This is a genomic window from Streptomyces sp. NPDC059092 (assembly GCF_042756365.1).
Classification (GTDB): Bacteria; Actinomycetota; Actinomycetes; order Streptomycetales; family Streptomycetaceae; genus Streptomyces.
The window spans coordinates 1-51,453 of sequence record NZ_JBHZEJ010000062.1; the positions used below are offsets into that span (position 1 = coordinate 1).

Consider the following 51,453-nt stretch of genomic DNA (forward strand, 5'->3'; position numbering starts at 1 on the left):
CAACGGCCCGATCACTGCCCAGGCCTGATCAGTCACTTCATGACGACGCACCACGAACGGACCAACGACCAACCGACATTGCGGACACGCCCTAGCGCCCTTCTGCGCCGGCTCTCTCGTCGCGGTGCGCCCGGGTGAGTTCTTCCCGGACGTACGCCGCGACGAGGGGGAGGGGAAGCCCGGATCCCTGGAGCACGGCGTCGTGGAAGCCGGCGAGGCTGAAGTCCTCTCCGAGCGTCACCCGGAGTTCCTCGCGAAGCTCGTACAGGAAGTCGTCGCCGAGCTTGTAGGCCAGCGCCTGCGCGGGGATGTCGCAGGAGTAGCGGAGGGTCTCGGAGTTGATCTCCGCCGTGTCCATGAAGGCGTTCTCCCTCATGTACGCGCGGGCCCGCTCCAGGGTCCAGCCGTGGGCGTTCATGCCGGTGTCCACGACGAGGCGGGATGTGAGGAAGGCTTCCATGACAAGCCGCCCGAAGCGCTCTTCCGGCTCCCGGTACATGCCGATCTCGCCGGCGAAACGAGCCGCGTACTCGGCCCACCCCTCGTCGAACGCGTTGACCGGCGCATGACGCCGGATCGGGTGGAAGTGCGTGGCCTCGCGTTGTGTGGCCATCTGGAAGTGGTGGCCCGGTACCAGCTCGTGATAGTTGAGGGCGGCCACCATGGGCAGGGCGGCCCGGGAGAGGTTCGCCGCGTTGAAGAGGTAGAGCCCGCGGTCGCGATCCGGCTGCGGCGGAGAGTAGTAGCCGAATGTCATCGTGCCTGCCGAGGCCGCGGGCAGTGGCAAGACGCCATAGCTTGCGCGTGGCCGCGAGCCGAAGTAGGTGTCCACCTCGGGGGCGAAGCGATCGATGTAGCGGTTGAAGAAGACCGTGATCTCTTCCGGCGTCGTCGCTCGCCAGGCGGGGTCGTCCGCGAGGTGCGCGAGGTATTCGAGAGGGTTTCCCTCGAAGCCCACCTGAGCGACGAGCGCGCGCATGTCCGCCCGGATACGGGCCATCCTCGCGTGCCCGCGATCGTGCACCTCGTCGGGCGACAGATCCAGCGTGGTGTGGATCCTGACCAGCTCCGCGTAGACCTCTTCTCCGCCCGGATACTGGGCCATCCCGACGATGTCCGGAGCGCGGTCCGTGTACGCGGGGCTTTCGAGAAGCTCCACCAGCCTGTCGAAGGCGGGATCGACCTCCGCTGTGATGCGAGCCTCTACGAGGTCGAGGTGGGAGAGCCGAGGAGACCTCTCGGCCACCGCTCGCAGGACGCCCCGGGCCACGTCCTTCAGGCCGCGGACAAGTGGTGCGGCCCGTACGAGCTGTGCGGCAGGCATGAGGATGCCGCGGTCCGCCTGACCCGCGGTGCGTTCGCCGAGCTGACGCACCAACCGTCCGTATTCGTCGATGAGTACGAGGTAGCGGTCGATCGTGACCTCGTCCCCGATCGTCACCTTCCCGAGCGCCTCGTGCACGATGTTGAGCAGGAAGCCGCCGGAGTAGGCGGCCGGTGCGAACATGCTGAAGAACCCGACCCCCATCGGGTCGAAGACGAGCCAGTACCAGTCCTCTTCGCGAGCCCATCGCGCGGCCATGGTGCGCGATGCCGCGAGCGTGATCGCGAGGTCCCGAGGCAGGAGGTCCGTGTCCACCCGCGCGATACGGGCGAGGATCTCTTTGCCGTCACGCGTTCTGTGCGAGACCGTGTCGGGCCCGATGTCCGGGAGCCGGTCCACGGTTCGCCCCAGCTCACGCGAGGCGTAGGGCGTCTGCGAGACAACGCGCCAGGTCTCGTCGAGGATCGCTCGGGCGGCCGACACGGCGGCTTCTGCAGAGGTGTCCACAGTGGCACCCGCAGCGGCGTCCACCGCGGGGTTCGACGTTTCCTTGTGGTCCGGCATCAGAATCCTCCGGCCGATCCCTCGCGGCGCGGCCCCGAACCTGCGTGAAGCACGTTCGACTCGCGCCAGGCGGTCTGGTAGCTGCCCATGTGATAGTCGTATTCAGGGAGGGGGTTGACGAGGACCCCCAGCTTCGCGAGACCGCTGACGTACTCCCGGCTGACCCGGCTCTCGACGGAGAGCACGTAGTCGTCCGTGAGCGGGAGCATACGCGGCAGCTCCTCGGCGGCGTGAGGACTGTGCCCGTAGAGCACGACGTTCGCCAGGGTCTGGGGCACCGTGCAGTGGATGTTTCCGGGACTCCCCAGCGAGGCCACGAGCCGGCCCGCCCGTCGGATCATGGTGTTGCTCAGCACGGCCCGCATCCCGCCGCCGCCGGTGAGCCAGCCCGAGATCGGCGATGCGAGGGATGTGATCTGGTGGCTGCCGACCATCGGAACGCCGCCCACCACTTCGCCCGGGATGCCACCGCCCTGGAGTGTGTTCATGAGCTGTACCCAGTTGCCCTGCGGGTCGATCGCCGTCAGCTCACAGCTGCCGGCCGGCTGCTTCGACGCACCGCCGGCCGCGAACAGGGCATGGCCGCCGAAGGCCAGTTCGACGTGTGACGTCAAGTCGATCCTGGGAAGGCTCTTGTGCAGCTTCTTCGCCAGGAACCCGTGGAAGTCCGGGTCCAGGAGGACCGGGCTGGGGTCCTCGAAGACCGCGGGATCGTTGATGAAACCGGTCTCGTGCTGCGCGAGACGGAGAGCGTGAGCCATGAAATAGCCCGCTTCCGGCGACTCTGTGAAATGCCCCATGGCGGGTACGTCCAAGGCGTCGAGGACACCGATGACGATGGCGCAGAAGACGGCCTGCCGGTCCGGGGCGGAGAGCTGGGAGATCTCGTAGTCGCCGATGTGCCAGCGCGCCGGTGCGGCCCAGCGGGGGGTCGTCACCAGGTCGTCGGGTGTGATCCCCCACCCGAGCTGTGCCGCGCGCGCGACGAACCGCTCGGCCCATCCGCCCGTGATGAAGTGGTCGGGGCCCTCGGCGGCGAGAGCGGACATCGTGTCCGCGAGCGCCTGGCTCGCCCACACCTCGCCGACCTGGGGGAGATGGCCGCGCGGTGTGAAATGCTCTCGCCCCGACGCGGTGTAGAGGAAGAAGTCTACGGTCTGGGCGAGGACGAGATGCTCGAACGAGGTGACCTCGTGCCCGTCCCGCGCCGCCTTCACGGCTGGAGCGACGAGGTCGCTCCAGCTCTTGGTGCCGAACTTCTCGTGGATCGCCTTCATCGCGGGCATGAATCCCGGGACGACCGACATCGGGCCCCTCGTGCCGGCCGGCGCGTACAGACCCTTGCCGCCAGGGACCGGGTGGTGGGGGGCGAGACCCGGAACGATCCGGCCCATCGAGTTGAGTTCCGTGATCTCGCCGGTGGCCGCCGAGTGGAACAGACCCGTGACAGAGCCCGCGTGGTTGGTCATGTCCTGCTGAACGACGGCCTGCACGATGCTTCCCGCGACGACGGCGTCAGCAGCGCTCCCGCCCGCGTGCATGACTTCGAGCATGGTTTCGGTGACCGTGGGGTGCTGGCTGGAGGCGACCGCGCGGTCGGCGCTCACGTACCCCTTCGCACCGACCCGGCCGCTCCCCTCCGCGAAAGTGAACGGGCTCGCTTTCCGGCCCATGGCGTGTGCCCCCTGTATCGACGGTGTCCTACGGGGGAACGTACGCAGAGCGAGCATTCTGGGCTTCAGCGGATGGTCGGACACGGCGACGCTCGTTTTCGACATCTGTAGGGGATGCGTTTACCTGTCCGGTGTCTCCAGGTCAATGAGTCGCGCGATCTTGAGCCCGAGGTGCGCGATGAGCCGGTCGTCGCCGTTGGAAAGGTCGAGACCGGTCAGCTCCTGAATACGGCGCAGACGGTAGTAGAGGCTCGTGCGGTGGGCGAAGAGGCGTTCGGAAGCGGTCTTCACATCACCCGCGCTGTCCAGGAACGTCTCCAGGGTCTGGATGAGCGAATCGGCACGGGAGCCCTGCTCCATGAGCACACGCAGGCCGGGATGGAGCATCGAACGCAATGTGCTCTCGGGCACCTGGCCGAGCAGTTCATAGACGCCGAGACGCTCGACCGGAGTGACCGGGTCGAGTGTCCGCACCCGCCGGCAGATACGGATGGTGCGCAGCGCCTCGTCGTACGAGGACGTGACCTCCGCGAGGTCGCTGCGCGACCGCCCTATCCCCACCCAGCACTCGTCGGCATCCGACGCGGCGGCTACCGCATCGCGCAAGGAGCCCCCCAGCGCGATGAGTTCGTCGCGTGCCGAAGGGCCCAGCGGTTCGGCGGTGATCAGGATCGCTTGGTTGCGCCGTTCGAAGGTGAGCACGCTCTGTGGCGCCCGTCTGCTCCGGACTGCCGCGAGTCCCGAGGCCAGGGCGAGCTGGTGCCCGTCCGTCGCATGCCCGCCGGGGAGATCGATCTCGGCGACGAGCACGGCGTAGGAGCCCGCGCCGAACAGTCTCTCTTCGATGATCTCGGCGGCAGCCGCTGAGCGTTGGGCGTCGGCGTCGTCGAACAGCTGCTTGATCAGCGCGTGTTCGCGGTCGCGGTCGAGTCCGGCCTGGAGATAGTCGCGGTGCATGATGAGCGCGGCATCGGAGGCGGCCCCGCGCGCGGCATTATGATGCTCTCCCTCCACGGGGCCCTCGGACGTCAGAAGCCAGACGAAGCCCAGGAGCGCGCCCTGGTGGATGATGGGGTGACCGATCCTGCCGTCGTCCAGGCCGAGGTCCTCGCGAGGCGTGACGAAGAAGAGGCCGGTGGCGCCGTCGCGGCACGCGTAGACATGTTCGGCGACCACTTTCGGCACCGCCCGGCGGAGGACCGACTCGGCGCGGACCCGGTCCACCTTGCCCTGGTGGGAGCTGTGGGCGAGCAGTCGAAGACGAGCATCGTCGATGGCCGCCGATCGTCCCAGTCGCTCGGCCAGGCTCTCCGCGATGCGCTGAAGGGAATTGGTCACTCTCCGATGCTAGTGCCGGTCACGTCACCGGTAATCGCGCGCGATGTTTCCGCCGCGTGAGGCGTCGTCGCCCCGGTCTCGCTGAAGGGTTCGCCGCGAAGCTTCGACATCTGTCTCAACGGGGGCCGGGCCTTTGCGTCACATGCACGGCGCGACGCAGGTCACAGCGTGGTTCATTGACAGGGCGATGCCGACGAGGCGTCGGCCGAACCGCGGATGCCGACCAGCGCGCGGTCCACGGTAACAGGAACTCAACACAGGAGAAACGAGCGACGCCATCTCTCCGGGGGAACGGCCCATGAACGAAAGGACACAGCCATCAACGCCACGATCGCACCGCGAGGACAGAACCCCCTTCGCCCGCGCAGGACTTCACGCGCGCGTTTCACGCTGATTCCGATCCTCACCGCCACCGCCGTCGCGCTCGCCGCCTGTAGTCCCTCCGGTGTGGGTGACAGACCCAGGGGCACGGGCGTCGCGAATTTCGGGATCACCCTCGGCGCCTCGCCCAACTCCCTCGATGTGACAGGGCACTTCGACACCAACGCCATGGCCATCATGTCGTTGTTCACGGAACCCGTCGAGCGGCTCAGTGGCGACGGATCGCTGACGCCGAACCTCGCCGTAAAGGTCACGGAGCCCGATGACGTCACCATCGTCTACACACTCCGGGAGGGAGTGCGCTTCAGCGACGGCACACCGCTGACCGCGGAGGACGTCGTGTGGACGATCAACCACGTCAGCGATGCCGACGCGGGCGCGGCGACGTCCTCGCTGATTTCGAGCGTCGCCGGCGCCAAGGCGACGGGTGAGCTGGAGGTGACGGTCACCCTCGACCGCCCGGATCCGACCGCCCGGCAGTCGCTGGCTCTCGTCGCGCTCGTCCAGGAGTCACGATTCGCCGAAAAGAACAGCGCGGAACTCGGACAGCCCACCGCCGTACCCGTCGGCACGGGGCCGTACCGCGTGACATCGAGCTCCGCCGAGTCCGTCCGGCTCGAACGCAACGAGAACTACTGGGGCGAAGCCCCCGTGCCCGACACCGTCACGATCAGCTTCCTCGGATCCGACGACACCGCGCAGCGCGCGATGCGATCGGGCTCGCTCAACGGAGCACTCGTCGCCAACCCCGTCACCCTGCCGCAGTTCGAGAGCATCTCCGGAGTGACGGTGTTCTCCCGGCCCGCGCTGCAGGCGGAGTACTTCTCGCTCGACACGACGGTGGCTCCCTTCGACGATATCCACGTCCGCCGGGCGATCGCGCACGCGATCGACCGCGAGGGCGTGATGCACGCGGCGTACGGGGCGAACGCGAGCCTGCTCCGGGGACTCGTGCCGCCGGGGACGCTGACGCCCATCGCGTCCCAGGTCGAGGTGGACGCGCTCCTCGACGAACTGAAGGCGATTCCCTTCGACCTGGACGCCGCGGCCGACGAGATCGCGCGGTCGCGTCATGCCGGCGGGTTCGAGATGGAAGTCGCGGTGATGCCCGGCACCTGGATGGAGCTCGCCGCCCTCAACCTGCGGGAGAACCTCGCATCGTTCGGTGTCACGGTGAAGGTCCGGTCGGTGTCGTCCCAGGAATGGGTGCAGACGATCTTCGGCCACAAGACGACGGCCATGTTCCCGATGTCCTTCGGGGCGGCCGTGCCCGATCCGGGGCTTCTCCGGCGGGTCGTGAGCGAGGAGGCCCGCACGCAGGCGGGCGGGTACAACTTCGCGAACTGGGCCCCGGAAGATCTGCGGACGCCGGCGGCGACCCTCGTGGACAGCCGTGATGACGCCGAGCGGTTCGCGGCGGCCAGGACCGTCCTGCTGCGCATCGCGGAAGAGGTTCCGTACATCCCGATGTACCAGCCGCAGTTCCTGATCGTTCTCGGCGAGGGCTTCTCGTTCAGCGAGGCCCCTACGGCGATCGACATGGCAAGCGGCATCTGGATGCGGCGGCTGATCGCCGAATAGGCCAGGGAGGCCGGACCACGTGCTCACCTTCTTGCTGAAGAGGATCGCGTCGATCCTCGGGGTACTGCTCCTCGTGAGCTTTCTCATCTTCGGGCTGCTCGCACTGAGTCCCGGGTCGATCGTGTCGACCCTCATCGGGACACGACCGGCGACGCCCGAACTCGTCGCCGCTCTTGAGGAGCGGTACCGCGTCAATGATCCGTTCCTGGTGCAGTACTGGCACTGGCTGACGAACATGCTCCAGGGCGACCTGGGCACCTCGGTGCGCACGGGTGAATCCGTGCTGACCCTCATCTCGTCCCGGTTGCCGCTGACGCTGCAACTCGCCGCGTACGCAATCGTCCTCGTCGTCGCTGCCGGCATCCCGCTGGGCATGCTCGCGGGCATGCGGCGTGGTCGCGCGGCGGACCGGATCACGAGCACGGCGGCGATCGTGGCCATGAGCGCACCCGCCTTCGCCATCGCGATCCTGCTGATCTGGGTGTTCGGTGTCCGGCTGAACTGGCTGCCGGTGTACGGGCCGGGCGAAGGGTTCGCCGAGCGCGTGCGACACCTCACCCTGCCCGCCGTGTCGATGGCGGTGGCGATGTCGGCGCTCCTTCTGAGACAGACGAGAGCCGCCACGATGCACGTGATGGACCAGGACTACGTCACGTTCGCGAGGGCCCGGGGAGTGGCGCGGGGGAAGGTCCTCACGCGCTACGCCCTGCGCAACACGGCGCTGCCGATCATCACGGCCAGCGGAGTCGTCCTCATCGTCGCCCTGTCGGGAACCGTCCTCGTGGAGCGGGTCTTCGCGCTCCAGGGGGTGGGCACGCTCATGGTCGACTCCGTCAACCACAACGACATTCCGGTGGTCCAGGGACTCACTCTGCTCGTGGCCCTCCTCATCGTCGCCGTCAACCAACTCGTCGATCTGCTGACCCTGGTCATCGATCCGCGAACGAGAGGCCGGTCATGACCCTCACCCCTCCCGCGACCGCGGCCGGACGGAAAGTGTGGCGGCCGGCTCGCGGGATGCCGCGCGGCGCGCTGGTCAACGGGACCGCGATCACCGTTCTCGTGCTCGTCGCGGCATGTGCGCTCGCCGGCGAGCTGATCGCCCCTCACGACCCGATGACCCAGAACCCCCTCACGGGTGTCGCGCCGCCGGGCGACGGCCACCTCCTGGGAACGGACGTACTCGGGCGCGATGTCCTCTCCCTCCTCGTCGCGGGTACGAGGTGGGCGATCCTCGGACCTCTCGTCGTCGCGATCGGGTGCGGGCTCATCGGCGGTGTCCTGGGAATGATCGGGGCCTACTACGGGGGAGCGCTCGATTCCGCGATCAACCGTTTCGCCGATCTCATCTATGCGCTGCCCTCCATCATCGTCGCGATCGTTGTGGTCGGTGTGATCGACGGCGGCTACTGGACGGTGGCGGTCGTGCTCACCTTCCTCTCCATCGCGTACCAGATACGCATCATCCGCAGCGTGACACTGGCGCAGGTGACACTGCCGTACATCGAGGCGGCGAGAACGTCGGGACTGTCGAATCCACGCACGATGCTGGCCCATGTGCTGCCGAACATCGTGCCGACCGTCGTGGCGACATTCCTCCTGGACATCGTCACAGCGATGGTCGGATACGCCGCGCTGGCCTTCCTCGGGATCGGTGTCCCTCCGGGGACGCCGAACTGGGGATCCATGATCGCGACCGGCCAGACCTACCTCTTCATCAACCCATGGCTCGCCGTCGCGCCGGCGATCGCCCTCATATCGACGGCCACCTGCGCGACCCTCCTCGGTGATCGGCTTCACGAGGCCGCGGGACGGAAGGGAACGGTTCGATGACCGAGCTACGTACAGGGGAAGGCATGGGGAACGACGCACGGCTGTTGTCGGTGTCCGGGCTGACCATCCGGGCCGCGGACGGACGCACGCTCGTGAGCGATGTCTCGTTCGGGCTTCGCGCGGGCGAGACGATCGGCATCGTGGGGGAGTCGGGCAGTGGGAAGTCCCTCACGGCCCGGGCGATCACGGGGCTGCTTCCGCGTGACATCCAGGCGGAGGGGGAGGTGACTCTCGACGGGGGCTCCGTGCTGAGCGCGCCGGAGTCGGTCCTGCGCAGGATGCGTGGCCGGAAGATGAGCCTCCTCATGCAGGATCCGTTCACGATGCTCAACCCCGTGCAGACAGCCGCGACCCACGTCGTGGAGTCGTTGCGCGATCCTGCGGCGCATCGCGGCGCGATGAAGGCCGAGATCGAGCGTCGCCTCGCCGAGGTCGGTCTCGCCGCCGACGTGGCGGCCCGCTATCCCTTCCAGCTCTCCGGAGGAATGCGACAGCGACTCGCGATGGCGTGCGCTCTGGCCGGTGACCCCGAGCTGCTCATCGCCGACGAGCCGACGACGGCGCTCGATGTTATGACACAGAGTGAGGTGCTCGCCCTTCTCGGGAAGATCACGCGGCAGCGCGGGATGGCGCTCGTGCTCATCACCCACGACCTCGGTGTCGCGTTCTCGGTCTGCGACCGCGTCCACGTGATGTACGCCGGGTCACTCGTCGAGGAAGGGCCCGCGCGCGACCTCGCCGAGACCGCCGGACATCCCTACACCGTGCGCCTGAAACTCGCCGAGCCGCCGTTCGACCACTTCGCCGCGCGGTTGAGCACGATCCCGGGGCGCGTTCCGCCGGCCGACTCCGTAGCGACGCGGTGCGCCTTCGCCGCGCGGTGCTCGTGGGCGGCCGATGTCTGTCGCGACGGGCGTCCGCCGCTCCGCCGGATCGGCCCCGCTCGGAGCAGTGCGTGCGTGCGGATCGACGACATCCGTGACACCCTCCAGCGCGAGATCGGGAAAGGACCGCGGGCGAGCCCGCGGCCGGCGGCCGGCACGGCCCCTTCACTCCTCGTCGTCGACGATGTGCGCAAGTCGTACACGAACTCGCCCGTCATCGGGAAGCGGCGGACGGTCACCGCACTGCGGGGCGTGTCATTCGAGCTGGGCGCCGGCGAGTCGCTCGGGCTCGTGGGCGAAACAGGATCCGGAAAGAGCACGATCGCCCGGATCCTGCTCGGCCTGGCCACCGCCGACGCGGGACGGATCACGCTGGGCGATCTCGATCTGGCGTCCTATCGCGCGCTGCGCCCCCGCGAGCGCCGCGAGGCACGCAGAAAAGTGCAGATGGTCTTCCAGGACCCCTACGCGTCGCTCAACCCGGCGCGCACCGTCGGGGGCGTCCTGAGCGAGGTCCTGCGCGTCGCCGGGCGTGACGAGCACGCGGACGGCGTGGCGGAGCTTCTGACGCGGGTCGGGCTTCCCGTCGAGTACGCGACTCGGCTCCCGTCGGACCTGTCGGGCGGCGAGCGGCAGCGCGTGGCGATCGCGCGCGCTCTGGCACGCCGGCCGGAACTGCTGATCTGCGATGAGCCCGTGGCGGCACTGGACGTCTCCGCGCAGGCCCAGGTGCTGTCCCTGCTCCGGGAACTTCGTGCCCGGCACCGGATGGCGATACTTTTCATCACCCACGATCTCGCCGTGGTCAGACAGATGGCCGAAAGGCTCATCGTCCTGCGTCATGGAGAGATCGTTGAGGCGGGCTCCGTCGAAGAAGTCCTCGAAAAACCGCGGCATCCCTATACCCGCACGCTCGTCGACGCGGTCCGGAAGACTCGCGGCGCCGTCGGCCCGGTCGCGGAGCCCCTCACCGACCCGGATGCCACGCCGCCCGGCTGAGCGCCCGTTACCGGGCGCCCGGCCGGGTCACGCCGGCATGTGCCGGTCGAACCACAGGGTGACGCGAGTGAGGAAGTCGGCCATGGCCGAGTAGCTCCGGATGCCGTGCCCCTCTTCGGGATAGATCACGAGGGAGGACTCGACGCCGTGAGCCGTGAGTGCCTGATGGAACTCACGCGCCTGAGCGGCAGGCGTACACCGGTCCAGCGCGCCGGCGACGTTCAGGCACGGTGTCCGTACTCTGCTCGCCCGGAGTACGGGGCTGCGCGTGTGAGCCATCGTCCCCGGCGTCTCGGGATCCGCCTTCAGGAACGCCTTGCCCCAGCCGGCGACATTGCTCGTGAACGACTGGCTGTACCAATTGGTCACGGGCGAGATGGGAACTGCCGCGGCGAAGCGCTGATCCTGAGTGACCAGCCACGAGGACATGAATCCGCCGTAGCTTCCGCCGATCAGTCCGACACGAGCGGGATCGACGAGGCCGCGGCCGACGAGGTCATCGATGCCCGAGAGGATGTCGGTGGTGTCCCGGCCGCCCATGTCTCCGACGACCCGTCCGGCGAAGTCCTGGCCGCGTCCCCCGCTTCCGCGCGGGTTCGGGCTCAGCACCGCGTAGCCCCGCGAGACCAGCAGCGGAACCCACGGATACCGCATCGACCACGCGTCCTGGAAGGCCCACACCGGGCCGCCGTGGATGTTGACGACGAGCGGGAACGGACCGTCGCCCTCCGGTACCGCGAGCACCCCTTCGATCCGCAGTCCGTCGGGCGCTGCCCAGGAGACGGCGGCCGACGAGCCGCAGACCGACAGCAGGTAATCCGTTCCGGCGTGCTGGACGGAGGCGAGGACCTCCGCCGAGGCCGCCGAGACCCTGACGAGCTGATGCGGAAGCCGGTAGGCGTCCTCGACGACGAGCGCCTCGCCCGACGACGTGAACGCGGCGTCCGGGTAACGGTAGCCCGAGGAGCGGGCGGTGGACCGAAGCTCCACCACGGCACCGGTCTTCGCGTCATAGCGCGCCAGTACGGAGTCGAGCCCCCGCTGTCCCGCGTATCCGAGACGGTGGGGAGCGAACCACTCGGCGGCTGTCACATCCGTCCCCGCCGTGTCGACGGTTGATCTCGCGTCGGACGCGAGATCGATGACGATCAGATCGCCGGCCATCACCTGGCGATCGCTGCACACGCCCTCCACCACGCTCGCGTACCGGCCGTCCGCGGAGGCGGCGGGAAGGGCCAGCTGGACCTGGCTCACCAGCACCTCGCAATATGACCTGTCCGAGGGATCGATCATCGCGAGTGTGGAGTCGTACCACGAGTCTTCGCTCGGAGAGCCGCTCGTGATGGCGAGAAGGCGATCGGGACCGCACCAGCTCGCCTCCCAGCAATTCACCCCCTCGGGCGAGGCCGGAGCCAGAGCGCCGGTGGTGACGTCGTAGATCCACAGTGTGCGCCAGGCGAACTCGGGAACACCGCTTTCCACGGTCGGGTGCCACGCAGGGAGTTCGGGATTGGCCCTCGCGGTCGTGCCGGACCCCTGGCCGCCCGGGAGATCCGCTCCGTTGCCCGCCACACCGATGAGCACACGGTCTCCCGCGGGCGACCAACGCAGGTACTCGACCGTCCCCTTGACGCGTGGGGCGGCCACGGCTTCGGGCTCGGCGAGCGAGCGCAGACAGAGCTGGAACCCTTCTTCGCCGTGCGGGGCACGCAGATACGCGAACCGTGTGCCGTCCGGCGCGAACCGCCCGCCCAGTGACGCGCCGTCCGACGAGGCCGCGGGAACGAGCGCCCCCTCTTCGACGGTGAACAGCCGCGGGACGGGCACGCCTTCGAGCCGTTCCAGCACCGACCCCGTGACAAGCACCCGTGAGCCGTCCGCGGACACCTCGGGCTCCGAGAGGGCATGCGGCCGTCCGAATGCCGGCGCGTGCCAACGCAGCAGATGGTCCTCGACCGCGGCGAACTCCTCAGTCCCATGAACGTGGTGCACGGTTCTCTCCTTCCGGCCGGTCTCCGCCGAAACTATCGCGCGGCGGCCCTCACGGCGCGTCGGTGGCCCGTACGCTTCAGTCCCCGGAGACGGCCGTGGGGATCGCCTCGTGCTCCTGTGTGCCCAGGCGGAACGTGGGTACGAACGCGGGATCGACGATCGCGGGCCGCGTCAGGCTGAACGACGTGATGTCGTGAGCGGTGTGGCCGTGTGTGGTGAGATCGGCGAGGATCTGTCCGACGAGGCTCGCGAACTTCCCGGCGTGCCCCGCGCCGTTGAAGACGGCGACATGCGGATGCCCCGGAACCGTGTCCAGGACGAAGTCGCGGTCGGCGGGCATGTCGTACACGCAGGTCTTGCTCGAAAGCGGCGGGCCGGCCGCACCGGGCAGATACTCCGCGAGGAATGCCCGCAGGAGACACGGTTCCTCGCTGTCGCCCTGGAAGACACGCTCGTCGCTGGTGATGAAGTGGCCACGCATATCGCGCGCGATCTTGACCGCGGCCTCGCCGTAGACCGGGAACCCGTAATGGACCTCCGAGCCGTGGTGGATCCAGATCGGGAACCGGTCGGGCGTGAAGTCGACGAGTTGGGGGGCCGAGAAGTAACCCACCTGCTCCTGCGAGAGCGTGAGACGGAAGTTCAGCCCGAGGTCGGGCATCAGGTCATCGAGCCACGAGGCGGCGGCGACCACGAGGTTGTCGGCGTGGAGCTCGCCGTCGGCCGTTGTGACGGTGACGGCGTTGTCGTGGATGCTGATCGACAACGCCTTCGTACGCGGGCGGAACTCCACGCCGTTCGCGAGCGCGAGCGAGGTATGTGCCGAGACCGACTTGCGGATGTCGAGGATGCCACCGTCGGCCTGGTACACGCCCAGGGTGTCGTCGGAGACGCGCCACTGCGGATACCGCTCACGGATCTCGTCGGCCGTCAGATTCTCGTACGCGATCGAGGCGGCGTCCATCGCCGCCCGGTACTCGTCGATCTCCGCCGCCGCCGAACTCCCGGCCGCCGCGAGGTCGAGGCCGCCCGTTCGCAGGTAGAGGGGGAGACCGGAGCGTTCCTCGATCAGATCCCACGCGTCGAACATGGCGCTCGTGAGCCTCGTGTAGTCGTCACGGTGGTACGCCCGCCGGATCAAGCGCGAGTGGTCGCCGGAGGACCCGAGTGTGTTGATGAGATCGAACTGCTCAAGGACGACGACACGTTCGGCGCCGGCCTCCGAGAGCCAGTAGGCGGCGGCTGAGCCGATCGCTCCTGCGCCGATGACGATATGCGAGTGTCCCTTGCTCATGACTGCCTCCCGTATCACGTGCCCTGTGGCTACATTCGCCGGTCGGATGTCCGCGATGCGACAACGGTGTGTGCGAGATCGGGGCGTTGTTTTCGACAGGTGTCGTATCCGCTGCCGCAAGGCCGTCCACTGTGGACTGATGTCGAGATCCGGCACCGCTCGTTTCGGCAGATGGCGGAATCACCCCACCCGGTCATCGGAGTAGGTTCGTTGAGGAAACACACGACGACGCGGAGGGGCACACCGCCGTCCGCCATCGCTCCGCAGGCCATGACGCCCGGACGCACTGACCCGACAGGACCGAGAACATGTCGAACGAGACCACGGCAGCCGCTTTATGAGCTCGGACCACTGGTCGGACTACTGGATCGTCGGAGCGCGGATCATCGATGGCACGGGTCGAGATCCTGTCGACGGGTCGGCGATCCACGTCGTCGACGGGCGCATCGCGCACCTCGGCCCGGCTCCCGCCGACGCCCGGACCCTCGACGCCGGGGGACTGCCGATCACCCCCGGGCTGATCGACGCGCACGTCCATATCGGGCAGTCGAGCGATATCGGACCGAGCCTGAGGCGCGAGCTCTCGCCCGCCGAGATCGCCGCGGACATGTTCACGACGTGCGGTAACACGCTCGACGGGGGATTCACCACGGTGAGAGACGTCGGCGGCATCGACGCGGGGGTCGCCCGAGTCGTCGCGTCCGGAAAGGTCAGAGGGCCGCGAATCCTCCAGAGCGGCCCGATCCAGTGTCAGACGGGTGGTCACGGTCACCTCGCCGCGGACTGGGAGCCGACGGCTGACTGGCATGACCACGCGATCCCGGGGCTGCGCGCGCTCTCGCTGCTCTCCGACGGCCCCTCGGAGGTTCGCAAGAACGTCCGCGAAACGTTCCGGCGCGGCGCGGACTTCATCAAGATGTGCGTCACCGGGGGAGTCGTGTCCACTCACGACAAACTGACCGACACGCAGTTCAGCGTCGAGGAGATCGCGGTCGCCGTCGAGGAAGCGGCGGCCCGCGGAACGTATGTGACGGTGCACGCGCACAACAACGCGGGAATCCGCAACGCCGTCCGCGCCGGGGCGAAGTGCGTCGAACACGGATCCGAGATCGACGAGGAGACGGCGACGCTCATGGCCGGCCACGGTGTGGCGCTCGTACCCACTCTCTCGGTCGTGAAGGCGCTGCTCGAAGACGCGACGGAGGCAGGGCTCCCGGCCGGTACGAAGGAGCGGGTCGGACCGGTTCTCGACGGGCAGATCTCCGCGCTGCGGATCGCGCGGGCGTCGGGCGTCAAGGTCGGCGTGGGCTCTGACCTCATCGGGCCCCACCAGCGGCTCCGCGGTCGGGAGATCACTCTTCGCAGCGAGATCGAGACACCGATGGAGGCTTTGGTCGCCGCGACACGTGTCAACGCGGAGATCCTCCGCCTCGACCACGAGACCGGCACCATCGAGGTCGGCAAGCTCGCGGATCTGACGGTGTGGTCGTCCGATCCCCTGGCGGATCCGGAGGTGTTCGGCGATCCCTCACAGGCCGCGTTCGTCATCAAGGGCGGCGAGGTCGTGAAGGACACGCGTCGCTGATCGAGCGCGCGAGAGCAGATCCGACGCGTTGTCCGGGGACAGAGAATGAGGAAACGACCGATGTTGTACCGCCTTGATCGGAAGCACGGCCGGAAGGCCGCTGCCGGCGAGCCCGGATCCGGCGAGCTCGGATCAGCTCAGCCCGGATCCGCCCAGCCCCTCCGCCGCGAGCTCTTGATCGCGTTCACACTGCCGACGTTGATTCTCGGCGTCATGCACGGCCCGGAGGGCCTCATCCAGGGCGTCTACGCCAAGCACGCAGGCATCTCGCTCGGTGCGCTGGCGGTGGCGATGCTGCTGACGAAGATGTTCGACGCGCTCACCTACCCGCTCATCGGATACTTCTCCGACCGCACGTACGCGCGCACCGGCACCCGACAGTCGTGGAGCATCGCGGGCACCGTTGTGTCGGTCGTGGGGATCTGGTTCCTGTTCCGTCCGCCGCAGGAGGCGACGGTCGTCTACTTCGGGATCTGGATGGCCATGACCTACCTCGGCTGGAAGATGATCGAGATCCCTCTTCAGGCATGGAGCTACGGGCTGTCCGCCGACCACAAGCAACGCGGCCGGGTGCAGGGGTGGCGCGGCATGGCGCAGGTCCTCGGCCAACTCGTTTTCTTCATGATGCCCTTCCTCGCCCTGCGGTGGGGTGTCACGGACAGCACAGAGCTCGACTTCCGCAGTCTCGGCATGGTCGCGACGATCTGCGCGGTGGCGCTTCCCGTCGCGATCGTGATCCTCATCGTCAAGGTGCCCGCGCGCGCCGCGGTGCCCCCGGACATACCGGAAGCCGCCGCGCCGCGATTCCGTATGAGGGAGACATTCGCCGCGGTGCGGGGCAATCCCCCGTTGCTGCGACTGCTCGCGGCGTTCCTGCCGGTGAACCTGCTGGCGGGCATGAGCACCGGTCTCGCCTACCTCTACATAGACACCTACCTCGGCCTGAGCGCCGAGCTACCGGGCATCATGGCCACCGCGCTGCTGGCGAGCGTGGTGGGGATCCCGCTCTGGACGGTGCTGTCCGTACGGTTCGAGCGCCATCGGGTCTGGGCGTGCGCGCTGATCCTCGGTGCCCTGGCCTGCGGCGCGTTCACGCTCGTGGGGCCGGGGCCGAGTGCGCTCCTCGCGTGCTTCGTCCTGTTCCCGGTGATCACCTTGGCGCTCACCGGTTCCGTCATCGTCTACACGATGTCGGCGGACATCGTCGACTACGGCAGGCTCCACACCGGCCAGGACCACGGCGGACTGTACGGGTCGATGTTCGCGTTCCTTCAGAAGTCGCTCATGGGTGTCGCCGGGGCCCTTGGGCTCGCACTGGTCGGCGCCTTCGGGTTCGACGCCACAGCCGCGGTGCAGACCGTGCCCGCGGTCATCGGCATCAAGGTCGCGTTCGCCATCGCACCCGCTCTCGGGTTCCTGGGTGCCGCCGCCATCATCTGGAACTATCCGCTCGACAAGCGGAAAGTCGAGGAGATGCAGACGGCGCTGGCGGCGCGAGCCGAGATGGCCGAAGCGCCCCACGCCCCGAAAGCGGATGATGGATCATGACCAACGGTGAATCGGGCGAAGACAGCGCCGCGCGGAGCGTCCCCCTGATCGATCCCGCCCCTCGGTCGATGACCTTGGCGGACGGCAGATGCGTGACGTGGCAGGAATTCGGTGTGCCCGACGGAAGGCCGGCGCTCTATTTCCACGGTGGCGGCGCGACGAGTCTGGAAGCCGGGATCTTCCACCGTGAGGCGGTGCGCCATCATGTGCGTCTGATCGCCGTGAACCGGCCGGGCGCCGCCGGCTCCAGCCTCCGCGCCGGACGGCGGGTGGCGGACTACTCGCTCGACCTCGTCGAAGTGCTCGACGATCTTCAGGTCGACCGGTTCGCCTGCTTCGGCGAATCCAACGGCGGGATGATGACGATGGCCGCGGCGGCGACCATGGGCGCGCGGGTCCTGGGTGCCGCGCCCATCAACCCCACGGTGCCCTGGTTCGATCCGGTGGCCCGGAGCGTGTCGTCCTCGTCGGCGGCGATCGGCTACCGGTTGATCAAGCACCTCCCGAGGGCGGTCGCCGCGCTGGACGCGAACGCCGCCGCCCGCCGAGGCACGCGGAAGCCGCCGCCCGCCGCGCCCCGACAGCCGCACGATCCGGCGAACCTTGAGGGACCACCTCCCGGAATCGAGAGAGATGTCGGCGAGTTCCAGCTGCGCGTGATGACGGAGCGGGCCGGAAAGCAGGCGCTTCTCGCGGAGATGGCGTGGGCGAGTGCGGACTGGGGATTCGACCCGTACTCGATCCCGGCCCCCCTGGACTTCTTCTGCGGAGTGCACGACGCTCAGGCTCCGTTCGCGCTCATCCTCACGGACCGCAATCCGGATGCGCGCTTCCACCACTTCTCCTTCGGGCACAGCGGGTACGCGCATCCGGATGCCCGGCGCCGGATCGTCGAGACAGTGGCCGGCTACTTCGGGCAGTGAGCCGCCGGTCAGGAGCGGCTGGAGGGGCCGGCGTCGCGGGTACGGGGGAGCGTTCGACAGCCGTAGCGTTCGGCGGGAGGATATTCCACGGTGGACGGACGTCCGCAATCCCGGCATTCGATAGCGTCGGGGGCATGTTGAGGATGTTCGAGCGCTACCAGCACGCGACCGCTCTCGCCCCCGGAAAGCTCATGTCTCTCATGCGTAACCGACGTGTGGACCCGGTGTGGACAGGCGACGGCGATGAGTTCTGGTATCGACGGGAGACACGCGACGACGAGGAGTTCGTACGGGTCGACCCTGCGTCGGGTACGACAAGGACGGCCGGAAGCCTTGCCGAGCTGGGCATACACAGCGCGTCCACGGTGGTTCCCCCGGGAGTGCTGCTCGGTCCGGACGGCCGCGGGCTGCGGCGTCGCGATCACAACCTGTGGCTGGTCGACGGCGAGCGCGAGACACAGATCACCTTCGACGGCGAACCGGATTTCGCCTGGGGCGCGCTGTCCTCCGACAACAACATGGTCGTACCCTTCCGGCGGATGGGGCTCGACCTGCCGCCGGTTGGCACCGCCCATTCGCCGTCCGGTCGCCGTGTCATCACCATGCGACCCGACGAACGACGCATGGCGGCCAAGTACATGGTCGAGAACCTTCCGCCGTCGGGGGCGGCCCGGCCGCAGGTTCACGAATGGAAGGTTCAGCTGGAGGACGAGGGCGCTCCGCCTCCCCCCGAATGCCGTGTGATCGATCTGGACACGGGTGAGTGGGCGTCCGTGGACGCCGCGGACGGTCTGGTCGCGCAGCTGATGGTCAACGGCAGCAGTGAGATCACCTGGTCCGCCGATGAGGCGCGTCTCTACCTCTTGCACCACCAGCAGGGCGGATCCCGTGCGGCCATCGTCGAGATCGACACCGTCACCGGCGAACGCCGCGATGCCGTGGTGCTCGACGAGGGGCCGTTGTACGAGCCGAACCAGTTCCTCTACAGCCTGCCGCTCGTCCGGGTGCTTCCCGACAGCGGAGAGGCGCTGCTGTTCTCGCAGAGCGACGGGTGGGGCCACCTCTATCTCCATGACCTCACGACGGGTGAGCGCAAGAACCGCGTCACCGATGGTGACATCGTCGTGCGCGACATCCTGCACCTCGATACCGAGCGACGCGAGATCACCTATCTGGCGGGGACGTCGTCGGACGGCGGCAATCCCTACTGGCGCCGGCTCTATCGCGCCGGCCTCGACGGCGGCACGCAGCGCCTGTTGACCCCCGAGCCGGCCGACCACGATCTCGTGGCGCCGGAACCGCAGTTCTTCCACCTGGTCTTCGGCCAGGGAAAGCCGCCCGTTCAGAGCATCAGCCCGAGCGGCCGTTTCTTCATCGATCATCAGTCGACCGTCAGTGATCCGCCGGTCATCCTGTTGCGCGACGCGGAGAACGACGGTCGTATCGTGTGCGAACTCGAGCGCACCGACGTCGGCCCCCTGCTCGACGCCGGGTACGTGGTGCCGCAAGCGTTCCGCGTCAAGGCGGACGACGGCGTCACCGATCTCTGGGGTGTGCTGTCCCTGCCGGAGCATCCGATCGACGCACACAGCATCCCGGTCATCGAGGACGTGTACGCCGGCTATCAGACAACTCATTCCCCGCACGCGTTCGTCGGCGGCAGCAAGATGGCCGCCCGACAGGTTTACCTTCCCGCCTACAACGCACTGGGCTTCGCCACTGTCATGCTCGACGCGCGAGGCACCCCCGGTCGCGACCGTGCATTCCGGCAATGGACCTTCCAGCACTTCCACACCGGCCGCGGTCTTGAGGACCACGTGACAGCGATCACGGCGTTGGCCGACGAACACCCGCAGCTGGACCTCGGCAGAGTCGGCATCGTCGGGCACTCCTACGGCGGGTACAACGCCGCGAGGATGCTTCTGATGTTCCCGGACTTCTACCGGGCGGCGGTGAGCAGCGCCGGAGTCCACGATCCTCGGAAGATGCCGTCCGGCAGATGGGACTGGCACCTCGGTGGGGATGTCGATCGTGAGAGCGACGCCTATCTCGGACTCGGCAACGTACAACTCGCTGATCGGCTCGTGGGCGACCTGCTCATTATGTGCGGAGAGATCGACGAGAACGCTACGGTCGATCACTCTTACGCCCTGGCGGATGCGCTGATCCGCGTGGGCAAGAGGTTTGACTTCAAGATCTGGCCCGGTGTGGACCACTACCGGATTGGCCCCTATGCGTCCATGAACGTCTGGGACCACTTCGTGCGAAGCCTGTACGACGAGAAGCCGCCGCGCGATTTCGTGCCGGAGCGGGGCTGAGCGCCGCTGAGGCCGTTCCGGTCATGGCCTCGGGCGGTAAAAAAGGGTTCGCGGTGGCGCGCGGGGTCTCACGGGGGACCGGGTCGTCCGAGCGGTCCGTGGGCCGGATCCTCGCCGCCAACGCCGCCACCGCCGCCACCGCCGCCAACGCCGACCACGCCGTCCTCGCGATCTCCCTCGCCCTCGAACTCGACCGGCACCGGCATCGGCATCGCACCGACACTTCCACGCTGACTGTTCCGGCCGTTGCCCGGCCCAGTCCGATCCGCACCGTCGCTTGCGCGAGGCCGGCCTCAGCAGCGTGGAGAACCAGCAGATCCGCTGCTCGTCGGGCCGGGGCCTGTCAGTTGACGGGACCGAGTGAGAAGCCGCCGTCGACGACGACCTCGGCTCCGGTGGCGAAGGCGGCCTTGTCGGAGGCGATGAACGTCACGAACTCGGCGATCTCGGAGGGGCGGGCCTGACGCGGGATGGCGAACGCCTTGGTGGGGACGAGTTCGGTTCCGTCGGGGCCGTAGGCGAGCGGTGTGTCGATGATGCCGGGGTGTACGGCGTTGACGCGGATCCGGTCGTGGGCGAGTTCGGCGGCCGCGGCACGCATGAGACCGCGCGGCGCCCACTTGCTGCTGCTGTAGGCCGCCAGCCCGGGGCCGCCGACAGTCCGGCGATGGAGTTGATGTTGACGAAATGCCTGAGATGGGGCCTTTCTTTCTGATTTTCTCCTCTTGGGAGCTTGCCGAATCACTGGTTGGCCTGGGCGGTGCTCTCGACGAGGTGGGAGGCGCGGCTCTGTGTGTGCTCCGCCTTGAACTGGTGGAGTTCGCCACGTTGTCGGGCGTTCAAGTGAGTTACAGGAGGCCGGTGGTCGAGGTCGGAGACCCGGCGGTTGGTGAGCGCGGCGGGGTGGCTCTTGCCGCGTGATTGCTCGTTTCGGTGCAAGGCTTCGGCACGGTCCGGTTATTGCAGATTTACCGCGTCTCGCAGTTTTTCCTGGAACGGGGTGGGTGCATGGCTTTGACCAGCGACAATGATCCTCATAGACATTGTCGTTGAGATTCATGTGCCCGTTACGGAAGCCCCAGGCGCTCCGGAAGGTTCCTCCCCTTTCCCGTGCATCGACCAGGTCGAGGACTTCCTCGCTGAGCAGGAGGCGGCGGAAGCGTATGACGACGGCGAGGAGTGCGATGGGGTGTACGTCTTCTTCATCGCCGGGGCTACTGAGGAGGTTCTCCTCGACGTGGCGTCCGGCACGGCTGGGCTTCCGGGCATTCCGGGCGGAGCGTTCGCGATGGTCACGAACGATGAGGCGGAGGAGGTCGGTCTCGGGCGCCGTGTCGAGCTGCAGGGCTTCGGCGTAGTTGCTTGACGCCCTGTTCGTGACGATCTGTCGGCTCGGCGGGGTTCCGGGAACGTGACAGGCGCGGACTTCCAAGATCATGGAGGTCTCGACGCTCTGTGATCCGGGTGGAAGACCGTGCCTGCCGACGCATCCTTACCGATCCCGTTAGTTGCCCACCGAGTCGTCGAGCAACACCTCCGGCTTGGGTCCGGTCCCGGCGAAGATGAGGTTGCGGAACTCTCCGGAGGCGCCGCGGGGTCCCAGCTGGTCCAACTGGTCCTCCAGCCGCTGGCTGCCGAGCTGCTCGACCACCTTCCGGGCCAGATCTACCAGTTCGGTGAGTTCGTGATCCTCCAGGAGCGCCCGCACGTATTTGCTTTTGCCGCCGCCGTTCCAGTCGGCGGCGTCGGGGGCGTCAAGGCCGAGGCGGCGGCACACCCCCGGCAGCGTGTGCCAGGTAGTGGTGCTCTCCAGCTCGTCGGTGATCAGGCCGCGTAGCTGTTCCGGCCGGAGCAGGGTGTTCATCGATCCGCCCCGTCGAGTTCCCCGGTGCTGCCCGGCCTGTGGTTCCGGCGGGTGTTCACGGCCTTCGGACAGCTCAACTTTCCGCCCTTTCGACGCTGTTGGGGGGACACGTGCCGTCGATGCTCCGCCTGTTGCTACCCATGGGGCATTCTGCGTAATCAGGCAGGATGAGGGCGCAGATCCGGCCGTCGGTCTCACGGTGTCGCGTGCCTTCGGTACGGCACGCAGGGGAGCGCTCTCGGCGATCTGCGTGCGCAGACGTTCGATCTCGTCGTACTGGGCGGCCAGCCGGGAGTTCGCCAGGGTGGTGTACGGCGCTTACGGCCGGTCCTCCCTCATGAGCCGGTCCAGGGTCCGCCGGCCCCGGGCAGTGACCTCGGCGTCACTGTTGTCCGGGCCCCAGGCCAGGCAGTTGACCGCGTCCAGCGCGGTCAGGCAGCGCAGCGCGTGCCGCTCGACGTCGGACAGCTCCCGCCCGTAGGACAGGAGGAACGACTTCTCGCGGTCCGGATGGTCGGCCCACTGGGTGGTCGCGAGGATGACGAAGTCCTGGACGCGGGCGGCCGGCCGGGACCGTTCGAAGTCGACGAGGGCGAGCCCGTGCTGGGACCACAGCCAGTTCCTCGGCTGGTTGTCGCCGTGGATGTAGCCGACGGGCACCGGGCCGACGCGGCGGAGCCGGGCGGCGTGGTCGCGGATCAGCTGCTGCTCGTCCTGGTTGAGCTGGTCCCCGGCGCGAGCCAGGTGCTTCTCCGCTCCGTCAGCGGCGGCGGGCAAAGAGGTTTCGGCCTCCACCCGGTCGCCGCGATCGAGTGGCCCGGCTTTGTGGAGCCGGGCGCAGAGCGTTCCGGCCTGTTGGTGCACGGTCCGCCACTCGACGGCGCCCAAGCCGAGGTCCTTTGCCGGGGCGCCGGGGACCGCGGTGAGCAGCAGGGCCAGGTCCTGGGCGCGGCTGTCGACGAGGTGGGGCGCCCGGGTGTGTCCGAGGGCGTGGACGACGTGGCGGTATGCCCGGGTCTCGCGGGTGAAGAACTTCACCGAGGGCGAGATCTTCAGGTAGTGGTGCACCTCGCGTTCGCCCTCCAGGTCCCACACCCGGGAGCGGTCCCAGTCGTGCGAGGCGTCGCGGACGGACACGACGGAGCCGATGCGTTGTTCCGCCCAGCGCCGCAGTGCCGCGGGCAGCGGCTTCGTCGGGCTCATCCGGCAGACCTCGCGCCCGGGCGCGAGGCGGCGGAGGGGCAGGGCCCACTGTCATCAGGTTCGGTGCGATCGGGGAACACGGTTCCTCCGGGGGTTGTGGGTCGCGTGGGTCGTCGGGTGCCGGATCGGCCGGCCATGTCGGCGGATCCGGCGGACCCCGGCCGTTTGCCCGACGGCCGGGATCGCCCAAGGCCGGCGGCGTCTTCTCTGGTGACCAGCTGGTCAGGTGGGCATCTGCGGGCGGGGACATTTCGATCGCTTCCCCGATGTGCCGAGTCCGCACATCTCCAGTTGGTGCGACCCGTACATCCGGTTCCGGACCGCGATCGAGAACTTCCGCGAGCTCGGCGAGCGCAGGACAAGCCCGGCGTACTTGGTGCTGGGGCCGTGAACCTGACCGATGGCATCCTGCGGTGCGTCATCGCGGTAGGGGGAGCGGAGTGCCACCTTCGTTCTGACCGTCGGCTATCTGCGGACCTACCGGAAGAAGGCGGGAATCGGCACCCTGGTGTCCTTCACGCTCCGGCCGCCCTGGCCATGACGGGTGCCTGGATCGCGTGGTCCGCGATCTGGTACGCCTTGGGTCCGCCGCTGGGCCCGGGGTCACCGATCGGCTGAGGACTCGTCCGCGAAGCGGCCGGAACCACCGTCCACGCCGGGCCGCTGACCAACAAGCCCTGCCGGGGCGACGGGCGTCTTCTCCGCGCCGGGGAGTTCACGCCGCGAAGGATCCCGCCCCTGGCGCCGCGCGCGGGAATCGCCGCCCTCATGATCGCGGAAGCGGAAACCCCGCATTTCGCCGACGCGGACACCGTCGCCCCGGCCGGCTCCGGAGGTGGGACAGGGCGCCGGTGCGCCGCCGGCGTAGAGCCGCCCGCGCGGCGTTGGCTCCGGGGGCGCCATGAACTCCCCCGCCCGGGTGCGCGGAGGCGGAAGCGAGGTAGAGGCCGGGAACGGGCGTTTCCGGGCGGCCGGTGCCGGGGGTGGGGCGGAAGACCAGTTGCTGGTGCATGGCCGTGGTGCCGCCGTTGATGGCGCCTCCGTGGAGGTTGGCGTCCATGCTCTCCAGGGTGGGCGGGGCGAGGACGCGCCGGGCCCTGATGAGGCCGCGGAAACCGGGGGCGTAGCGTTCGACCTGGGCCTCGACACGGTCCGCCATCGCCTCCTGCTCCCGGGCGTCCCATGAACCCGTCAGCCCGTCGTCGCCGGCGTCCCCCCGCACCCGGTGCGGTACGTGCGTGTAGGCCCAGGCGGACTCGGTGCCCCGGGGCGAGCGGCTGGGGTCGGCGGTGGTCATCTGCCCGAAGAGGGCGAAGGGTTCGTCGGGGACGCGGCCCATGGCGATCTGCGCGGCGAAACGGGTGAGGCCGTCCACGCCCTCCGCGAGATGGACGGTCCCCGCCTGCGCGGCCTCCGGACAGGTCCAGGGCACCGAGCCGTTCAGCGCCCAGTCGACCTTGAACGTGGCGAAGTCCCACTGGAAGCGCTTCAGATCGGCGAGCAGCCGCCCGGGGAGATGCCGTTCGTCCACCAGGGAGCCGTAGAGAGCGGGCGCGGACACACCGGCCAGGACCGCCCTGCGGGCCGCTACCGCCTCACCGCCCGCGGTGCGGACGCCGACGGCCCGGCCGCCGCGTACGACGACCTCGGTGACCCGTTCCCCGCAGCGGACGGCCCCTCCGCGCCGCGCCAGCCGGCGGGCGAGAGCGGCGGTGAGCGCCCCGGCGCCGCCGGTGGGAACGGGGAAGCCGTAGGTCTGGCCGAGCATGGACATCAGCCAGCCGAATCCGCCGCTGCCTGTCGCCTCCGGTGCGAGGTCCGCGTGCAGGGCGTTGCCCGCGAGCAGGAGCCTGCCGCCCTCGCCGCGGAACTCCTCCTCGCCCAGCCGCCGTACGGGCAGCAACAGCGTCCTGGCCAGTCGCAGCCCGCCCGCCCCACGCAGCCGCAGCGCCATCCTGGCCCCCGCGCGGACCGGGGGGAACGGCGTGAACATGGCGTCGAGGACGCCGGTCCGCAGCTCCTCCCAGACCTCCCACAGCTCCTTCCAGGCGGCCCCGTCCCCGGGGGCGAACGCCTCCAGGCTCGCGGCGGTCTCCTCCAGGTCACGGCTGAGCACCGCGCACCGACCGTCCCGCAGGGGGTGGGCGAGCACCTTCGGGGCGTGGCTCCAGCCCAGCCCCTCCCGCTCCAGTCGGAGGCCGGCCAGGACCGGGGAAGCCGCGGCCAGAGGGTAGAAGGCGCTGAAGAGGTCGCTGGCGAACTCGGGATCGACCCCCCGGTCGTGCCGTACGGCGCCTCCGGGCTCGTCCTGGGCCTCCAGGACCTCCACGCTCCAGCCCGCGTCGGCCAGGAGGTTCGCCGCGACCAGCCCATTGGGGCCCGCCCCGATCACTACAGCGTCCGGCATGACTCTCGCTCCCGGCTCGGTGGGTGGCGCCGCGCCCGGTGGAGCGGCTGTCTCCAGGTCCCGGTGCGGGTCAGGCCCTGTGCGGTCGTGGTCGTGGTCGCGGTCGCCCGGGAGCGGTACGGGCGGGACCTTCGGCCCCCTCGCACACCCGGGCGAGACGGCCCAGCATCGCGCGGTGCCGCACCTGCTGCGCCGCGTCCAGGAGGCCGTTGTGCAGGGCGCCCCCCGCACCGCGCAACGGGTGTTCGTCGAGGATGATCAGGGTGTGGCCGCCCCAGGGCCGTAGTTCCATCGCGATCCTCGCGGTCCCCAGCGGCCCGCTGTGCGCCTCCAGTTCGAGGACCGCGTTCGGCTCGCTGCGGCGTACGACGGTTCGGTTGTGCAGGGTGAAAGGACCGATCCTGATCTCGTAGCGGAGGGTCGCCCCCAGCTCGGGCCAGTGCCCCTCGTCCAGCTCGGCCCGTGAGGTACCGACGACCCACTCCCCGTACCGTTCGCCGTCGGACAGGACCGCCCAGACGTCCTCGGGGGGCTTCCTGATCAACCGGTGCCGTACGGCCATGCGTTCCTCCGCCGTTCGAAGTGCCGCGTCGCTCGCCGCGCGTTCTCACGCTAGGCCCGGGCGCCCACTTCCCGCGCGGGGACGGCGGCCATCCCGGTGGAGCCGCCCGGATTCCGGAGCGTCCCCGGGCGCGGGCGCAGGCCTGTTCCGCGGTACGGAGGCGGGGCCAGGTCCGGCGAGGTGGGCGGGGTGCCCTGCTCACGCCTCGACGCGGCTGCGGAGGGTGTCACCGGTGTACCGGACCTCGTCCATGAGGCGGGTGGCGTCGATGACGGGTAGCCCGTAGGGGCGGGTGGGGGCGGCCAGGGGCAGGGCCCGACGGGCAGCCGGAGTGTCCGGCGACGCGCGCCGGCGGGAATGCCGGAAACACGGGTCCCCCTGCCCACCCGTGAACACACGGCCCCGGCGCGAGCCGGTGTGCGGACGCGGAGCGCGCGCCGATGGCCGCTCGACGACCGGACCCCTCTTCCCCGGACAGCGCGTCGCTCCGTCCGCGTCGCTCCGCGCGCTAGGCTCTGTCTGACAAATAGCGCCGTCCGCCCGTAGGGCGTGGCGCGTGGCGTCCGGTGCACTCCGCTCGCTCCGTCTCGGCGCACTGAATTGCCCTTCGGATGCCGAGCGCGATCGCAAGGCGGAGGATCGGTACCCTCGATGGCACGGACGTACGTGGACGACTCCGACAACGCGGCGAGCGTGCGTGCCAGGCGTGGCGTGCCAGGCGGGATTTGTCAGACAGAGCCTGGAGTGGCGCGTCCGGCGTGGGTCCGCTGCTCCTCCCGCGAGCCCCGGCCCCTCGGGTTCGGGGCGGAGGCGGAGAAGCAGGGCTTCGGCCGACTCCGCCCCTCCACCTCGTCACCGCACGCGGTACCCGCTCCTCACCTCCGCGGGCCGACGGAACCGAGTGAAAGGTCCTCTTCCCTGCCGGCCGCCCAGGTCGGCCTCCGGGCTCGCGTGCATGTCCTCCCGCACTGGAGCCGCCCATCGGCCCGTCGGCGACACTGTCGCCGCGCTACCCCTTCTGACCTGCACTTACCTCACAATTACGGGCGACGCTTCCGCGCAGGGGGTTTCGACCAGGAGAGAGCCGATGACCACTTCGATGATCCGCAGGGCCGTCATCCCCGCCGCCGGCCTGGGCTCACGCCTGCTGCCGCTGACGAAGGCGACGCCGAAGGAGATGCTGCCGGTCGGGGACAAGCCGGTGATCGAGCACACCGTACGCGAGCTGGTGGCATCCGGGATCACGGACATCACCATCGTGGTCTCGGGCGGAAAGTCCCTGATCCAGGATCACTTCCGGCCCAACCCGGCCCTGGTGGAGCAGCTTCGCGCCGACGGCAAGAGCGCCTACGCGGACGCGGTCGAAGAGGTCGCCGAACTGGCCAGGCAGGGCCACATCACGTATCTGGACCAGCATGGCCCGTACGGAAACGGCACTCCGGTGCTGAACGCCGCCCGGCACCTCGGGGACGAGCCGATGCTGGTGCTGTGGCCCGACGACGTCTTCGTGGCCGAGGTCCCCAGGGCCCAGCAGCTCATCCGCGCGTACGAGGCGACCCGCTGCCCGGTGCTGGCCGTGATGCCCATGGCGCCGCAGGACTCCCAGCGCTACGGCGTCCCCGTCGTCAAGGAGGACCTGGACGACGGCCTGTTGCGGATCACCGGCCTGGTGGAGAAGCCGAAGCCGGCGGACGCGCCGTCGGCCTTCGCGGCCATCGGCGGCTATGTCGTCACCCCCGGCATCATCGACGAACTGCGCGAGCAGACCAGGCGCTGGTACGAGCACCGCACCGGCGAGGTCTACCTGACCGACGCGGTCAACGCCTACGCCGCGACCCGCGCCGTCTACGGCCAGGTCATCCAGGGCCGCTGGTACGACACCGGCAACCCCGCGGACTACCTGGTCGCCCAGTTCGCCTCGGCCCTCGCCCATCCGGAGTACGGGCCCCTGCTGCGACAGCTCGCCCTCGACCTGGACGAAGACCCGACGTCAGGACCCGGCTGATTCCCCGGCCCGCCCGAGGGCCGGGGGAGCCCCCTGGGCGGCACGGGGCTCGGCTCACTTGGACGTGACGCGTCCGATCGGGTCGGCGCCGGCCGTCAGCGCGTCGCGCGCCGCCTGCCAGGCGCGATCCCCGGGGAAGAACTCCGCGCGGAGGTAGGCCCAGGTGAGCCGCTGGACCGCGGCCACCCGGCCGGGGCTCTCGTCCGTGGTCTCGGCGACGTCGTACCCGGAGATCCCGCCGAGCCCGTGCTCCGCGTCGAAGAGGGTGAGCAGGGACTTGGGGCCGGGGGAGAGGGAGTACGGGTCGGCGTGCCAGTCCGGGCCCCCGACCGTCAGGTGGGCGGAGGAGTCCTTGTCGCCGGCGACGACGAGCGTGGGCGTCGTCATCGCGGAGAAGTCCGTGGTCAGGAGGAAGGGATAGTGCTCGGCCGCGAACTCGCCGAGGGCGTCGCCGCCTCTGCCGGGCGCGGCGAGCAGTACACCCGCTGTGATCCGGGGGTCCGTCAGGTTCACCGCCGTACCGTCGTCCGGGTCGGTGAGCCGCGCGCCCAGCAGCAGGCTCGCGGTGTGCCCGCCCATCGAGTGCCCGGCCACGGCGACCTTGCGGTGGTCCGGACGCCCGAGGAGCTGCGGGACGGCGGCCTCGATCGCGTCGAGCCGGTCGAGGACGTGCTTCATGTCCTCGGCCCGTGACCGCCAGTACAGAGGCGCCCCGGGGGCGTGGGGATCCAGGTCCAGCGTCCTGGAGCTCAGATGGGTGGGCTGGATCACGACGAAGCCGTGCGCCGCCCAATAGTGGGCGAGGGGGGCGTAGCCGTTCAGCGAGGAGAGGTGGTTCGAGGAGCCCTGGCCGTGCGAGAGGAGGACGACCGGCAGGTCGTCCCCGGTCACGGGCGCGGAGACCCGGACCTCCAGGTCCACGGCCCGGCCGGGGACGGGCAGCACCACGGGGCTGACCGAGAGGACGGGAGCGGGCGGACCGAAGGCGTCGGTCGGGTACGTCGGTTCACTCATGGTGCGTAGGTCCCTTCACTGGACTCCGCCGGCGGCTTCCGTCACGCCGAAAACGGAACGTTGTTCCATTTAACATACGGAACGCCGTTCCGCTTTGTCAACGGTGGCGGATCACGGCAGTCGCGGACGGCCTCAGCAGTGGTAGCCGTCGGGGCACTCGGCGGCGAGCTCCACGAAGATCATGAGCAGGACGGCGGCGCCGGCGGACACCGCGCACATGAGGGCGAAGCGCCGGCGGGCCGGTCGGCGCCGTCCGGCGAGTGCCAGGAAGAGGCCGGCGGCAGGGGCGACCAGGACGCCGCCGACGCAGGTCCACAACAGCGCGTCGCCCGTCCACGAGCTGCCACGCGACCGGGCTTCGACGAGGGCCCACAAGGCGAAGGCGACGGGCGAGGCCATCCACCACAGGGACAGTCCGGTGAGCATCCGGTCGAAGGCGGTGGTGGCGCGCCCCCCGGTCGGTTCTTCGCGGGTGGGGGCGGGGCTGTGGGGCGGCACGGCTGACGGATTCCTCGATGCTCTCGATCGTGCCGTGCGCAGGGGCACGTTGTGCGGAACGTGCCCCTGCGCGGCGGGGCGGTTACGGGAGCGGGTCGGCGCCCGCGAGGCTGATGACCGGGCGCAGGCCCGCGGGGCGTTCCTCCACCGGGAGGTGGTCCACGAAGTGGACCGCGCAGCCGAGTTCGGCCGCGCCGCCGTCCGCGTGCCGGTCGTCGCCGACCATCAGGACGTCGTGCGGATCCTGGCCCAACTCCTCGCAGGCGGCCTTGAAGAGGCGGGTGTCGGGCTTCTGGATGCCGTGTTCGTAACTCAGTACATACGCGTCCACGAGGGCGTCCAGGCCGTGGGCGCGGAAGACGGGGCGCAGGTCCCAGCCGATGTTGCTCACCACCGCGACGCCGATGCCGGCGCTCCGCAGCGCGCCCAGGACCTCGGCCGCGTCCGCGTAGGGGCGCCAGGCGTCCGGTGTCATGTGGCGGTCGTAGAGCGCGTCGTACAGGCCGGGGCTGGGCAGTTCCACCTGCCGGGCGACTCCGGTGTACGCGGCGCGGTGGCGTTCGGCGCTCTCGTCACGGGTCGCCCACAGCTCGGCCAGATCCTGCGGCACCTCCTGCGGGGAGGGCAGTCCGGGCAGGGCGCCGGCCACGGCCAGCCGCATCGCGTACCGCCGTACCTCGATGGGGGATACGGCGACACCCGCCTCGTCGAGCACGGCGCGCAGCCATGAACTCGCGGATTCGATACGGAAGAGGGTTCCGGAAAAGTCGAAGAGCACAGCCTTGAAGGTCATGTACCCGATCCTTCCCGCGTCACGGCTCCCTGGACAAGGTCACGCGCCTGAACAGCGCGATCGAGAACGCGACCAGGGCGCCTCCGAGCAGCCAGCCGCCCAGAACGTCCGAACTCCAGTGCACGCCCAGCCACAATCGGGTGATTCCCACGCCGATGACGGACACCGCGGCGACCGTCACGGCCGTCCGCCGGAGCCGTACGCCCACGCCGTGGCGCCACGTCAGCCACAGCAGCAGGCCGCAGGTCACGGTGGCCGTCATGGCATGTCCGGAGGGGTACGCGGCGAAGTGCGCGGAGTCGACCGGGTCGGGCCACTGCGGACGCTCCCGTCCCACGGCCCACTTCAGCCCCTGTGAGACGGCCGCCCCCAGCGCGCTGGCCGCCGCCACCCACACGGCGAGCAGCCGCTCGCCGCGCAGCCACACTGTGACCACGGCCACCGCCGTCAGCAGCCGCATCGTCCAGGGGTCCCAGGCCCAGTCGGAGAGCAGTCGGTTGACCCGGGTGAGCCCCGGCTCGGCCACCGCCCGGCGGTGCAGATCCTCCGCGACCGTCTGGTCGAACGCGGTCAGCGGCCCCCACCGCACGGCGACGAGCGCCGTCAGCAGCCCGGCGGCGACGACGAGCAGCGCGGCCGTACGGCCCGGTCCTGACCATCTTGTTCCGCGGGGCTGCCGCACGTGCGGGGGGGCGGGAACGGGAGAGGGAGCCGCGGGGACCGGTGGGAGGCGCATGTGGTGATCCTCGCCGACGCGGAGCCCGGCGGGCTACCCGGCGGGCCGTTCCGCGGGTTATCCGAGTGCGCGCAGCGCCGGTACGAAGGCGATCAGCAGCGGAACCACCGGCACCAGCGCGGCAGCCGCCGTCAGCCGCAGCCTGCGTGCGGCGGTCAGCCGGGGAACGGGCGTCAGCAGCCGGTGCACCCGCTGCGGCACCTGCGCGTCCGGAGTGTTGCCGGGGCCGAACACCCCACGGTCCTCGTTGAGTTCGACCAGAGCGAGGGCGATCGTCAGCCGGCCGAAGCGCCGGGAGGCGACATCGTCGGCGGCCAACTCGACCAGCCGGTGCATCTCGTCGCGGAACGCGGCGAAGACCGGGATCTGCGGGAAGCCGTTCGCCAGCGCCCCCGAGCAGTGCAGCAACCAGTCGTGCCGCGCCCGCGCGTGGCCCTGCTCATGGGCGAGTACGGCATCGAGCTGACGGCCCTTCAGCCGACGCAACGCGGCCGTGGTGATGACCAGTTGAGGCGCCGCACCCGGCAGCCACCACGCACCGGGGCGCTCGCCCTCCAGTACCACGAGCGGCTCGCCGCCCGGCTCCTCGCCGGGCAGCACCGGGGCGCGTACGAGCAGTTCCCTGCGGCGCTGCCGGCGCCTGCGGCGGGCCCGGTGGATCTCGCGGGTGAGCATCGCCACCGTCCACAGACCGCCGCCCGCCAGCAGGACGGCGAGCACGGCCGACCACGACCGGCTCGGTCCGAAGGCGTACGCCTCGACCACGCCGCTCGGCGCGGGCGCGAAGACATGCCCCCGTACGGCCAGCCAGGCGGCGGCCGCGCTGAAGACCATGGAGAGCGCGAAACTCAGCAGGACGGCCGCCACGACGCACTGCCAGACCCACAGTGCCACCACGGGCTCACGCTCGGGCCACTCGGCGCGGGACAGGATCCGCGGCGCGATGACCGCGGCCAGTGCACCGAGCAGCAGCAGCGCCAAGGAGACCATCATGGCGCCCAGAGTATGAGGGTCGCGCCCCCCAGAGGTACGACCTTGACCGGCAAGTGACCCACGACACGTTTCGCGGCGGGTCCGGGCGATCAGGGAACCGGAGCGAACCGGCCGAAATCAGAGCGTGACCAGCATCGCCAGCATCGCGATCCCCATGGACAGCCGGCAGGCCGGCACCAACTCCGTCCGGTCGGCCCAGCCGACGGCCCCCGAACCGCCGTGCGCCGGGACGGCGACCGCGCCGGACGCGGAACCCCGCGCCGGACCCGCCGCGGGCCCGGACAGGGCGGGCAGCGGCAGCAGCCGGGCGCCCGCCCACAGCACGTAACCCGCGTAGTAGACCAGCAGCGCGGTGGTGACCGGCGGGGTCCCCGCCGCCGTGTGCGCGGCGTGCGGCCCGCCCGTCACGGTGGCCATGGCGCCCGCCATGTAGACCATCGCGAGCATGCCCAGCAGATGGTGCGCCCGGTGCGCCGAGCCCCGGTTCGCGAGGAGCGCGCGCAGCGCCGCCCCGCCGAAGACCACCGCGTACCCCAGCCAGACCCAGCGCGGCGGTGTCACCACCGTGGCGGGCACGGCCATCGCCGCCATCCCCAACCCCATCAGCGCCTCACCGCCCACCGGACCGTGCCGGGCCGCTCCGCCGGCCCGTAACCGGAGCAGGCAGTACGCCCCGGCCGTCGCGCAGAGCGCGACGAGCAGCCATCCGGCCGCAGCGGATCCGTGCACCGCGCACCTCCCCCGTTCCGTGGTGTCGGCGAAGTGATGCCCGGCGCGGTGGGTGCGCAGACACGCGCAGAGGGACACGGGGGGCGCGCGGAGGACCCGGCGGGGACGCGGCGTACGGGGAGACCCGGCGTACGGGGGTGGGGACACGTACCGCCGCCGCGTCCCCCTCGTACCCGGAGGGCTGTCGCCCTACTGCTACCGCTCCACCGGCTCGGGGCGGGCGCAACTGCTCGCCACCCGCAGCGCCTTGTCCTCCCGCGCCGAGTCGAGGAGCGTCAGCATGATGTCCAGGACGTGCCGCGCCACCTCCGCGGACGCCCGGTGCGGACGCCCCTCGCCGAGCGCCCACGCCAGATCCGCGAGCCCGGTGCCGCGCCCGGCCCCCGCGTACCCCGCCGAGACCGGCAGGGTCTCCCACTCGCCGGCCGCCCGGTGGAGTTCCACGGGCCCGTCGAAGCCGTTCGGGTCCGGTACGGAGAGGGAGCCGCCGGTGCCGTACACCTCGATGCGCGGCAGTCGCGCGGCGTGGATGTCGAAGCTCATCACCAGCGTGGTGAGCGCGCCGTTCGCGTGCTGGAGCACCCCGCTGACATGGGTGTCCACCTCGACGCCGAACCGCTCGCCGGCCCGTGGCCCGCCGCCGATCCGCCGCTCGGCGCGGGGCCGGGAGGCGGCGCCGGTCACCTTCACGACCGGGCCGAGGAGGTGGACGAGCGCGGAGAGGTAGTACGGGCCCATGTCGAGCAGCGGTCCGCCGCCGGGCCGGTAGTAGAACTCGGGCGCCGGGTGCCAGCGTTCGTGCCCCGCCGTGGTCATGAAGGCCGTCGCGGCGACCGGCACGCCGATCAGCCCGTCGTCGACCGCCCTGCGCGCCGTCTGGACCCCCGTCCCCAGGACGGTGTCGGGCGCGCAGCCGAGGCGCGGACCGCCGGCTTCCGCGGCGGCGCTGAGCAGCGCGTCGGCCTCCTCCCGGGTGGTGGCGAACGGTTTCTCCCCGTAGACGTGTTTGCCCGCGGCCAGCGCCGTCAGGGCGACGTCCGCGTGGGCCGCCGGGATCGTCAGGTTGAGGACGGCGTCGACATCGTCCCTGGCCGCCAGTTCGGCGGCCGACGCGGCGACGGCCGTCCCCGGTACCCGCGCCGCGACGGCCGCGGCGCGGCCGGGATCGAGGTCGGTGACGGCGGTGAGCGTCACGTTCCCCAGCCGCTCCAGGGTGTCCAGATAGGCGCCGCTGATCGTGCCCGCGCCCACCATGCCGACTCTCAGCGGCTCGCCCACAGCAGTCCCCTCTCGGTGAGTGTCCGTACCTCGGGTACGTCGAAGTCGTCCGGTTTGTGGCCGACGGCCGAGACGAAGACCCGTCCGGAGCCCCAGTTCCTGGTCCACACGGCGGGCATGGTGACCGGCCGCGCGCGGTCCTCGTCCGCCGCGAACCCGACGGTGGCGAGCACGTCGATCAGCGGATCGGTGGCCAGCCAGTACTTCTCCGTGTGGACCCGGAAGGCGCCGAGGCCCGCCACGACCGGGTGGTCCACGCGCTCCTCGACCGGGGTGACCTCGTGCTCGGAGAAGCCGGCCGGGTGCATCAGGAACTGGCCGCCGGTCAGAAGCTGGTAACCGAGGTCACCGCGGAAGGAGTCGACGATCCCGCCGTGCCAGCCGGCCAGCCCCGTCCCGGCGCGTACGGCGGCGGCGAGGCCCGCGCTCTGCTCCCCGGTGATCTCGCCCATCGTCCAGCACTGGACGACCAGATCGGTGGCGGCGAGCAGTTCGGCGTCGGCGTAGACGTCCAGGGTGGCGGAGGTCCGTACGTCGTAGCCGTGGGCGCGCAGGAAGGGCAGGAACAGCTCCGTGATCTCCACGGGGCGGTGTCCCTCCCAGCCGCCCCGGACGACCAGAGCCCGTCGGGTGTCGGATGTCTCGGGTGTCACAGTCGTTGCACACTCCCATCGAAGTCGCGGGCCCGCCGGGGACACCGGGCGGGGCGGCGCCTCCGTACCGGCCCCGTACCGCCCGCCCCCTCGCACCCCGTCGTGCCCATCCGTACCCGCGTTAGGCTGCTGCTGCCCCCCACCGGCTCACCGGCTCACCGGCCGTCTGCGAGGAGACCGCGCACCATGGACACCGTCCCGAGCCCCGCCGGGGCCCTCACGTACCGCGATGCCACGGCGGCCGACGCCGAGGCGCTGGTCGCGCTGATCGAGTCGGCCTACCGGGGCGACAGCAGCCGGACCGGCTGGACCACCGAGGCGGACCTCCTGGACGGGCGGCGGACCGACCGGGAAGGGGTGCTCGCGGTGATCGAGGCGTCCGGCAGCCGGCTGCTGGCCGTCGAGCGGGACGGCGCGCTGATCGCCTGCTGCCAGCTCGAACACCGCGGGGAGGCGGCCTACTTCGGCATGTTCGCCGTGACACCGGGAGCGCAGGGCGGCGGGCTCGGCCGGCTGATCATCGCGGAGGCGGAGCGCACGGCCCGCGAGGGCTGGGGCGTTCAGGAGATGCACATGACGGTGATCCGGCAGCGCGAGGACCTGATCGCCTGGTACGAGCGGCGCGGCTACCGCCGTACGGGAAAGCTGTTCCCCTTCCCGTACGGCGACGAGCGCTTCGGCGTGCCGCTCCGGGCCGACCTGGAGTTCGAGCTGCTGGTCAAGCCGGTGACCGAGCCGTAGATCCGGCCGGCCCCGCGGCGGCGTACCCGGGCGCTTCGCTCAGGCGGTGAAGCGGCCGGTGCGCCGTATCTCCGGGTGGTCGGTGGTCACGGCGTTCAGCTCGAAGGCGCGCGCCAGCCGGAGCTGCTCCTGCGTGTTCACCACCCAGCCGATCACACCGAGACCGCGCTCGTGCGCGCGCTCCACGACCTCCAGCGTCAGCCTGCGCAGATTCAGGGCCAGCGAGGCGGCGCCCACCGCCGTCGCCCGGTCCACCACGTCCTCGCCCCAGCGACTGGCGATCAGCACCGTCCGTACGCCCGGCACCAGCGCGGCGATCTCGGCGACCGCCTCGTCGTGGAACGACGACACCTCGACCCGGTCCACGAGGCCGCGCTCCCGCATCACCCGGGCCAGCGCGCGGGCCGCCGCCACGTCCTTGATCTCGGCCTGGAGCGGTGACCGTACGGCGTCCAGGACCTCTTCGAAGACCGGGACGCGCTCGCCGTCACCCGCGTCCAGCTCCCGCAGCTCGGCGAGCGTCCGCGCGGCGATCGCGCCCGTTCCGTCGGTCGTACGGTCCACTTCGGTGTCGTGCATGACGACGAGGGCGCCGTCCTTGCTCAGATGCAGATCCAGCTCGATGGCGTCCATACCGGCACGCTCCGCGTGCGCGAAGGAGCGCAGGGTGTTCTCCGGCTCGACACCCATCACTCCACGATGACCGATGATCTGGAAAGTCAAGACAGTCTCACTTTCGTCGACAGCGGCTCCCGCGCGCAGCCTAGGCCTGATCGGCGCCCCTGGCGCCCCCCGCCGTCCCCATGCCGGGCGAGGTCTCCGGGGCTACGCTTAATCGATGTGTCAAACCCCGGAAGCGCAGGAAAATCGGCGGTGGCCAGGGGGTGTCGGCAGGACGATTTGTTTGATCTTCGCTTGTGATGGAGATCAGGACACCTATACAGTTCCTTGACTGTCTTGACGCCAAGATATTCTGTGGAGGAAGTGACATGACGGAAATTCTTGTGCAGGACACCCCTGGGCCCGGCATAAATGACGCCGACCGCGTGATCGCGCACCCGGCGTGGCCTCAACTCAAGAGTGCCGTCGAGGAGATCCGCCCCTGGCAGTCCGCGGACGGCTCGATCGACCTCGACGCCGAGGGCGCCCCGGCGCGCTCGCTCGTCGAGGGGACACTCGACCGGGTGATCGCCGCGGTCGAGCAGCTTTCCCCGCTGCTCCCGCACGACGCCGCTTACCACGCCGCGCTCCGCTCCGACCTGCGCCAGTGGGCCGACGACGGCTTCGGGGTCCCGGACTTCCTGGACTCGCTGCTCGCCTTCGGGCCCGCCGCCGACCGGACGGACGGCCGCCAGCACCTCGCCGTCTTCCCCATGTACACGCAGAACGGCAACCCGGACCGGAACCTCGAAGCGGTCGTGCTCCGCATGGTCTGGCCCGAGTGGCTCGCCGAGCTGGAGCGCACGCGCTACGACAACCCGCTCTTCTGCGGCATCACCTTCGAGGACTTCACCGCCGGGTACGACACCAACTCCGCGGTGTTCTTCCCCGAGACCATCGCCGTGCGCGAGGCCCCCGAGCGGTTCACCTGGGGCGGGATCTTCTGCGACCGCGAGGCCGCCCGCTTCCGCCGGGTCATCGACGCGGCCGTCGACACCCTCGGGGTCGACCTGCCCGACGACATCCGCGCGCTCGTCGCCGACCAGGACCGCTGCCAGCAGGCGTTCGTGCTCTGGGACATGGTCCACGACCGTACCCACAGCCACGGCGACCTGCCCTTCGACCCCTTCATGATCAAGCAGCGTCAGCCGTTCTGGATGTACGGCCTGGAGGAGCTGCGCTGCGACCTCACCGCCTTCCGCGAGGCCGTACGGCTGGAGGCGGACGGCTTCCCGCAGGGCCGCGACGTCCAGTACGCCGTGCTCTTCGACCGTATGTTCCGCTTCCCCGTCACCGGCGCGCGCGAGCGCAACTACGACGGCCTCGGTGGCCAGCTCCTCTTCGCCTACCTCCACCAGCACGACGTGGTGCGCTGGACGGACAACACCCTGCGCATCGACTGGGAACGGGCGCCCCAGGTCACCAACCAGCTCTGCGCGGAGATCGAGGAGCTGTACCGGGCGGGGATCGACCGGCCGAAACTGGTCCACTGGTTCGCGGCGTACGAGCTGGTCTCGACGTATCTCGCCCCGCACCCCGGATCCCGCTGGGCCAAGGGCCCCGACGCCCTGGACCTCTCGCAGCCGCCCAGGAAACTCGTCGACGACGTGCTCCCCGACGAGTTTCCGCTCAGCATGTTCTACGAGGCGCTCGCGAAGCGGCTCAAGCACGTGGTCGCCTCGACCCGGGGGATCACGGCGCGAACCCCTGAACCCGCCGGAACCGCCGGGACCCCGGCGACCGCGGCGGCCGACCGGACGGCGGCATGAGCGCGCCGAGGCAGGAGACGGCGCCCATGGCGGCGGACCAGGAAACGAACACCGAGCCGGCCCCCGGCACGCGCACGGGCCGGGGCGGCGCCCTGGACGGCGCCGTCGTCGCCGTGGCGGGCGCCGGAGGCCCCGCGGGCCGGGCCGCGGTGCTGCGGCTCGCCGGGGCGGGCGCCACCGTCGTCGCCGCGGACGCGGACCGGGAACGGCTCGCCGAGGCGGTGGCCGCCGCCCGGTCCGCGCACGGCGGGGCCACGGTCACCGGCGACACCGTCGATCTCTTCGACCTCGCAGCCACCAGGGAATGGGCTGCCAGGACCGAGAAGGAGTTCGGGCGGATCGACGGGCTGGTCCACCTCGTCGGCGGCTGGCGCGGCAGCGCCACCTTCGCCGAGGCCGATCCGGCCGACTGGGAGCTGCTGGAGAAGCTGCTCATCCGTACCGTCCAGCACACCTCCCTGGCCTTCCACGACGGGCTCCTGCGCAGCGACCGCGGCCGGTACCTGCTGATCAGCGCCTCGGGCGCCGCCAAGCCCACCGCGGGCAACGCCGCGTACGCCGCCGCCAAGGCCGCCGCCGAGGCATGGACACTCGCCCTCGGCGACGCCTTCCGCAAAGCGGGGGGCGAGGAGGGTCCCCGGGCCGCGGCTGCCATCCTGGTGATCAAGGCGCTGGTGCACGACGCGATGCGCGCCGAGCGACCGAACGCGAAGTTCGCGGGCTTCACCGACGTCACGGAACTGGCCGAGGCCATCGCCGGAGTCTGGGACAGGCCCGCCCGGGAAGTGAATGGAAATCGCCTGTGGCTGACCCCCGGACCGTGAGGTCCCGTACGACGGACGCGCGCCGCCACCACGACCCGGAGGTACGCGGCTTCGCCAGTGACAACTACGCGGGTGTCCACCCCGAGATCCTCGCGGCGCTCGCCGTGGCCAACGGCGGCCACCAGGTCGCGTACGGGGAGGACGAGTACACCGGCCACCTCCAGCGGGTCATGCACAGCCACTTCGGCCCGACGGCGGAGGCGTTCCCCGTCTTCAACGGCACCGGAGCCAACGTCGTCGCGCTCCAGGCGCTCACCGACCGCTGGGGCGCCGTGATCTGCGCCGAGTCCGCGCACATCAACGTGGACGAGGGCGGCGCTCCGGAGCGCGTGGCCGGGCTCAAACTGCTCACCGTACCCACGCCCGACGGCAAGCTCACCCCCGAGCTGATCGACCGGGAGGCGTACGGCTGGGACGACGAGCACCGCGCCATGCCCCAGGCCGTGTCGATCACCCAGAACACCGAACTGGGCACGGTCTACACGCCCGACGAGATCCGCGCCCTGTGCGCGCACGCCCACGCGCTCGGCATGAAGGTGCACCTCGACGGCGCCCGGATAGCCAACGCCGCCGCGTCACTGGACGTTCCGATGCGGACCTTCACCAACACCGCGGGCGTGGACGTCCTCTCCTACGGAGGCACGAAGAACGGCATGCTCTTCGGCGAGGCCGTCGTCGTGATCAACCCGGACGCGGTGCGGGCCATGAAGCACCTGCGGAAGCTCTCGATGCAGCTCCCGTCCAAGATGCGGTTCGTGTCGGTGCAGTTGGAGGCGCTGCTCGCCGGCGACCTGTGGCTGCGCAACGCCCGGCACTCCAACGCCATGGCCCAGCGGCTCGCGGCCGGTGTCCGCGCGGTCGACGGGGTGGAGATCCTGCACCCCGTCCAGGCCAACGCCGTCTTCGCCCGGCTGCCGCACGCCGTGACCCTGCGCCTCCAGGAGCGGTTCCGCTTCTACTTCTGGGACGAGAAGGCCGGGGACGTCCGCTGGATGTGTTCCTTCGACACGACCGAGGACGATGTCGACGCGTTCGTCCAGGCGCTCAAGGAGGAGATGGCCGCGTAGTTCCGCCCCGACGGCGGCGAACGTCGGTTCCGGACGCCGCTCCGCGATCAGCCGGCCGAGCCCGTCCCCCGGGGTCGCCGTCATGGAACTGATCCAGCGGAACCCGGACATCTCGGCCTGCCTCGCCGCCGACGAGGTCATCGATCACGAGCATCCGGTCGTACGGGAGACGGCGGCCCGGCTCAGTGCCGACCACGAAGACGCGTACTCGTACGCCAAGGCGGCGAGTGTCGCGTGTCCCGTCCCCGTCGGTGGTGAGGACACCGACCGGATCGCGGGCGTCATGCGGCTCGTGCGGGCCACCGGCGAGGAGCCGTTCCCGACCGCCGCGGACGGACACCACCGGCAGACCGTCCAGAACCCGGTACACGGCGGCCGAGCGGCGGCCCGAGTGCCGGCGGCGCGGTCCGGTGAAGCCGTACAGCCCGAGTAGCAGGCGTCCTCCGGCCGATCCCGCCAGAAGAAAAGGGACACCACGGCGTCGTACGCGCCGTCGCCCAGGCCCGGCAGACCGGGCGAGCCCGGCGGCCCCTGCGGCCGGCCCGCGCCGAGAGCCGGCGGGCCCCAGCCGGACGGCGAGCCCGACGAGGCGCAGCCAGGCGGACACGGGCGCGGCTGGGCGAAGATACCAGCCACCTCGCCGACATCGATCAAGGCACGGACAGTGGCGACGCGGGCGCGACACGCCGCGGCACGCGGCGAAACAGGCAGGCGAGAGCGGCAAAAAGAAGGGGCCGGGGCCGGGGCGCAGCCCGCCGGGGCGCGAGACCGGCCCCGGCCTGCCGAGTTCCCAGGACCGGTGGCATTCACCGAACACCACCGGAACGAGCACGGACACGCGCGGGCCGAGCGGGGCGAGCGCGGCGGGGCGGCGCGGGACGAGCGCGCGGCGCGGGCGGCGCGGGCGCGGCCCGGCGCGAGCGCGGCGGGGCGGCACGGGCGCGAAGACGCGGCGCGGAGGCGCAGAGGTAGCCGTACGGCCGTGCCAGGAGCGGGCGCGGCGGCGGCGCCGGCCGGGCCTCGGGTGTGGACTCCGTGTCGGGGCGAAGCAGTAGGTGGCGTCGAATAGGCAACTCATGCCGATATGGCGAGGTACCGGACCGGTTCATAGTCGGCTCACGGCCTCGAAGTCGGCTCATGACCTCGAAGCCGAAGAAGTCGTCGCCGCCCGGCGGCGTGCGCTGCACCACCGACGAAGGGGAGCACGATGATCTACCACAGTGTCCGGCTCAAGGCCAAGGCGGGCGTGACGCAGGAGCAGATCGATGAGGCTCTGGAGAGCATGCGCGACCAGGGTCGGCTGATCCCGGCGGTGAAGTCGTTCGTCGTCGGCCGCGACTTCGGAGGCGACTACGACTGCGGTGGCGTGTTCGTCATCGAGGACCTCGACGGCTACTGGGAGTACCTGACGCATCCGGCACACGCGCACGCCGACCGGATCGGCATACCTCTGGTGGAGAAGTACGACTGGTACGACACCGTTGATGATCACGACCCGCAGATGGGGGTGAAGATCGCCGGCCTGCAACGGCGTTGGTTCGTAATCGCCTCCGCGTCGGCGAGCGAGCAGCCGTAGCACTCCGGAGGCGACGAGCGACCCCGGCCCGCTTGACCACGTGGTCCGTCCGCCGTCCGGTCGATGTCGGCGCCCGACGCTCGCCGCTGTCGCACCTTCACCAGCGGGTGCCTGCCTAGAGGTATCGCCGACTAGGCGACTCGTACCGATGCGACGAGGTACCGGACCGGTTCATAGTCGGCTCATGGCCTCGAAGGCACGGGGTCGGCCGGCTCATCCGTCCAAGCCGGTCCGCCGGTGACCCGTGGTTTCCGGCCCCATCGCCGGGAGGCACGTCGACGGACGGCGGCCGGTGCGGACGTCTGGTCAGCGGGCCGGTGACGGCGACTTGCACAACAGACGCCACTTCGATGTGTACGGGAGCGGATATGCCCGAACCGAACTCACCGACTGTGCCTCGGGGATGCGCTGATGAACGTCACCCCCGGCCTTGTCGCCGCGGTCCTGGAGCGTTCCGGCGGATGCCTGTGCGGACGGACTCGCTTTGAACGATCGAGGCTTCCATTGAGAAACCAACCAGTTTCCAACGATTCGGTTGATCCCGATCTGTTGGATGTGAGAAACGGGGGGAACTCTTGTTCCGCCGATTAATCGCCGCAGTGGTGGTGTTGGCCGGGCTGACAGCGGCACTTGTCGTTCCGGCCTCCGCCACCGATTTCCCCGCGGGCACCACGCCCTTGGTCTCCTGGAACATGCAGGGAGCCAGTAACGCGGACCAGAACGGCAGCAAGTGGAGCAACACGGTCCAGCGGCTGGCGTTGCAGGTGCCGATCCTGATGCTTCAGGAGGTCGGCCCGCAACCGCCTCAGAACACCGTCCGACAGCCTGACCAGACCTTCACCACGACCGACAGCCAGGGCAACACGCATCAGCACACCGTGCTGCACCACACCTGGACCGTCAGCAGCGGTTACCGCGATGCCATCCCGACCCGTGAGGTCTACTTCCTGCAGACCGAAGACGACGCGACCAACCCGGACCGGATCGGCGGCCGGGTCAACATCGCGCTCGTCCTGAGCGAGGCGCCCGACGAGCTGATCGTCGTCGGCAACCCGGTCGACGCCGGCCGGAACGCGCTCGGTGCGCGGTTCGGCAACGAGTGGTACTTCGCCATGCACGGCCTGTCCGGCGGTGGCGGTGACTCCGGGGCGATGCTGGACGCCATCGACGACCGGATCGAGGCCCTCGGGAACCAGCGTGGCCGCACCTACGACGCGACGATCGGTGGCGACTTCAACGTCGAGCCGCGGGTCCTCGCCGAGCGGGACAGCTTCCCGCCGACCATGCGGATCCACAGTCCGGGTACGGCGACCCACCAGAGCGGTGGTCAGCTCGACTACTTCGTCACCACCCACTTCAACCTCGATCCGGCGGTCTCGGTCCGGTCCGAGGGCAACTCCGACCACCGGCCGGTCCAGTTCGGTCGGCTCAACGCGGCCGGACCCACTCCGTCGCCCGCCGCCGGCCCGCAGATCGACGAGCTCCGGGTGATGGCGACCGGTGACGGGATCACGGCCGGTGTGCACAGCACCGACGAGGGTGGCTTCCGGGACTACCTGAACACCATCGTGAAGGGCCTCACCACCATTGCGATGGTCGGTGTTGGCACGGCGGCCGGTCTCATCTTCAAGCGCACGGATTTCGTCGGTGAGCAGAAGAACGGCAAGCGCGGCGACCCCGACCACATGGGCTTCGACGGCAAGGGCATCGACGACATCCAGGCCCGGACGATCCCCGCGCTGCAGACGCTGCGGCCGAACATGATGACCCTGGTCGCGGGCACGGCCGATCTGACCGGCGGTGCGGACGGCGCGGCGACGTCCAGGAAGATGCGAAGCTTCCTGGACGCGATCTACCGGGCCTCGCCGACGACCACGGTCCTGCTCGGGACCTTGCCGCCGTCGACGAATCCGACGTACCAGGCCCGGATCGACGCCTACAACAGCGCGCTCCGCACGATGGCCTACGCCGAGATCAAGGGCGGCGCACGGCTGGTGCTGGTCGACCTGGGCTCGGTCACCCCGCAGGACATCACCAACGAGATCTACCCGACCGACGCCGGCTACCAGAAGATCGCGGAAGCCTTCGGCGAAGGCACCCGGATCGCGGTCCTGCAGCGCATGGTCAGCGGTCGCTCGTACGTCTGGGAGCCGCTCGGCAAGATCCGGGACGCCGCCGCGACCGGCTCCAAGATCGCCTTCCCCGACCTGAACGGCGACGGCAAGGCCGACTACGCGGTGGTCGGTACGGACGGCAAGGTCACCGGCTGGCGCAACGACGACCCGCGCAAGGCCGCGGTCTCGCTGGGCGACATCAGCCCGGCCGACCGCGGGAACGACCCGGAGTGGGTCTACTTCGCCGACCTGGACGGTGACGGCAAGGACGACTACATCCGGATCCTGCCGCCGGCCGACTCGCCGACCGGTATCTCCGCGATGCGGATGTCGCGCAACACCAGCAGCGGCGGCAAGATCAGCTGGGACAGCGCGACGATCGTCGCGAACAACCTCGGCTACCCGCCGGAGAAGTACTTCACCGACCTCGACGGTGACGGCCGCGACGACCTGATCACGCTGGACCGGATGAGCTTCCCGACCGCCTGGCAGAACAAGGGCAAGGGAATGCCGACCGAGGGCGGCTGGAACAAGATCTCGGGTTTCGCCACTCCGGGTGAGACGCGCGGCGCGCAGGTCGCCTTCGCCGACATCACCGGTGACGGCAAGGCCGACACGGTCCGGATCGAGTACACCACCGGTGAGGTCCGGGCCTGGCAGAACACCGGCGCTCCGTGGACCCTCGGCACCGGCTGGAAGACGCTGGGCGTGATCCGCGCCGACAATCCGTTCCAGGGCACCTTCGGGACCTTCGCCGACCTGAACGGTGACGGGATCGAGGACTTCGCCATGACCAGCTCCGGTACGACCACGACGGCGAAGACCGCCGTCAAGGCGGCCGTGGCGAGTGGTGCCGGTGACATCGAGGGCTGGCTGGTGCCGAGCTACGGCGATGGCAGCCGCAGCGACGGCGGTGCCGGTGATCTCGGCGTCAACGGTGGTGCCGGTGACCCGATGGAGTCGCACCCCGGTGGCGACGACGGCGGTACGCGGCCGGCGGCGTCCGGCGACTGCCGGCCGGACGGTCTGGCGACCACGCCGGGCGTGGCGACACCGTACTGCAAGGTCTATCAGAGTGACGGCCGGGAATGGCTCGGTCAGGGCCGGGGCCGCCGGGTCGTGGGCTATTTCAACAGTGGCCGCACGGGTGCCGACGGCACGCCGCACTACCTGGTGAAGAACATTCCGTGGTCGAAGGTGACCCACCTCAACTACGCGTTCGCGTCGGTGGAGAACAACAAGATCAAGGTCGACCCGAACGCCACCCAGAAGGAGTGGCCCGGCGAGGCCGGCGCCGAGATGGATCCCTCGCTGCCCTACAAGGGGCACTTCAACCTGCTGACGAAGTACAAGCGTCTGCACCCGCGGGTGAAGACGCTGATCTCGGTCGGTGGCTGGGCCGGTTCCGGTGGCTTCTACGCGATGACCACCAACGCCGACGGCTCGGTCAACCAGGGCGGGATCGACACGTTCTCGAGCTCGGTCGTGGACTTCCTGCGGAAGTACGGGTTCGACGGTGTCGACATCGACTTCGAGTACCCCACGGTCCTGGAGGACACCGGCAATCCGACCGACTGGGCGGTGTCGAACCCGCGTCGCAAGGGTCTGCCCACGACGTACGCCGTGTTGATGAAGACGCTGCGGGACTCGCTGAACCGGGCTTCGGTCGCGGACAACAAGTACTACCTGCTCACCTCGGCGTCGTCGGCCTCCGGCTACCTGGCCCGTGGGATGGCGAACCAGACCGCGCTGGACTACCAGGACTTCACCAACCTGATGGCCTACGACTACCACGGCACCTGGAACGACGTCGTGGGTCCGAACGCGGCGCTGTTCGACGACGGCAAGGACCCGGAACTGGCCGATCAGTACGCCACTCCGGAGTACGGGAAGATCGGGTACTTCAACACCAACTGGGCGATGAAGTACATGCGTGGCGCGATGCAGGCCGGGCGCGTCAACATAGGTGTGCCCTACTACACGCGCGGCTGGCGGAACGTCACCGGCGGTACGAACGGTCTGTGGGGCAAGTCGCAGAAGCCGAGCGGCTGCGAGCCGGGTACCGGCATCAAGCGGCCGTGTGGTGACGGTGCCTTCGGCATCGACAACATCTGGCACGACGAGACCAACAACGGCAGCGAGCTCGGCTCCGGGACGAACCCGCTGTGGCACACCAAGAACCTGGAGAAGAACATCACGCCGGTCTACGCACGCAGCGTCGGGCTGAGGCCGGAGACCGACATCACCGACCGGCGCACGGGCCGATACACCCGGTACTGGGACGACACCACGAAGACGTCGTGGCTGTGGAACGCCGAGAAGAAGGTCTTCCTGTCGACCGAGGACGAGCAGGGCATCGACGCGGTCACCGATCTGGTCAGGACGACCGGCGCGGGCGGCGTGATGATGTGGGAGCTCGGCGGCGACTACTCCTGCCCGGCGGACATCCAGCCGGACACCCCGTGCGGGATGGGGTACACGCTGACCACCCGACTGAACGAGAAACTGGGCAACATCGGCGCCTACGACAACAACCCGCGCACCGGCAGCAGTGGTGCCGCGCCGAACGTGACCGCCAACCTGAGCGTCGAGATGGTCAACTACCCGACGGCCACGGCGAACCTGTGGCCGTTGCAGCCGACCGTCCGGATCACCAACAACACCGGGCGCACGCTCGGCGGTGGCAAGGACACGAAGCTGTCGTTCGACATTCCGGCCTCGACGTCACCGCTGGTCAAGGACGCCAACTGGCAGACCGATGCCCAAGGTGGCCAGTGGAAGCCGGCACCCGGTACGACGTTCCACCGGGTCAGCACGACGCTGGACTACTGCCAGATCATCCCGGCCGGGAAGTCGCTCGACTTGCCGATCATCTACTTCCTCCCGATCACCGGTCCGGTGAACACGAGTCTGTCGATCGGCGGTACGGCGTACGCGCCGGTGACCGACAACCTCAAGGGACTCGGTACGGCGACCCCGCCGGCCGGTGGCTGTAGTGCCGGGAACTGGGATGCGACCAAGATCTACTCCCCGGCCGGCCAGCCGATCGAGCAGACCACGGTCAAGTACAACGGCAAGGTCTGGAAGGCCAAGTGGGAGACGAAGGGCAGTGCCCCGGGCACCGGGGCCGACGCCGACCACGAGCCCTGGAAGCTGATCGGCAGCGCCGGCTGACCGTTCTCAGCCACCCGGCCTGACACTCCACGTTTTGATCAAATAACCGGAGAGTGCTTCTGAACTGCAACGATGGGACTTGTCCAGGGTCCTGTTGGCTGCATGGGAAGAAGCACTCTCCAGGTGAGCGGGCGTATCCGCCGTGCTCCGGGTGGCCGCGCGCATGGCGGCGTCGGCGGCGAGGACGGCCTGTTTGGCCGCCTGCTCGGCGATGTGGGTCTTCGCGCGGAGGCCCGCCGGCTCGGCCGGCTGTTCCGACTCGGCGGGGAATCGCCACCGTGGGAGGGGGCGAAGGGGCCGTCCCGGCCTCGGGACCCCTGGCCCCGAGGGGATGAGCAGAGACGTTTCCTCGCTGGGCGCGCGGCTCAGCTCAGCTCAAGCGCGCGCGCCTCGGCCGGAGTGGGTGCCGTACCGCCCAGATGCGCCGGCACCCACCAGGTGTCGCTCGCGTCCTTGGGACGTACGGGATAGGCCCGCTGCGCCGCCTCCAGCAGCTCCTGCACCCGGTCGCGCAGCCGCCGCGTGATCGCGCCCGCGTACTGGTCCGCCGGCGCCTCGACCCGCTCGCCGACCCGGATCGTCACCGGGATGTGGCTGCGCTTGAAGTTGCGCGGCCTGCCCTTGGTCCACACCCGCTGCGTGCCCCACAGCGCCACCGGGATCAGCGGTACGCCCGCCTCCTGCGCCAGCCGGGCCGCGCCCGACTTGAAGCTCTTGAGCGTGAAGGACTGCGAGATCGTCGCCTCGGGGAAGATCCCGATGATCTCACCGGCGCGCAGCGAGTCGAGTGCGTGGGCGTACGCCTGCTCACCCTGCTGGCGGTCCACCGGGATGTGCTTCATCCCGCGCATCAGCGGGCCCGAGACCTTGTGCTTGAACACCGCGTCCTTGGCCATGAAGCGCACCAGCCGCTTCTGGGGGAGTGCGGCGAGACCCGCGAAGATGAAGTCCAGATAGCTGATGTGGTTGCTCACGAGCACCGCGCCACCGGTGCGCGGGATGTGCTCGGAGCCCTGTGCGTCGATCTTCAGGTCCAGCGCCTTGAACATCGTGCGGGCGGCGCCGATGGCCGGCCGATAGACGAGCTCTGCCATCTGGTGAGGACCCTTCTGTTCCGGGGAGGGTTCTCCCGGCGGAAGTTACGCAGCCGTAGGTTTTCGGCATTGCGCCGATGTTGCCGTATCAAACGCCCGGTGGCCAGTCCTGGTGTTCGCGCGGGGCGAGATTCTCGTCACGTCGCCGTGAACCCACCCTAAACGCCGGGCTGCCGGGCCGGCCAGGGAGAACGTGCGAGCACGCCCGTGGGCGGACCCCGGCCGCGGAATATTTCCCGGCCGCGCGGACGCTGTTCCCGGCGGTGGTGGCGGTGACGGGAGGCTGAAGGTGCGGACGGACGAGGTCAAGACGGTGACGGACGAGGCCAGGGCGCGGACGGACGACGGGGCGGGCCAGGCGCCGGCGGACAGCGGTGTCCGGCGGCTCGGCGCGGCCGAACTGGGCGCCGGACTGGGGGAGCGGGCCACGCTCGTCCAGTTCTCCAGCGCGTTCTGCCAGCCCTGCCGGGCGACCCGGCGCACGCTCGCCGAGGTGGCGGAGATGGTCGACGGGGTCGCGCACGTGGAGGTGGACGCCGAGGAACGGCTCGCGCTCGTACGGGAGCTGGGCATCGTCACGACCCCGACCGTGCTCGTCCTGGACGCCGTTGGCCGGGTCGTCCGCAGGGCGGCCGGGCAGCCCCGCAAGGTGGACGTGATCGCCGCGCTGGGGGCGGCCGTGTGACCCGGCACCGTACGCCGCCCCGTGACCCACGCACTTGACGGTGCGTACCGCCCGTCGTCACCCTGACGAAGTGCCCCAGGAACTCCTTCTCCACGGGCGGGCCCACGTCGACCTGGCCCGCAACGCGAGCGCGCGCTGTCCGGCTCTCTGAGCAGCCACGGACCCGCTCGTACTCCCCTCGCGGAAGGACCTTGCCATGACGGCGACCCCCGACCTCGGCACACACCGGCTTGCCTCTCCCGACCTGCTCCGCTCCGTCTTCCGGCAGCACGCCGCGGGCGTCGCGGTCATCACGGCCCGCGGCGAACGCCCCGTCGGCTTCACCGCCACCTCGCTCAACTCCGTCGCCGCGGAGCCGCCGTTGATCTCCTTCGGCGTCGGTGTCTCCTCGTCGAGCTGGCCGGTCGTCGCCGAGGCCGAGCACGTCGGCGTCCACATACTCGGGGAGCACCAGGCCGAGCTGGCCGCGACGTTCGCGCGCAGCGGCGCCGACCGCTTCGCGCCCCCCACCGCCTGGCGGACCGGCCCCGAGGGCGTGCCTCTGCTCGACGGTGTACTGGCCTGGCTGGTCTGCCGGGTCGTCGCCCGCGTCCCGGCCGCCGACCACCGCCTGATCGTCGCCCAGGCCGTCGTCGGCGACCCCTCGGGCGCGGGCCGGCCGCTCCTCTACCACCAGGGGCGCTTCAACGCGCTGCGCGACTGAGAGTTCCCTGGCCCGGCCCCTGCCGTACGTTGGAAACGTCACAGTTCCAAGCGCTTGCTCAGCGGGCACCCTCTGGTTGTACTGACGAGTAATATTAACCACGGGCTCCGGTCCTCGCGACCGGGAACAGCCCGGCAGGGCGCCTATGCTGCGTGCAACAAGGCAGCCAGAAATGACGATGCGGTAGGAGAGCCGGCGTGAGCCTGAGGATCGTTGTCTGTGTGAAGTACGTGCCCGACGCCACCGGCGACCGGCACTTCGCCGATGACCTGACCGTCGACCGGGACGACGTGGACGGTCTGCTGTCGGAGCTGGATGAGTACGCGGTCGAGCAGGCCCTCCAGATCGCCGGGGAGTACGACGGGGACGGCGACGCGGAGATCACCGTACTGACCGTCGGCCCCGAGGACGCCAAGGACGCGCTGCGCAAGGCGCTCTCCATGGGCGCCGACAAGGCCGTCCACGTCGAGGACGACGACCTGCACGGCACGGACGCGCTCGGCACGTCCCTGGTGCTTGCCAAGGCCGTCGAGAAGGCCGGCTACGACCTGGTCATCTGCGGTATGGCTTCCACGGACGGCACGATGGGCGTACTGCCCGCGCTCCTCTCCGAGCGGCTCGGCGTCCCGCAGGTCACCCTGCTCTCCGAGGTCTCGGTCGAGGGCGGCACGGTCAAGGGCCGCCGCGACGGGGACACCGCGAGCGAGCGGCTGGAGGCGTCCCTGCCGGCCGTCGTCTCGGTGACGGACCAGTCGGGCGAGGCCCGTTACCCCTCCTTCAAGGGCATCATGGCCGCCAAGAAGAAGCCGGTCGAGTCCTGGGACCTGGAGGATCTGGAGATCGACGCCGACGAGGTCGGCCTCGAAGGCGCCTGGACCGCGGTCGACTCGGCCACCGAGCGTCCGGCCCGCACGGCGGGCACGATCGTCAAGGACGAGGGCGAGGGCGGCAAGCAGCTCGCGGCCTTCCTCGCGGAGCAGAAGTTCATCTGAGCCCCGCCCGCCACCGCCTTCGGTGCCCCGCGGGCACCAGATCCTCCCGACCCCTCGCATCCGCAGGAGTGCAATCCCATGGCTGAAGTTCTCGTCTATGTCGACCACGTGGACGGCGCCGTCCGCAAGCCCACCCTGGAGCTGCTGACGCTCGCCCGCCGGATCGGCGAGCCCGTCGCCGTCGCGCTCGGCGCCGGTGCCGAGGCCACCGCGCCGGCGCTCGCCGAGCACGGCGCGGTGAAGGTCCTCACCGCCGACGCCGCAGAGTTCACCGACTACCTCGTCGTACCGAAGGTCGACGCGGTACAGGCCGCGTACGACGCCGTCTCGCCGGTCGCCGTGCTCTTCCCGTCCTCCGCCGAGGCCAAGGAGATCGCGGCGCGCCTCGCCGTCCGTATCGGCTCCGGCATCATCACCGACGCCGTCGACGTGGAGGCCGACGCCAAGGGCCCGGTCGCCACGCAGTCGGTGTTCGCCGCCGCGTACTCCACCAGGACCCGGGTGTCCAAGGGCACCCCGGTCATCACCGTGAAGCCCAACTCGGCCCCGGTCGAGGCCGCCCCGGCCGCGGGCACCGTCGAACCGCTCGCCGTGAGCTTCGGCGCCGCCGCGACCGGTACGAAGGTCGTCTCCCGTACCCCGCGTGAGTCCACGGGCCGTCCGGAGCTGACCGAGGCCGCGATCGTGGTCTCCGGTGGCCGGGGCGTCAACGGCGCCGAGAACTTCGCGGTCATCGAGGCGCTCGCCGACTCGCTCGGCGCGGCCGTCGGTGCCTCGCGCGCCGCCGTGGACGCGGGCTGGTACCCGCACTCCAACCAGGTCGGCCAGACCGGCAAGTCGGTCTCGCCGCAGCTCTACATCGCCTCCGGCATCTCCGGCGCGATCCAGCACCGGGCCGGCATGCAGACGTCCAAGACCATCGTGGCCGTCAACAAGGACGCCGAGGCGCCGATCTTCGACCTGGTGGACTACGGCGTGGTGGGTGACCTCTTCGAGGTCGTCCCGCAGCTCACCGACGAGGTCAAGGCCCGCAAGGGCTGAGCCGCCCGTACGATCCCGGGGCCGCGCGGTGGAGTCCACCG

The 51,453-nt window shown here is 70.0% G+C and carries 41 protein-coding genes and 1 pseudogene; 22 read left to right on the forward strand and 20 right to left on the reverse strand.

Annotation, left to right across the window (positions count from 1 at the left end):
* Positions 1-91: 91 nt before the first annotated feature.
* The 3 genes from ACFXPL_RS28355 to ACFXPL_RS28365 all read right to left on the reverse strand — a co-directional run bounded on the left by ACFXPL_RS28355 (position 92) and on the right by ACFXPL_RS28365 (position 4,899).
* The gene (locus tag ACFXPL_RS28355) at positions 92-1,888 is read right to left on the reverse strand and encodes a DUF885 domain-containing protein (RefSeq protein WP_384924872.1); all 1,797 of its coding nucleotides are present in this window, start codon (positions 1,886-1,888) and stop codon (positions 92-94) included.
* The gene (locus ACFXPL_RS28360; protein ID WP_384924874.1) at positions 1,888-3,495 is read right to left on the reverse strand and encodes a gamma-glutamyltransferase; all 1,608 of its coding nucleotides are present in this window, start codon (positions 3,493-3,495) and stop codon (positions 1,888-1,890) included. The genes ACFXPL_RS28355 and ACFXPL_RS28360 overlap by 1 nt, the downstream gene beginning before the upstream one ends.
* 186 nt (positions 3,496-3,681) lie before the next feature.
* Entirely contained in the window at positions 3,682-4,899 is a 1,218-nt protein-coding gene (locus ACFXPL_RS28365) for a PucR family transcriptional regulator (protein ID WP_384924876.1), read from the reverse strand.
* A 447-nt stretch (positions 4,900-5,346) separates the two neighbouring features.
* Here ACFXPL_RS28365 and ACFXPL_RS28370 point away from each other — a divergent pair, with 447 nt between their 5' ends.
* From ACFXPL_RS28370 to ACFXPL_RS28385, 4 genes are read left to right on the forward strand one after another with little or no spacing between them, the layout of a single operon-like run.
* Positions 5,347-6,861 carry an ABC transporter substrate-binding protein gene (locus ACFXPL_RS28370; protein WP_384924878.1) on the forward strand — a complete coding sequence of 505 codons (1,515 nt, stop codon included), beginning with the start codon at positions 5,347-5,349 and terminating at the stop codon, positions 6,859-6,861.
* Positions 6,862-6,880: 19 nt separating this feature from the next.
* Positions 6,881-7,822 (forward strand): ABC transporter permease, encoded by a 942-nt coding sequence (locus tag ACFXPL_RS28375; RefSeq protein ID WP_384924880.1) that lies wholly within the window; start codon positions 6,881-6,883, stop codon positions 7,820-7,822.
* A complete protein-coding gene (locus ACFXPL_RS28380; RefSeq protein ID WP_384924882.1) occupies positions 7,819-8,694 on the forward strand; it encodes an ABC transporter permease in 876 nt (291 codons plus the stop codon). Before ACFXPL_RS28375 ends, ACFXPL_RS28380 begins: the two co-directional genes overlap by 4 nt.
* 23 nt (positions 8,695-8,717) lie before the next feature.
* Positions 8,718-10,577 (forward strand): dipeptide ABC transporter ATP-binding protein, encoded by a 1,860-nt coding sequence (locus ACFXPL_RS28385; protein WP_384924884.1) that lies wholly within the window; start codon positions 8,718-8,720, stop codon positions 10,575-10,577.
* Between the two features lie 27 nt (positions 10,578-10,604).
* Here ACFXPL_RS28385 and ACFXPL_RS28390 read toward each other — a convergent pair whose 3' ends face one another.
* Both ACFXPL_RS28390 and solA read right to left on the reverse strand, forming a co-directional pair.
* A complete protein-coding gene (locus ACFXPL_RS28390; RefSeq protein ID WP_384924886.1) occupies positions 10,605-12,569 on the reverse strand; it encodes an alpha/beta hydrolase family protein in 1,965 nt (654 codons plus the stop codon).
* A gap of 76 nt (positions 12,570-12,645) precedes the next feature.
* On the reverse strand, positions 12,646-13,863 hold the full coding sequence (gene solA, locus ACFXPL_RS28395) for an N-methyl-L-tryptophan oxidase (protein WP_384924888.1): 1,218 nt from the start codon (positions 13,861-13,863) through the stop codon (positions 12,646-12,648).
* A 337-nt stretch (positions 13,864-14,200) separates the two neighbouring features.
* On the opposite strand from solA, the gene ACFXPL_RS28400 reads away from it, so the two are divergent.
* The 4 genes from ACFXPL_RS28400 (at position 14,201) to ACFXPL_RS28415 (ending at position 20,237) form a co-directional block, all read left to right on the forward strand.
* Entirely contained in the window at positions 14,201-15,448 is a 1,248-nt protein-coding gene (locus ACFXPL_RS28400; RefSeq protein WP_384924890.1) for an amidohydrolase family protein, read from the forward strand.
* A 213-nt stretch (positions 15,449-15,661) separates the two neighbouring features.
* Complete coding sequence (locus ACFXPL_RS28405) at positions 15,662-16,996, forward strand: MFS transporter (RefSeq protein WP_384924892.1); 1,335 nt, start codon at positions 15,662-15,664, stop codon at positions 16,994-16,996.
* Positions 16,993-17,919 (forward strand): alpha/beta fold hydrolase, encoded by a 927-nt coding sequence (locus tag ACFXPL_RS28410; protein WP_384924895.1) that lies wholly within the window; start codon positions 16,993-16,995, stop codon positions 17,917-17,919. Before ACFXPL_RS28405 ends, ACFXPL_RS28410 begins: the two co-directional genes overlap by 4 nt.
* A gap of 134 nt (positions 17,920-18,053) precedes the next feature.
* The gene (locus ACFXPL_RS28415; RefSeq protein ID WP_384924897.1) at positions 18,054-20,237 is read left to right on the forward strand and encodes an alpha/beta fold hydrolase; all 2,184 of its coding nucleotides are present in this window, start codon (positions 18,054-18,056) and stop codon (positions 20,235-20,237) included.
* Positions 20,238-20,580: 343 nt separating this feature from the next.
* Here the strand turns inward: ACFXPL_RS28415 and ACFXPL_RS28420 are convergent, their stop codons facing one another.
* Complete coding sequence (locus ACFXPL_RS28420; RefSeq protein WP_384924899.1) at positions 20,581-20,982, reverse strand: SDR family NAD(P)-dependent oxidoreductase; 402 nt, start codon at positions 20,980-20,982, stop codon at positions 20,581-20,583.
* 282 nt (positions 20,983-21,264) lie between these two features.
* Here ACFXPL_RS28420 and ACFXPL_RS28425 point away from each other — a divergent pair, with 282 nt between their 5' ends.
* Complete coding sequence (locus ACFXPL_RS28425; protein WP_384924901.1) at positions 21,265-21,603, forward strand: hypothetical protein; 339 nt, start codon at positions 21,265-21,267, stop codon at positions 21,601-21,603.
* Positions 21,604-21,741: 138 nt separating this feature from the next.
* On the opposite strand, the gene ACFXPL_RS28430 is transcribed toward ACFXPL_RS28425, so the two are convergent.
* Both ACFXPL_RS28430 and ACFXPL_RS28435 read right to left on the reverse strand, forming a co-directional pair.
* Positions 21,742-22,101 (reverse strand): hypothetical protein, encoded by a 360-nt coding sequence (locus ACFXPL_RS28430; RefSeq protein WP_384924903.1) that lies wholly within the window; start codon positions 22,099-22,101, stop codon positions 21,742-21,744.
* A gap of 318 nt (positions 22,102-22,419) precedes the next feature.
* Positions 22,420-23,304, reverse strand: coding sequence for a phosphotransferase (locus tag ACFXPL_RS28435; protein ID WP_384924906.1), 885 nt, complete (start codon positions 23,302-23,304; stop codon positions 22,420-22,422).
* 268 nt (positions 23,305-23,572) lie between these two features.
* Here ACFXPL_RS28435 and ACFXPL_RS28440 point away from each other — a divergent pair, with 268 nt between their 5' ends.
* Positions 23,573-23,695, forward strand: a complete 123-nt coding sequence (locus ACFXPL_RS28440; RefSeq protein WP_384924908.1) for a hypothetical protein — start codon at positions 23,573-23,575, stop codon at positions 23,693-23,695.
* Between the two features lie 375 nt (positions 23,696-24,070).
* Here ACFXPL_RS28440 and ACFXPL_RS28445 read toward each other — a convergent pair whose 3' ends face one another.
* Together ACFXPL_RS28445 and ACFXPL_RS28450 are read right to left on the reverse strand one after the other, a co-directional pair.
* Entirely contained in the window at positions 24,071-25,711 is a 1,641-nt protein-coding gene (locus ACFXPL_RS28445) for a phytoene desaturase family protein (RefSeq protein ID WP_384924910.1), read from the reverse strand.
* 70 nt (positions 25,712-25,781) lie between these two features.
* Positions 25,782-26,273 (reverse strand): SRPBCC family protein, encoded by a 492-nt coding sequence (locus tag ACFXPL_RS28450; protein WP_384924912.1) that lies wholly within the window; start codon positions 26,271-26,273, stop codon positions 25,782-25,784.
* Between the two features lie 1,087 nt (positions 26,274-27,360).
* On the opposite strand from ACFXPL_RS28450, the gene ACFXPL_RS28455 reads away from it, so the two are divergent.
* Positions 27,361-28,278 (forward strand): UTP--glucose-1-phosphate uridylyltransferase, encoded by a 918-nt coding sequence (locus ACFXPL_RS28455; RefSeq protein ID WP_384924914.1) that lies wholly within the window; start codon positions 27,361-27,363, stop codon positions 28,276-28,278.
* A gap of 54 nt (positions 28,279-28,332) precedes the next feature.
* Here ACFXPL_RS28455 and ACFXPL_RS28460 read toward each other — a convergent pair whose 3' ends face one another.
* From ACFXPL_RS28460 to ACFXPL_RS28495, 8 genes are all read right to left on the reverse strand, one after another.
* Positions 28,333-29,292, reverse strand: a complete 960-nt coding sequence (locus ACFXPL_RS28460) for an alpha/beta hydrolase family protein (RefSeq protein WP_384924915.1) — start codon at positions 29,290-29,292, stop codon at positions 28,333-28,335.
* Between the two features lie 132 nt (positions 29,293-29,424).
* A complete protein-coding gene (locus ACFXPL_RS28465) occupies positions 29,425-29,790 on the reverse strand; it encodes a hypothetical protein (RefSeq protein ID WP_384924917.1) in 366 nt (121 codons plus the stop codon).
* 82 nt (positions 29,791-29,872) lie between these two features.
* Positions 29,873-30,583 (reverse strand): HAD family hydrolase, encoded by a 711-nt coding sequence (locus ACFXPL_RS28470; protein WP_384924919.1) that lies wholly within the window; start codon positions 30,581-30,583, stop codon positions 29,873-29,875.
* Positions 30,584-30,602: 19 nt separating this feature from the next.
* On the reverse strand, positions 30,603-31,319 hold the full coding sequence (locus tag ACFXPL_RS28475) for a phosphatase PAP2 family protein (RefSeq protein WP_384924921.1): 717 nt from the start codon (positions 31,317-31,319) through the stop codon (positions 30,603-30,605).
* Between the two features lie 57 nt (positions 31,320-31,376).
* Positions 31,377-32,312: a M56 family metallopeptidase gene (locus tag ACFXPL_RS28480; RefSeq protein WP_384924923.1), complete on the reverse strand. Its 936-nt coding sequence runs from the start codon at positions 32,310-32,312 to the stop codon at positions 31,377-31,379.
* Between the two features lie 117 nt (positions 32,313-32,429).
* Entirely contained in the window at positions 32,430-33,041 is a 612-nt protein-coding gene (locus ACFXPL_RS28485; protein ID WP_384924925.1) for a DUF5134 domain-containing protein, read from the reverse strand.
* A 195-nt stretch (positions 33,042-33,236) separates the two neighbouring features.
* Complete coding sequence (locus ACFXPL_RS28490) at positions 33,237-34,319, reverse strand: Gfo/Idh/MocA family protein (protein WP_384924927.1); 1,083 nt, start codon at positions 34,317-34,319, stop codon at positions 33,237-33,239.
* Complete coding sequence (locus ACFXPL_RS28495; protein WP_384924929.1) at positions 34,304-34,972, reverse strand: ThuA domain-containing protein; 669 nt, start codon at positions 34,970-34,972, stop codon at positions 34,304-34,306. Before ACFXPL_RS28495 ends, ACFXPL_RS28490 begins: the two co-directional genes overlap by 16 nt.
* A gap of 186 nt (positions 34,973-35,158) precedes the next feature.
* On the opposite strand from ACFXPL_RS28495, the gene ACFXPL_RS28500 reads away from it, so the two are divergent.
* On the forward strand, positions 35,159-35,713 hold the full coding sequence (locus ACFXPL_RS28500; RefSeq protein WP_384924931.1) for a GNAT family N-acetyltransferase: 555 nt from the start codon (positions 35,159-35,161) through the stop codon (positions 35,711-35,713).
* 39 nt (positions 35,714-35,752) lie between these two features.
* Here the strand turns inward: ACFXPL_RS28500 and ACFXPL_RS28505 are convergent, their stop codons facing one another.
* The gene (locus ACFXPL_RS28505; RefSeq protein WP_384924933.1) at positions 35,753-36,436 is read right to left on the reverse strand and encodes a glycerophosphodiester phosphodiesterase; all 684 of its coding nucleotides are present in this window, start codon (positions 36,434-36,436) and stop codon (positions 35,753-35,755) included.
* A gap of 266 nt (positions 36,437-36,702) precedes the next feature.
* On the opposite strand from ACFXPL_RS28505, the gene ACFXPL_RS28510 reads away from it, so the two are divergent.
* From ACFXPL_RS28510 to ACFXPL_RS28535, 6 genes and pseudogenes are all read left to right on the forward strand, one after another.
* On the forward strand, positions 36,703-38,142 hold the full coding sequence (locus ACFXPL_RS28510) for a DUF6421 family protein (RefSeq protein ID WP_384924935.1): 1,440 nt from the start codon (positions 36,703-36,705) through the stop codon (positions 38,140-38,142).
* 26 nt (positions 38,143-38,168) lie between these two features.
* The gene (locus tag ACFXPL_RS28515; protein ID WP_384924951.1) at positions 38,169-38,966 is read left to right on the forward strand and encodes an SDR family NAD(P)-dependent oxidoreductase; all 798 of its coding nucleotides are present in this window, start codon (positions 38,169-38,171) and stop codon (positions 38,964-38,966) included.
* Positions 38,945-40,033 (forward strand): threonine aldolase family protein, encoded by a 1,089-nt coding sequence (locus ACFXPL_RS28520; RefSeq protein ID WP_384924937.1) that lies wholly within the window; start codon positions 38,945-38,947, stop codon positions 40,031-40,033. Before ACFXPL_RS28515 ends, ACFXPL_RS28520 begins: the two co-directional genes overlap by 22 nt.
* A gap of 82 nt (positions 40,034-40,115) precedes the next feature.
* Positions 40,116-40,259 (forward strand): annotated as a pseudogene (locus tag ACFXPL_RS28525) (transglutaminase); the annotation flags it as partial.
* Positions 40,260-41,240: 981 nt separating this feature from the next.
* The gene (locus tag ACFXPL_RS28530) at positions 41,241-41,609 is read left to right on the forward strand and encodes a Dabb family protein (RefSeq protein ID WP_384924939.1); all 369 of its coding nucleotides are present in this window, start codon (positions 41,241-41,243) and stop codon (positions 41,607-41,609) included.
* Positions 41,610-42,301: 692 nt separating this feature from the next.
* A complete protein-coding gene (locus ACFXPL_RS28535) occupies positions 42,302-46,897 on the forward strand; it encodes a glycosyl hydrolase family 18 protein (RefSeq protein ID WP_384924941.1) in 4,596 nt (1,531 codons plus the stop codon).
* Positions 46,898-47,262: 365 nt separating this feature from the next.
* Here ACFXPL_RS28535 and ACFXPL_RS28540 read toward each other — a convergent pair whose 3' ends face one another.
* On the reverse strand, positions 47,263-47,991 hold the full coding sequence (locus ACFXPL_RS28540; protein WP_384924943.1) for a lysophospholipid acyltransferase family protein: 729 nt from the start codon (positions 47,989-47,991) through the stop codon (positions 47,263-47,265).
* 313 nt (positions 47,992-48,304) lie between these two features.
* Here ACFXPL_RS28540 and ACFXPL_RS28545 point away from each other — a divergent pair, with 313 nt between their 5' ends.
* The 4 genes from ACFXPL_RS28545 to ACFXPL_RS28560 all read left to right on the forward strand — a co-directional run bounded on the left by ACFXPL_RS28545 (position 48,305) and on the right by ACFXPL_RS28560 (position 51,412).
* The gene (locus tag ACFXPL_RS28545) at positions 48,305-48,676 is read left to right on the forward strand and encodes a TlpA family protein disulfide reductase (protein ID WP_384924953.1); all 372 of its coding nucleotides are present in this window, start codon (positions 48,305-48,307) and stop codon (positions 48,674-48,676) included.
* 196 nt (positions 48,677-48,872) lie between these two features.
* Positions 48,873-49,379: a flavin reductase family protein gene (locus ACFXPL_RS28550; RefSeq protein ID WP_384924945.1), complete on the forward strand. Its 507-nt coding sequence runs from the start codon at positions 48,873-48,875 to the stop codon at positions 49,377-49,379.
* Between the two features lie 197 nt (positions 49,380-49,576).
* Entirely contained in the window at positions 49,577-50,371 is a 795-nt protein-coding gene (locus tag ACFXPL_RS28555; protein WP_384924947.1) for an electron transfer flavoprotein subunit beta/FixA family protein, read from the forward strand.
* Between the two features lie 78 nt (positions 50,372-50,449).
* Positions 50,450-51,412, forward strand: a complete 963-nt coding sequence (locus ACFXPL_RS28560; protein WP_384924949.1) for an electron transfer flavoprotein subunit alpha/FixB family protein — start codon at positions 50,450-50,452, stop codon at positions 51,410-51,412.
* The last annotated feature ends 41 nt before the right edge of the window (positions 51,413-51,453 follow it).

What these genes read in the sequence shown, in the direction of transcription:
- ACFXPL_RS28355 (WP_384924872.1), bottom strand. Translation starts at nt 1,888, where the DNA reads ATGCCGGACCACAAGGAAACGTCGAACCCCGCGGTGGACGCCGCTGCG.
- ACFXPL_RS28380 (WP_384924882.1), top strand. Translation starts at nt 7,819, where the DNA reads ATGACCCTCACCCCTCCCGCGACCGCGGCCGGACGGAAAGTGTGGCGG.
- ACFXPL_RS28385 (WP_384924884.1), top strand. Translation starts at nt 8,718, where the DNA reads ATGGGGAACGACGCACGGCTGTTGTCGGTGTCCGGGCTGACCATCCGG.
- solA (WP_384924888.1), bottom strand. Translation starts at nt 13,863, where the DNA reads ATGAGCAAGGGACACTCGCATATCGTCATCGGCGCAGGAGCGATCGGC.
- ACFXPL_RS28400 (WP_384924890.1), top strand. Translation starts at nt 14,201, where the DNA reads ATGAGCTCGGACCACTGGTCGGACTACTGGATCGTCGGAGCGCGGATC.
- ACFXPL_RS28405 (WP_384924892.1), top strand. Translation starts at nt 15,662, where the DNA reads ATGCACGGCCCGGAGGGCCTCATCCAGGGCGTCTACGCCAAGCACGCA.
- ACFXPL_RS28410 (WP_384924895.1), top strand. Translation starts at nt 16,993, where the DNA reads ATGACCAACGGTGAATCGGGCGAAGACAGCGCCGCGCGGAGCGTCCCC.
- ACFXPL_RS28415 (WP_384924897.1), top strand. Translation starts at nt 18,054, where the DNA reads ATGTTGAGGATGTTCGAGCGCTACCAGCACGCGACCGCTCTCGCCCCC.
- ACFXPL_RS28425 (WP_384924901.1), top strand. Translation starts at nt 21,265, where the DNA reads ATGATCCTCATAGACATTGTCGTTGAGATTCATGTGCCCGTTACGGAA.
- ACFXPL_RS28430 (WP_384924903.1), bottom strand. Translation starts at nt 22,101, where the DNA reads ATGAACACCCTGCTCCGGCCGGAACAGCTACGCGGCCTGATCACCGAC.
- ACFXPL_RS28435 (WP_384924906.1), bottom strand. Translation starts at nt 23,304, where the DNA reads ATGAGCCCGACGAAGCCGCTGCCCGCGGCACTGCGGCGCTGGGCGGAA.
- ACFXPL_RS28445 (WP_384924910.1), bottom strand. Translation starts at nt 25,711, where the DNA reads ATGCCGGACGCTGTAGTGATCGGGGCGGGCCCCAATGGGCTGGTCGCG.
- ACFXPL_RS28450 (WP_384924912.1), bottom strand. Translation starts at nt 26,273, where the DNA reads ATGGCCGTACGGCACCGGTTGATCAGGAAGCCCCCCGAGGACGTCTGG.
- ACFXPL_RS28455 (WP_384924914.1), top strand. Translation starts at nt 27,361, where the DNA reads ATGACCACTTCGATGATCCGCAGGGCCGTCATCCCCGCCGCCGGCCTG.
- ACFXPL_RS28460 (WP_384924915.1), bottom strand. Translation starts at nt 29,292, where the DNA reads ATGAGTGAACCGACGTACCCGACCGACGCCTTCGGTCCGCCCGCTCCC.
- ACFXPL_RS28470 (WP_384924919.1), bottom strand. Translation starts at nt 30,583, where the DNA reads ATGACCTTCAAGGCTGTGCTCTTCGACTTTTCCGGAACCCTCTTCCGT.
- ACFXPL_RS28475 (WP_384924921.1), bottom strand. Translation starts at nt 31,319, where the DNA reads ATGCGCCTCCCACCGGTCCCCGCGGCTCCCTCTCCCGTTCCCGCCCCC.
- ACFXPL_RS28480 (WP_384924923.1), bottom strand. Translation starts at nt 32,312, where the DNA reads ATGATGGTCTCCTTGGCGCTGCTGCTGCTCGGTGCACTGGCCGCGGTC.
- ACFXPL_RS28500 (WP_384924931.1), top strand. Translation starts at nt 35,159, where the DNA reads ATGGACACCGTCCCGAGCCCCGCCGGGGCCCTCACGTACCGCGATGCC.
- ACFXPL_RS28510 (WP_384924935.1), top strand. Translation starts at nt 36,703, where the DNA reads ATGACGGAAATTCTTGTGCAGGACACCCCTGGGCCCGGCATAAATGAC.
- ACFXPL_RS28515 (WP_384924951.1), top strand. Translation starts at nt 38,169, where the DNA reads ATGGCGGCGGACCAGGAAACGAACACCGAGCCGGCCCCCGGCACGCGC.
- ACFXPL_RS28530 (WP_384924939.1), top strand. Translation starts at nt 41,241, where the DNA reads ATGATCTACCACAGTGTCCGGCTCAAGGCCAAGGCGGGCGTGACGCAG.
- ACFXPL_RS28535 (WP_384924941.1), top strand. Translation starts at nt 42,302, where the DNA reads ATGCAGGGAGCCAGTAACGCGGACCAGAACGGCAGCAAGTGGAGCAAC.
- ACFXPL_RS28540 (WP_384924943.1), bottom strand. Translation starts at nt 47,991, where the DNA reads ATGGCAGAGCTCGTCTATCGGCCGGCCATCGGCGCCGCCCGCACGATG.
- ACFXPL_RS28550 (WP_384924945.1), top strand. Translation starts at nt 48,873, where the DNA reads ATGACGGCGACCCCCGACCTCGGCACACACCGGCTTGCCTCTCCCGAC.
- ACFXPL_RS28560 (WP_384924949.1), top strand. Translation starts at nt 50,450, where the DNA reads ATGGCTGAAGTTCTCGTCTATGTCGACCACGTGGACGGCGCCGTCCGC.